General features: G+C 31.6%; 54 protein-coding genes, 1 tRNA gene, 1 pseudogene and 1 riboswitch (2 of these 57 cut by a window edge). Of the genes and pseudogenes, 37 read left to right on the top strand and 19 right to left on the bottom strand.

All coding sequences use genetic code 11. The features are described 5' to 3' along the window. The 11 genes from P8V03_RS09710 to P8V03_RS09660 all read left to right on the top strand — a co-directional run. Positions 1-347, top strand: the 3' end of a protein-coding gene (locus P8V03_RS09710; RefSeq protein WP_318798012.1) for a formate/nitrite transporter family protein. Its footprint begins 448 nt before the window's first position; only the last 347 of its 795 coding nucleotides appear in the window; the start codon falls outside the window, past its left edge; it ends in the stop codon at positions 345-347. Between the two features lie 11 nt (positions 348-358). Next, complete coding sequence (asrA, locus tag P8V03_RS09705; protein WP_318798011.1) at positions 359-1360, top strand: anaerobic sulfite reductase subunit AsrA; 1002 nt, start codon at positions 359-361, stop codon at positions 1358-1360. Next, positions 1361-2152: an anaerobic sulfite reductase subunit AsrB gene (gene asrB / locus P8V03_RS09700; protein ID WP_318798010.1), complete on the top strand. Its 792-nt coding sequence runs from the start codon at positions 1361-1363 to the stop codon at positions 2150-2152. A gap of 22 nt (positions 2153-2174) precedes the next feature. Then, positions 2175-3122 (top strand): sulfite reductase subunit C, encoded by a 948-nt coding sequence (asrC, locus tag P8V03_RS09695; RefSeq protein WP_261670379.1) that lies wholly within the window; start codon positions 2175-2177, stop codon positions 3120-3122. A 476-nt stretch (positions 3123-3598) separates the two neighbouring features. Further along, on the top strand, positions 3599-3856 hold the full coding sequence (locus P8V03_RS09690; protein ID WP_261670034.1) for a hypothetical protein: 258 nt from the start codon (positions 3599-3601) through the stop codon (positions 3854-3856). 255 nt (positions 3857-4111) lie between these two features. After that, entirely contained in the window at positions 4112-6412 is a 2301-nt protein-coding gene (locus P8V03_RS09685) for an MASE3 domain-containing protein (RefSeq protein ID WP_318798009.1), read from the top strand. 199 nt (positions 6413-6611) lie between these two features. Next, on the top strand, positions 6612-6776 hold the full coding sequence (locus P8V03_RS09680; RefSeq protein ID WP_261670037.1) for a zinc-ribbon domain-containing protein: 165 nt from the start codon (positions 6612-6614) through the stop codon (positions 6774-6776). Between the two features lie 267 nt (positions 6777-7043). Beyond that, complete coding sequence (pepF, locus tag P8V03_RS09675; RefSeq protein ID WP_318798008.1) at positions 7044-8837, top strand: oligoendopeptidase F; 1794 nt, start codon at positions 7044-7046, stop codon at positions 8835-8837. Positions 8838-9039: 202 nt separating this feature from the next. Beyond that, a complete protein-coding gene (locus P8V03_RS09670) occupies positions 9040-10089 on the top strand; it encodes a C40 family peptidase (RefSeq protein WP_318798007.1) in 1050 nt (349 codons plus the stop codon). A gap of 173 nt (positions 10090-10262) precedes the next feature. After that, complete coding sequence (cwlD, locus tag P8V03_RS09665; RefSeq protein WP_318798006.1) at positions 10263-10976, top strand: N-acetylmuramoyl-L-alanine amidase CwlD; 714 nt, start codon at positions 10263-10265, stop codon at positions 10974-10976. Positions 10977-11100: 124 nt separating this feature from the next. Further along, positions 11101-11451 carry a four-helix bundle copper-binding protein gene (locus P8V03_RS09660; protein WP_261670045.1) on the top strand — a complete coding sequence of 117 codons (351 nt, stop codon included), beginning with the start codon at positions 11101-11103 and terminating at the stop codon, positions 11449-11451. 148 nt (positions 11452-11599) lie between these two features. Here the strand turns inward: P8V03_RS09660 and P8V03_RS09655 are convergent, their stop codons facing one another. From P8V03_RS09655 to P8V03_RS09640, 4 genes are all read right to left on the bottom strand, one after another. Next, complete coding sequence (locus P8V03_RS09655) at positions 11600-12613, bottom strand: DUF4367 domain-containing protein (RefSeq protein ID WP_318798005.1); 1014 nt, start codon at positions 12611-12613, stop codon at positions 11600-11602. 120 nt (positions 12614-12733) lie between these two features. Further along, the gene (locus tag P8V03_RS09650; protein ID WP_318798004.1) at positions 12734-13294 is read right to left on the bottom strand and encodes a hypothetical protein; all 561 of its coding nucleotides are present in this window, start codon (positions 13292-13294) and stop codon (positions 12734-12736) included. Positions 13295-13533: 239 nt separating this feature from the next. After that, complete coding sequence (locus P8V03_RS09645) at positions 13534-14301, bottom strand: CpsB/CapC family capsule biosynthesis tyrosine phosphatase (protein WP_318798003.1); 768 nt, start codon at positions 14299-14301, stop codon at positions 13534-13536. Positions 14302-14664: 363 nt separating this feature from the next. Next, positions 14665-15444, bottom strand: a complete 780-nt coding sequence (locus P8V03_RS09640) for a LysM peptidoglycan-binding domain-containing protein (protein WP_318798002.1) — start codon at positions 15442-15444, stop codon at positions 14665-14667. Between the two features lie 3 nt (positions 15445-15447). Then, positions 15448-15578: riboswitch (cyclic di-AMP (ydaO/yuaA leader) on the bottom strand. Positions 15579-15951: 373 nt separating this feature from the next. On the opposite strand from P8V03_RS09640, the gene P8V03_RS09635 reads away from it, so the two are divergent. The 12 genes from P8V03_RS09635 (at position 15952) to P8V03_RS09580 (ending at position 28136) form a co-directional block, all read left to right on the top strand. Next, positions 15952-16737, top strand: coding sequence for a transporter substrate-binding domain-containing protein (locus P8V03_RS09635; protein ID WP_261670050.1), 786 nt, complete (start codon positions 15952-15954; stop codon positions 16735-16737). Between the two features lie 214 nt (positions 16738-16951). Further along, positions 16952-17602, top strand: a complete 651-nt coding sequence (locus tag P8V03_RS09630; RefSeq protein WP_261670051.1) for an amino acid ABC transporter permease — start codon at positions 16952-16954, stop codon at positions 17600-17602. Further along, on the top strand, positions 17599-18321 hold the full coding sequence (locus P8V03_RS09625; protein ID WP_318798001.1) for an amino acid ABC transporter ATP-binding protein: 723 nt from the start codon (positions 17599-17601) through the stop codon (positions 18319-18321). Before P8V03_RS09630 ends, P8V03_RS09625 begins: the two co-directional genes overlap by 4 nt. Positions 18322-18639: 318 nt before the next feature. After that, entirely contained in the window at positions 18640-19425 is a 786-nt protein-coding gene (locus P8V03_RS09620; RefSeq protein ID WP_261670053.1) for a transporter substrate-binding domain-containing protein, read from the top strand. Positions 19426-19564: 139 nt separating this feature from the next. Continuing rightward, on the top strand, positions 19565-20215 hold the full coding sequence (locus P8V03_RS09615) for an amino acid ABC transporter permease (protein ID WP_261670054.1): 651 nt from the start codon (positions 19565-19567) through the stop codon (positions 20213-20215). Continuing rightward, a complete protein-coding gene (locus tag P8V03_RS09610) occupies positions 20212-20934 on the top strand; it encodes an amino acid ABC transporter ATP-binding protein (protein ID WP_318798000.1) in 723 nt (240 codons plus the stop codon). The genes P8V03_RS09615 and P8V03_RS09610 overlap by 4 nt, the downstream gene beginning before the upstream one ends. 187 nt (positions 20935-21121) lie before the next feature. Then, complete coding sequence (locus P8V03_RS09605; protein WP_318797999.1) at positions 21122-21835, top strand: SIMPL domain-containing protein; 714 nt, start codon at positions 21122-21124, stop codon at positions 21833-21835. 118 nt (positions 21836-21953) lie between these two features. Continuing rightward, a complete protein-coding gene (locus P8V03_RS09600) occupies positions 21954-22187 on the top strand; it encodes a DUF3892 domain-containing protein (RefSeq protein ID WP_261670057.1) in 234 nt (77 codons plus the stop codon). A 183-nt stretch (positions 22188-22370) separates the two neighbouring features. Continuing rightward, positions 22371-23066 (top strand): protein kinase family protein, encoded by a 696-nt coding sequence (locus P8V03_RS09595; protein ID WP_318797998.1) that lies wholly within the window; start codon positions 22371-22373, stop codon positions 23064-23066. A gap of 45 nt (positions 23067-23111) precedes the next feature. Beyond that, positions 23112-23963 (top strand): GNAT family N-acetyltransferase, encoded by an 852-nt coding sequence (locus tag P8V03_RS09590; protein WP_318797997.1) that lies wholly within the window; start codon positions 23112-23114, stop codon positions 23961-23963. Between the two features lie 245 nt (positions 23964-24208). After that, positions 24209-25948 carry an ABC transporter ATP-binding protein gene (locus P8V03_RS09585; protein ID WP_318797996.1) on the top strand — a complete coding sequence of 580 codons (1740 nt, stop codon included), beginning with the start codon at positions 24209-24211 and terminating at the stop codon, positions 25946-25948. 193 nt (positions 25949-26141) lie between these two features. Next, positions 26142-28136, top strand: a complete 1995-nt coding sequence (locus tag P8V03_RS09580; RefSeq protein WP_318797995.1) for a methyl-accepting chemotaxis protein — start codon at positions 26142-26144, stop codon at positions 28134-28136. A gap of 29 nt (positions 28137-28165) precedes the next feature. On the opposite strand, the pseudogene P8V03_RS09575 reads toward P8V03_RS09580, so the two are convergent. Continuing rightward, positions 28166-28720 (bottom strand): annotated as a pseudogene (locus P8V03_RS09575) (peptide-methionine (S)-S-oxide reductase MsrA); the annotation flags it as partial. A gap of 280 nt (positions 28721-29000) precedes the next feature. Here P8V03_RS09575 and P8V03_RS09570 point away from each other — a divergent pair. Then, positions 29001-30314 carry a M48 family metallopeptidase gene (locus tag P8V03_RS09570; protein ID WP_318797994.1) on the top strand — a complete coding sequence of 438 codons (1314 nt, stop codon included), beginning with the start codon at positions 29001-29003 and terminating at the stop codon, positions 30312-30314. 62 nt (positions 30315-30376) lie between these two features. On the opposite strand, the gene P8V03_RS09565 is transcribed toward P8V03_RS09570, so the two are convergent. The 3 genes from P8V03_RS09565 to P8V03_RS09555 form a co-directional block, all read right to left on the bottom strand. Then, positions 30377-31498 carry a DegT/DnrJ/EryC1/StrS family aminotransferase gene (locus P8V03_RS09565; RefSeq protein WP_261670063.1) on the bottom strand — a complete coding sequence of 374 codons (1122 nt, stop codon included), beginning with the start codon at positions 31496-31498 and terminating at the stop codon, positions 30377-30379. 28 nt (positions 31499-31526) lie between these two features. Beyond that, on the bottom strand, positions 31527-32708 hold the full coding sequence (locus P8V03_RS09560; RefSeq protein WP_318797993.1) for a DegT/DnrJ/EryC1/StrS family aminotransferase: 1182 nt from the start codon (positions 32706-32708) through the stop codon (positions 31527-31529). 170 nt (positions 32709-32878) lie between these two features. After that, a complete protein-coding gene (locus P8V03_RS09555; protein WP_318797992.1) occupies positions 32879-34078 on the bottom strand; it encodes a MerR family transcriptional regulator in 1200 nt (399 codons plus the stop codon). A gap of 155 nt (positions 34079-34233) precedes the next feature. On the opposite strand from P8V03_RS09555, the gene P8V03_RS09550 reads away from it, so the two are divergent. Continuing rightward, the gene (locus P8V03_RS09550; RefSeq protein ID WP_261670066.1) at positions 34234-34398 is read left to right on the top strand and encodes a hypothetical protein; all 165 of its coding nucleotides are present in this window, start codon (positions 34234-34236) and stop codon (positions 34396-34398) included. 285 nt (positions 34399-34683) lie between these two features. Here the strand turns inward: P8V03_RS09550 and P8V03_RS09545 are convergent, their stop codons facing one another. After that, positions 34684-34950, bottom strand: coding sequence for a late competence development ComFB family protein (locus tag P8V03_RS09545; protein ID WP_261670067.1), 267 nt, complete (start codon positions 34948-34950; stop codon positions 34684-34686). 148 nt (positions 34951-35098) lie between these two features. Next, a complete protein-coding gene (locus P8V03_RS09540) occupies positions 35099-35965 on the bottom strand; it encodes a 50S ribosomal protein L11 methyltransferase (protein WP_318797991.1) in 867 nt (288 codons plus the stop codon). A 185-nt stretch (positions 35966-36150) separates the two neighbouring features. Here P8V03_RS09540 and P8V03_RS09535 point away from each other — a divergent pair, with 185 nt between their 5' ends. Further along, positions 36151-36951, top strand: coding sequence for a VIT1/CCC1 transporter family protein (locus tag P8V03_RS09535; RefSeq protein ID WP_261670069.1), 801 nt, complete (start codon positions 36151-36153; stop codon positions 36949-36951). Positions 36952-37177: 226 nt separating this feature from the next. Beyond that, complete coding sequence (locus P8V03_RS09530; protein WP_318797990.1) at positions 37178-39376, top strand: DNA topoisomerase III; 2199 nt, start codon at positions 37178-37180, stop codon at positions 39374-39376. Positions 39377-39501: 125 nt separating this feature from the next. Here the strand turns inward: P8V03_RS09530 and P8V03_RS09525 are convergent, their stop codons facing one another. Further along, positions 39502-39645: a hypothetical protein gene (locus P8V03_RS09525; RefSeq protein ID WP_318797989.1), complete on the bottom strand. Its 144-nt coding sequence runs from the start codon at positions 39643-39645 to the stop codon at positions 39502-39504. Between the two features lie 248 nt (positions 39646-39893). Here P8V03_RS09525 and P8V03_RS09520 point away from each other — a divergent pair. Further along, positions 39894-39984, top strand: a tRNA-Ser gene (locus tag P8V03_RS09520). A 221-nt stretch (positions 39985-40205) separates the two neighbouring features. Continuing rightward, entirely contained in the window at positions 40206-40778 is a 573-nt protein-coding gene (locus P8V03_RS09515) for a nitroreductase family protein (protein WP_261670072.1), read from the top strand. 96 nt (positions 40779-40874) lie between these two features. Here the strand turns inward: P8V03_RS09515 and P8V03_RS09510 are convergent, their stop codons facing one another. Beyond that, positions 40875-42428 carry a cell wall-binding repeat-containing protein gene (locus P8V03_RS09510; protein ID WP_428978971.1) on the bottom strand — a complete coding sequence of 518 codons (1554 nt, stop codon included), beginning with the start codon at positions 42426-42428 and terminating at the stop codon, positions 40875-40877. Between the two features lie 207 nt (positions 42429-42635). Between P8V03_RS09510 and P8V03_RS09505 the strand changes: the two genes are divergently transcribed. Continuing rightward, positions 42636-43313, top strand: coding sequence for a HesA/MoeB/ThiF family protein (locus P8V03_RS09505; protein WP_318797987.1), 678 nt, complete (start codon positions 42636-42638; stop codon positions 43311-43313). A 134-nt stretch (positions 43314-43447) separates the two neighbouring features. On the opposite strand, the gene P8V03_RS09500 is transcribed toward P8V03_RS09505, so the two are convergent. From P8V03_RS09500 to P8V03_RS09490, 3 genes are all read right to left on the bottom strand, one after another. Beyond that, positions 43448-44434: a DUF2156 domain-containing protein gene (locus P8V03_RS09500; RefSeq protein ID WP_318797986.1), complete on the bottom strand. Its 987-nt coding sequence runs from the start codon at positions 44432-44434 to the stop codon at positions 43448-43450. Positions 44435-44645: 211 nt separating this feature from the next. Then, positions 44646-45200, bottom strand: coding sequence for a GNAT family N-acetyltransferase (locus tag P8V03_RS09495; RefSeq protein WP_318797985.1), 555 nt, complete (start codon positions 45198-45200; stop codon positions 44646-44648). A gap of 138 nt (positions 45201-45338) precedes the next feature. Further along, a complete protein-coding gene (locus P8V03_RS09490) occupies positions 45339-45797 on the bottom strand; it encodes a YbaK/EbsC family protein (RefSeq protein WP_318797984.1) in 459 nt (152 codons plus the stop codon). 196 nt (positions 45798-45993) lie between these two features. On the opposite strand from P8V03_RS09490, the gene nirJ1 reads away from it, so the two are divergent. The 4 genes from nirJ1 (at position 45994) to ahbB (ending at position 49149) form a co-directional block, all read left to right on the top strand. Beyond that, the gene (nirJ1, locus tag P8V03_RS09485; RefSeq protein WP_318797983.1) at positions 45994-47157 is read left to right on the top strand and encodes a putative heme d1 biosynthesis radical SAM protein NirJ1; all 1164 of its coding nucleotides are present in this window, start codon (positions 45994-45996) and stop codon (positions 47155-47157) included. A gap of 12 nt (positions 47158-47169) precedes the next feature. Continuing rightward, positions 47170-48150, top strand: coding sequence for a putative heme d1 biosynthesis radical SAM protein NirJ2 (gene nirJ2, locus P8V03_RS09480; protein ID WP_318797982.1), 981 nt, complete (start codon positions 47170-47172; stop codon positions 48148-48150). A 76-nt stretch (positions 48151-48226) separates the two neighbouring features. After that, positions 48227-48682 (top strand): siroheme decarboxylase subunit alpha, encoded by a 456-nt coding sequence (gene ahbA / locus P8V03_RS09475; protein ID WP_261670080.1) that lies wholly within the window; start codon positions 48227-48229, stop codon positions 48680-48682. Positions 48683-48684: 2 nt separating this feature from the next. Beyond that, on the top strand, positions 48685-49149 hold the full coding sequence (gene ahbB, locus P8V03_RS09470) for a siroheme decarboxylase subunit beta (protein WP_261670081.1): 465 nt from the start codon (positions 48685-48687) through the stop codon (positions 49147-49149). A 50-nt stretch (positions 49150-49199) separates the two neighbouring features. Here ahbB and P8V03_RS09465 read toward each other — a convergent pair whose 3' ends face one another. Then, a complete protein-coding gene (locus tag P8V03_RS09465; protein WP_318797981.1) occupies positions 49200-49853 on the bottom strand; it encodes a hypothetical protein in 654 nt (217 codons plus the stop codon). 258 nt (positions 49854-50111) lie between these two features. Here P8V03_RS09465 and P8V03_RS09460 point away from each other — a divergent pair, with 258 nt between their 5' ends. Further along, positions 50112-51122, top strand: a complete 1011-nt coding sequence (locus tag P8V03_RS09460; protein ID WP_318797980.1) for an asparaginase — start codon at positions 50112-50114, stop codon at positions 51120-51122. 11 nt (positions 51123-51133) lie between these two features. Here P8V03_RS09460 and P8V03_RS09455 read toward each other — a convergent pair whose 3' ends face one another. Further along, positions 51134-52096, bottom strand: a complete 963-nt coding sequence (locus P8V03_RS09455; RefSeq protein ID WP_261670084.1) for a DMT family transporter — start codon at positions 52094-52096, stop codon at positions 51134-51136. Positions 52097-52353: 257 nt separating this feature from the next. On the opposite strand from P8V03_RS09455, the gene P8V03_RS09450 reads away from it, so the two are divergent. Continuing rightward, positions 52354-54063, top strand: coding sequence for a trypsin-like peptidase domain-containing protein (locus P8V03_RS09450; protein WP_318797979.1), 1710 nt, complete (start codon positions 52354-52356; stop codon positions 54061-54063). A 38-nt stretch (positions 54064-54101) separates the two neighbouring features. Here the strand turns inward: P8V03_RS09450 and P8V03_RS09445 are convergent, their stop codons facing one another. Then, a complete protein-coding gene (locus P8V03_RS09445) occupies positions 54102-54293 on the bottom strand; it encodes a FeoB-associated Cys-rich membrane protein (RefSeq protein ID WP_261670086.1) in 192 nt (63 codons plus the stop codon). Next, positions 54283-56052 (bottom strand): ferrous iron transport protein B, encoded by a 1770-nt coding sequence (gene feoB, locus P8V03_RS09440; RefSeq protein WP_318797978.1) that lies wholly within the window; start codon positions 56050-56052, stop codon positions 54283-54285. The genes P8V03_RS09445 and feoB overlap by 11 nt, the downstream gene beginning before the upstream one ends. A gap of 327 nt (positions 56053-56379) precedes the next feature. Here feoB and P8V03_RS09435 point away from each other — a divergent pair, with 327 nt between their 5' ends. Next, positions 56380-57671, top strand: the 5' portion of a protein-coding gene (locus P8V03_RS09435) for an MFS transporter (protein WP_318797977.1). The gene runs 139 nt beyond the window's last position; 1292 of the gene's 1431 nt are visible here — the first part of the coding sequence; its start codon is at positions 56380-56382; the stop codon falls past the right edge of the window.

The raw sequence follows: 57671 nt of genomic DNA, 5'->3' as shown, positions 1-57671 counted from the left end.
CACCTTTCATGCAATTATTCTTTAGAGGTATTCTATGTAATATATTAGTTTGCCTAGCAGTGTGGTGCTTTTTTAAACTGAAGGACGAAGCAGCAAAGCTTATAATGGTTTTCTGGTGTTTATTCGCCTTTATAACTTCAGGCTTTGAACACAGTATAGCTAATATGACACTACTTTCTATAGCTTTAATGATTCCACATAAAGCAGTGGTATCATTAGGAGGATTTGCTCATAATATTATAGCAGTAACTCTTGGAAATATTATTGGTGGAATGTTATTTGTAGGAATTGCTTATTGGTATGTTTCTAAGAAAGAAACAGAAGAAATAAATAATAAGATTGCATAGGGAGGTTTAAAATGGGATTTGTAATGAAAAATGAAAAGTTCAATAGTTTTTTAAACTCAATAGCACAAGAGTATAAGATATATGCTCCTGTACTTTTAAAGGGAAAGGGTGTTTTCTCAGATACAGATTCAGTTAGATATGGTCAAATAAAGACTGTAGAAGAAATAGTTTTTGATAAAAAGTCAAATTTTTCCCCTAAGGAAGTTATACTTCCAATAACTCAGACGTTATTTTATTTTACTGAAGACAGCGTAACAGAACCTAAAGTAGATGATAAAAAAATTCTAATATTTTTAAGAAGCTGTGATATTCATGCAGTTAAAAGATTAGATCAAATATATTTAAAGAATGGTTTTGAAGACCCTTATTACAAGAAATTAAGAGAAAAAGTTAAATTCGTTCTTATGGAATGTGAAAATAGCTTTGAAAATTGTTTCTGTGTAAGTATGGGAAGTAACAAGACAGAGGAATATGATTTGTTTTTAAGAGTAAAAGATGGACAGGTTTCTGTAGAATGTAAAAATGATGAATTTAAAGCATACTTTGAAGCAGAAGAAACAGCTGAAGTAATTCCAAGTTTTGTAGAAGAAAATGAAGTAGAAGTGAATATACCAGAAGGTTTAGATGGAAAGATATTTAAATGGGAAGGTTGGAAGGAATACTCAGAAAGATGTATCGCCTGTGGAAGATGTAATACTGTCTGTGGAACCTGCAGCTGCTTTACAATGCAGGATATTTTCTACAAAGATAACGGCAAAGTAGGTGAAAGAAGAAGAGTTTGGGCTTCTTGTCAAGTAGATGGCTATACAGATATGGCTGGTGGTCACAGCTTTAGAAAAGAAAAAGGCGATAGAATGAGATTTAAGGTTATGCACAAGGTTTATGATTTTAATAAAAGATTTGGTTATCATATGTGTGTAGGCTGCGGAAGATGTGATGATGCATGTCCTCAATATATATCATTCTCAAATTGTGTGAATAAATTAAATCAAGCAGTGAAAGAGGTGGAGTAAATGGAAAACATATATTTACCATTCCCAAGCAAAATACTTAGCATAACGACCCATACAGATACAGAGTACACTTTTAAAATGGAGTTTAAGGGTGATGTGAAACCGGGGCAGTTCTTTGAGGTTTCAGTACCAAAGTACGGAGAAGCTCCAATTTCTGTTAGTGGTATAGGAGAAGGTTGGGTAGATTTAACTATTAGAAGAGTTGGTGTGGTTACTGATGTAATTCATACTTTCTTTCCAGGAGATACACTTTTCATGAGAGGACCTTATGGAAACGGTTTTGATATAGATATATATAGAGGAAAGGAAATTATAGTAGCTGCCGGTGGAACAGGACTTTCACCAGTAAAGGGTATAGTAGATTACTTTGCAGCTCATAGAGATCAATGTAAAAACTTTAATGTTTTAATGGGATTTAAATCTCCAAATGATATCTTATTTAAAGAAGATATCAAAAAATGGGGTGAGACTATTAATGCAACTTTAACTGTAGATAAGGCAGAAGAAGGATACGCAGGAAATACTGGATTGATTACTAATTATGTTAAAGAATTAAATATTGAAGATGTCCAAAATGCACAGGTTGTGGTAGTTGGACCACCAATAATGATGAAGTTTACTGTAGCTGAGTTTATAAATAAAGGAATAAAAGAAGAAAATATTTGGGTTTCTTATGAAAGAAAGATGTGCTGTGGTGTTGGTAAATGTGGACACTGTAAGATGGATGACACTTATATATGTCTAGAAGGACCAGTATTTAATTATACTAAAGCTAAGAATTTAGTAGATTAAAAAGGGGGATTGGATTATGACTATGGATATAAATACAAAAAAACTTAAAAAGAATGCCTTCAGGGTGACAAAGGAAAGAGGAAAAACGGCCATAAGAGTAAGAGTTCCTGGTGGGCACATGGAAGCTAAGCACTTTGCTCTTCTGCAAAAGGTTGCAGAAGAGTATGGCAACGGAACAGTGCATATAACTATAAGACAGGGTTTTGAAATACCTGGAATAGATATGAATGATATGCAGGCGGTAAATGAAATGATTCAGCCTGTAATAGAGGGTTTGGAAATAAATCAAGTAGATCCAAATAAAGGATATGCTGCAGCGGGTACAAGAAACGTATCAGCATGTATTGGAAACAGAGTATGTCCTTTTGCAAACTATGATACTTCTGCTTTTGCAATGAAAATAGAAAAGGCTATATTTCCACATGACCGCCACGTTAAAATAGCCTTAACTGGATGTCCTAACGACTGTATTAAAGCGAGGATGCAGGACTTTGGAATACTTGGAATGACTGAACCTCAATACGATAAGGATAGATGTATAAGCTGTCAAGCCTGTGTTAAGAACTGTAAGAAAAGATCAACAGGTGCTTTAAGCTTTGAAAACTTTAAAGTAGTGAGAGATCATGAGAAATGCATAGGCTGTGGAGAGTGCGTTAACAAATGTCCTACTGGTGCATGGACAAGAAGCACTGAAAAGTATTATAAGTTAGTTATAATGGGCAGAACAGGAAAGAAAAATCCTAGACTTGCTCAAGACTTTATTAAATGGGTAGATGAAGAAAGTATTATTAAAATCATCTTAAATACTTATGATTATATAGAAGCATATATTGATAAGGAAGCTCCTGAAGGAAAAGAGCATATAGGATATATGGTAGATAGAAGTGGATACCAGGAGTTCAAAAAGTGGGCATTAAAAGATGTTAACTTAGGGCCTATGGCTGAAGTTAAGGAAACAATTAATTGGTAATTTATATAAAATGAAGCCGTAATAGCTTAATCATTTATTTTAAAAATCATAGTGTTATAAAGAAATAGTATATGAAATAAAAACGGGCATAGATATAGCCCGTTTTTATTTGTGTTAAATATTTGTTAACAAATTGATTGAATATTCAAAAGCATGGTTAATTTGAGTTATAATAGAAATATAAGAATTAATAATTCATAAATTAAATAAAAAAAATCATTTTTTATAAAAAAATGAAATTACCTATAAATTTTTAGAAAGTTTAGACGATAAATAACTAGAAATGCTTTCAAATTACGATAGTTTGCTTTCTATAAATCAACATGGGATAGTAATAGCTTGTAGTATCAGCTAACATAAACATAAGATATGTCCTAATCCTTGGCAATTTCGATTTATAATAAATGAATTTTTATAGTAATAAGATTATGCAGTTTATTTTGATTTAATATTTGGTGATGGAGGTAGTAGAAAAAATGAAAAACATGAGTATTTGTAGACTAGCAGAGGACCCAAGATTCAAGATTAAGGTAAGTATTGATAAAGAGATAAGTAAATTAAGCTACTTAAATGTGTTAACTGGAACAGAGTGTGAAAATCCAGATTCGGTAATACAAAGTACCCTTAAGAATAAAGAAATAAACGATAAATGGAGTTGTTTAATTGAATCAGTAAAGCAAGATAAAAGGTTATATTATAAAGTATTAGAAGGAATGCAAGTAATTGAATATTAAAATAAACTTCAGAGAAAGGCACTTTAGATAAAAATCTAAGGTGTTTTTTTATATGTGTGTTAATATTTATTCCAGAAAACTCATAAGTATTCTCATTATAAAGAATTGTTATCGAAGTTAGAAACAGAAATATATTGCAATAAATTCCTTGATAAATAAGGTACAAGATCATAAATAACTATTGAAATATATACCAATAATATGCAGTTTATGGTATTATCAATATTAATGGAAAAAACGATTGGGGGAAATGCTATGAGTATAACTAATGATAATGTCAGCGAAGCAAACCTAATAAAAAATCTTTTACTAAAGGCACTGATGTTAATGATTTTGGCCTTTGTAATAGCTTTTTTAATACACAACACATGGGTAAAGTACTTAAATATATATCATACAGTTCTAGAATTGACCTGTGTATTTATTGCTTTATCAATATTCTTTTCAATATGGTATAACTTTCAGCGAAATAAGTTAAGTAATTGCATGATAGGTTTTGGATTCTTAGTGGTTGCAGTTTTTGATGGATTTCATACCTTTTATCATTTTAAATTGAACCTTCTAAGTGATGGTTATTATGATTTATCAACTATACACTGGATACTAGGAAGGTTTACAGAGGCGTCCGTAATTTTTTTATCAGCTAAAAATTTTAAGAATAAATTAAATAAATGGGTATATCTATCTATTTCAATGGTAATAGCTTTTGGAACATCATATTTTATTGTAGAGTATCATGAGTATCTTCCTATATTATTAACAGAAAGTGGAGTAACAAAAACTAAAGTGTTTTTAGAGTATATAATAATTTGTCTCTATTCCTTTGGAATCTACAGATTTAAGGACAAGATAAAAAGTAACGGTAGATTAACCTATAGTTATGTTCTAATAGCTCTTTTTATGATGATATCTTCAGAAATATGTTTTACCCTATATAGCAGTATAACATCATTTATATGGACTGCAGGACATCTTCTAAAAATAATTTCTTACTATTGTTTATTTAAGGGGATATTTGTAAGTACAGTTGTTTATCCCTATGAAAGACTGGAAGTAAAGCATAAGGAGTTAGAGAAAGCATATTGCCAGTTAGAAGAAGCAAATAAAGAAATAAATGGCATTAGAGGCACTTTAGGTGACATACTAGATTCTTTACCAGAAGGGGTTTTTCTATATGATAGTAACAGAAAAATAAAGTATTTAAATAGAAAATTTGAGGAACTATTTCATTGTGATAGAAGTACTCTAAATAAGTTAACAACAGAAGAAGTTTCGAAACTTTTTCCAGGATTAGAACAGAATAAAAAACTTTTACCTGACAATGTATGTCTAGATTGTGGAAAAACTCTACATATAATTAGAACTTTTAAAGTTGGAAATGGTCAATATAAAAAACTTTCTATACATAGTAATAAGATTAGAGGTGGAGTACTAGGTTTAGTAAGGGATGCTAAGGAAGAACAGGAGCTTAAAAATCTTCATTTGCAAACGGAAACTATATTAAATGCAGTGAATAATGGAGTATTAATGATTGATACCAATAAAAAAATTATTCTTACCAATAAAGCTATAGAAGATATTTTGGAAATGGATAAAGAAGATATTATTGGAATGGACATTAATGAATTAAACGAACTTGTACAATTTGATGCAAAGCAGCGTTCCGGTTTGTCTTTAGAGGATAGCTCTTTCAAGGAAGTCTACGAAACATGTATAGTAACTAAAAATGGAAATAAAAAAGAATTGGAAATCCAAGTATCCTCTATTAGAAATGTTGAAGGAGAAATAATTGGGGGAATCAGTGTCTGCAAAGATATTACAAGCATAAAGAAAGAACAATTAAAAATACAGCAGCAGGAAAAGCTTGCACTACTGGGACAGTTAGGTGCAGGGATAGTTCACGAAACTAGAAATTATCTTACAACAATTAAAGGCAGATGTCAGCTCATAGAGCTAGTTGCAAAGGAAAAAGAAATTAAAGACTACGCAAAGAAAATTGACATTGATGTAAGTGAAGTTAACAGAATAATAAGTGAATTCTTGTTTTTATCTAAGCCAAGAGAAACAGAATTACAAGAAGTTTCTATGTATGATATATTTCAGTCTATTAAAAATATTGTACAGAGTTCCTCTCTGGTAAAAGGTGTAGATGTGCAAATGAATTTATCTAAAGAGGAAAGGTATTTGCTATGTGATGAAGTGCAGGTAAAACAAGTTATACTAAATATTTGTAAGAATGCAGTAGATGCAATGGGAGATAAACTGAATCCCCAGCTGATTATAGAAACAGGGTACGATGAATTAAATAATGAAATGTTTATTAAAATAACAGATAATGGGAAAGGTATATCAGAAGAAGACTTAAGTAAGATTGGTACATTATTCTTTACAACAAAGAAGACTGGCACAGGTTTAGGTCTCAATGTATGCTTCCAGATTATTAACCAGCATAAAGGTAGGATAGAGGTGGAAAGTAAGCTAGGTGAAGGTACCTCCTTTACAATAATTTTACCATGTATAGATGATGACGAAATAGAGGAACAGTGTATTGTATAAGTTTTTTCATATTATAAGCGCTAAAAAAAAATAGAAAATATTTTAAAAAATAGTAGACTTTTATAGGAAAAAGTGATATACTAAATTTTGTTAAGAAATAAGGGATTCAATATCATAAAAACATTCTCCGATTTTTGTTTTGGAAAATGGTTGTTTGTGAATTGTTAAATGCCCAGTATAAAAACGGAGGTATGTTTAAATGGCAGATAAGACATTAGTTTGTAAAGATTGTGGAAAGGAATTCGTATTTACTGAAGGCGAGCAAGCTTTCTACAAAGAAAAAGGTTTCGAAAATGAACCACAAAGATGTGCTGATTGCAGAAGAGCAAGAAAGCAAGAAAGAAACAACAACAGAAGATACTAATTAGAATTTTCATAGCTGCTAGCTTCGCTGGCAGCTATTTTTGATTTCTATTTTTATGAATGGAATTCTGTTATTTAATAGTGTTGCTGATAACTATATTCTTTATGTATTTTTTACCCACTGTAATAATAAAGTAAATTATGGGAAAACTTTTTTACATAAGTAGAGTTTATATACTATGAAAAACTAAAATTTAATAATCCTTTCTTGGAGAGATGTATTTAGTAACTTAAATAATACAAATAAGAGTTAAAAGGAGAGATTTTTATGGCAGAAACAAAAAAACTTAAAACTAGAGAGCAAATAGATCAAAAGTATAAGTGGAAAGTAGAAAAAATATACGAAAATATAGATGCTTGGGAAGAAGATTTTAAAAGATTAAAGGATATGGCACCGGAACTTACAAGCTACTCAGGAAAACTTATGGAGGGAAAAGAGCTTCTTAATTATATGAAATTGGATGAAGAGGTATCAAGATTAGCAGGTAAGCTGGCAGTTTATGCTCACTTGAAAAATGATGAAGACACAGCTAATCCAACATATCAAGCTTTAAGAGATAAAATATATTCTTATTTTGCAGAGCTTAAAAGCATGCAATCATTTTTTATACCAGAATTATTAAGTATACCGGAGGAAGCTATAAGAAAAGAAATTGAAAAGTTGCCGGAACTTAAGATATACAGCTTTTTCATAGAGGATATATTAAAAATGAAACCTCATGTTCTAACGAGGGAAAAGGAAGAATTGATTGCGGCAGTGTCAGATTGTTTGCAAGCACCAGATAAAATCTACAGTATGCTCTCTGATGCAGAGATGACCTTTCCTGTGATTAAGGATGAAAATAACAATGATGTTGAACTTACTGAAGCAAATTATGGAGGATTTATACAATCCAGAGACAGAAGGGTAAGAAAGGATGCTTTTCAAGGACTGTTCAAGACTTATAATAAGTTTAATAACACTTTAGGGGCTTCACTAACTTCCTCTATAAAAAATTTCGTGTTTATTTCAAAGACTAGAAATTACAGTAGTGCATTAGAGGCTTCTTTAAAACCAAATAATATTCCACTGGAAGTATACGATAACACAATAAACACTGTAAATAACAACTTAAGCTCTCTTCATAGATATGTGAAAGTTAAGAAAAAGCTCTTAGGACTTGAAGAAATTCATATGTATGATTTGTATGTCCCAATAATAGAAAGTCCAGTAGAGCATATAGAATTTGATGAAGCAGTTAAGGTTGTTAAAGAAGGGTTAAAACCTTTAGGAGATGAATATATTAATATTTTTGAAGAAGGTATAAGGGAAGGATGGATAGATATCTATCCTAATAAAGGAAAAAGGGGAGGAGCCTATTCTTCTGGTGATTATGATACCATGCCCTATGTACTTTTAAACTACGATTACAAGTTAAGAGATGCTTCTACGCTGGCACACGAAATGGGTCACTCTATACATTCTTACTACTCAAGAAAAACTCAGCCTTATATATATGCAGATTATTCTCTTTTTGTGGCAGAGGTTGCTTCTACTACTAATGAAAACTTATTAATAGATTATTTAATAGAGAAGGAGCAGGATAGAAATAAAAAGTTATATCTTATAAATCAGCAGTTAGAACAAATAAGAACTACTGTGTTCAGACAGGTTATGTTTGCTGAATTTGAAAAGATAACTCATGAAAACATAGAAAAGGGAGTGCCGCTAACTTCAAAGGATTTAAGTAATATATGGCACGACTTAAATGTAAAGTATTTTGGACCAGAGATGGTGGTAGATAATGAAATAGATATCGAATGGGCTAGAATACCTCATTTTTATAGAGACTTTTATGTTTATCAATATGCAACGGGATACGCAGCAGCTAATTCCTTTGCTAAAGAAATACTTAAAAACGGTGAAAAAGCTGTAGAGTTGTATAAAGGCTTTTTAAAAAGTGGTTCTAGCGATTATCCTATAAATGTACTTAAAAGAGCGGGAGTTGATATGACTACCCCTAAACCTCTAGAAGATACCATAAACAGATTTAATGAACTTCTTGATATGCTAGAAGGGTAGAATTAAGTGGTAATAGATTTAAATCTATTGCCACTTAAAAGTTTTAAGTGCTATGATATGGTACCGAAGACATTTTAATTATGACCTTCCAGTAAAAAAGATATATAATAATATTAAATAATATAAGCTTAAGTGATATAATAACTTTAGTTGCACTCTTTAACAAATAGATAAATTTTACTGAAGGGGAAAGGGGATAAAATTGAATAAGTATATAAAATATCTTACGTCAGCCTTAACTGTAGCAATTATCTATAATAGTTCAGTACTAGCCAATCCTAGTACTTTGAGTGAAAATTCAAATACACCAACTAATAATGCTCAAGGACAAAATGTAGATAGTACTTTGGAAAGTAAAATTCAGAAGCTAGAAGTAACTGTAGAGAAGCTTGATAGCGAAATAGAGGAAACATTAAGAGCGTTAGAAGAGAATAAAACTGAAATAGCTAAGGTTGAATCTGAAATTAGTAGACTAGAAAATAGAATAAAGGATTCGGAAAATAGTATAAATGACCACAGAGACCTATTGAAGAAGAGAGCCAGAGCCTTTTATGTTAATGGGCTAAATGGCTATTTAGATATAATTATGAACTCAGAAAACTTTAATGATTTTATCACAAGAATTGATTCTGTAAACAGAATTTTAAACTTTGATGAAAATATTATTGAAGATTTAAATAATAAGAAAGAAATCATAGTAAAAGAGAAGGAAAAGTTGCAGGAAAAAAACAAATTGCTCACTAGTTTAAAAGTTGATAATGAGAAAAAGTTAGACAAGCTCAATAAAGACAAAGAAGAGCAAAAAAAACTAATAGAGCAATTACAACTTCAATTAAGTGTTTATAACTTAAATGGACAGGGCTTTACTGGTATTACATCTAAAGAATTTGCACCGGCTAGTAATAATGAAATCGTAAATTATGCTTATAATTTTTTAGGTATACCATATCTTTGGGGAGGAACTACACCATCAGGTTTTGATTGCTCAGGACTTGTACAGTATATTTACAGCCATTTTGGTGTTTCCATTACAAGAACTACCTATGAACAGATAAAGGATGGGGTAGAGGTGCAGAGGGATAAGCTCCAGCCTGGAGATTTAGTTTTCTTTGGAACTAAAGAGGATCCTCACCATGTAGGTATGTATATAGGCGATGGAAGGTATATACATGCTCCTAGAACTGGTGATGTGGTAAAAATTTCGTCTCTAAGTAGTAGAGGCGATTATCTAACAGCTAGAAGGATTAAATAAAGATAAAAAAGTGGACTGAGGTCTGCTTTTTTGTTTTTTGTTTAAAATTTGTTGTTTAATAAATTTTAAAATAAAAATTGTAGTATTAACACAGAATATTATATAGAATTGGAGTAGAAATTTTATCATTTTTAAAAACTATTTTCTACTTAATATGGAGGATTGATCTAGCTTTGAGAGGCAAGAGTTTAAGGTTTTTTATTATGGTTATATTTAGTGTATGCATAATAGTAGGTATACATAGTTATGCTGCTGCAGCTTTTATGACTCCTATACAGGAGGATAATGAAAAGGTTATATTAATTGACCCTGGGCATGGAGGAATAGATGGAGGTGCCGAATCTAAAAAAGGTATTATTGAAAAAGATATTAATCTAAGTATCAGTTTAAAGTTAAGGGAAAAGTTAAAAGATAAGGGATACACTGTTGTTATGACGAGAGAAAGGGATATTGGACTTTATTCGGAAGGTGGAAGTATAAGTAAAAAGAAACGTGAAGATTTAGAGAACAGATGCCGAATGAAGAGAGAATCTAATTGTGATATATTTGTAAGTATTCATCAGAATTTCTTTACAGAGAGCAGTTATTACGGAGCACAGGTGTGGTATTCCAGAAGTGAAAGTAGTGAGAAGTTAGCACATATAATTCAAGAAAATCTTAGAAGAGATTTGGATAGAAATAATAACCGTATTGAAAAACCAGCTGGAAGTTCCTATAAGATACTAAGATGTTATTTTAGCATACCTTCAGTGATTGTAGAGTGTGGATTTTTAACTAATCCACAGGAAGAAAAGAAATTGATAAATGAAGAGTATCAGGGCAAGATAGCAGATTCCTTAGCAAAATCCATAGAAGAGTTTTTTAAGAACGATGATCAAATACTATAAATTTATGACCTTAGGAGATACATCTTGCAAAAACTTCCTAAGTGAGATGAGGTATTATTTTAAATATCTAGCACAAAATAATTTATGTAATACTATATATTAATAGGAAAGAGGGGTACAGTAAATGAATGCAACTTTAATGGCACCAAATGCTCAATACCAATCCTGTATGGACGCACTTAATAAGTGTGCGCAACTTTGCCAAGAATGCTTAAGGCTTTGTTTAGAAGAACCAGATATGAATATGAGAGAACATTGTATGCTTGACTTGATGGACTGTGCTGAAGTATGTTCAACAGCAGCTTGCGCTATGGCAAGAAGAAGTAAACATTTAAAAGAAATATTAAATTTATGTTCTACAATTTGTGAAGAATGTGCATCAGAATGCAATAGATTTAAAAGTGAACACAATAATTTATGTGCTGATGCTTGTCGTCACTGTGCAGAGGAATGTAGAAAAGTAATGACTATGTAACTGCAAATTTATTAGTATTAAAAGTAATGTGTAACAAAGTATTTGTTTTTGAATATTATGTTAGTAAACAAAGGATAAAAGTGAATAAGTACTAGTACGATTTTTACTGGAATAAAGGAGCAGAGGAAAACAGTCCTCTGCTCTAGTTTTAATTAACGGATTTGCAAATATTTATCAAGTTATCTTTTGGTATATTGCCAGCTAGTGAATACTGAACATTACCTTTATTCCAAAGAACTCGAGTAATTGTAGTATTAGAATTTGAGTTTTCCGTTGTTTCCGTAACCCATACCTTTAAGCCGTCAATACTAGTTGCCTTGCCACTTATAGTATATTTAGTGTTCTGATTTTGGGTTATTTTAAAATAGGCATTATTTGAGCTGAACGTCAATCTTACATATTTTTCTTTGTTGTCTCTAGATATAGATATATCTGTAAGCTCAAAGCCTTCTGGTATGTATGAAGGGAGCAAAACTTTACTTCCCCAGTATTCTTCTGCTTCTGCTAAGGTCAATATGTCAGGCCTTTCCTTTGCTAATTTGTTTTCAGAAGAGGAAATAGAGTTAACTTCTTTTTTTTGGTCATTAGAAGGACTTGCTTTTGTAACATCCTCAATTTTAGTGTCACTTCTATCTTTAGAAATTGAAACTTCTAAGGTATCTTGCTTAGAAAGAACTATATCATCAGATATCAAATTGGCATTTTCAGTTGTTGATGATGGAGATTTATCTGAGGTTTTAGTATCCTTACTAACTGTGTAATCTAGTTTTTTGTATTCCTCAGAAGAACTTTTAGGGATGTTTGTATTAAATTTAGTAGCATTAATATTGTTGTCCTTTTTTAAACTGTCGCTAAAATTTTGATTGACTGTTAGGTTTGATGAAGTATCATTTATTTTGTATGCATCTTTTGATATTAGTTGGCTGTTTACATCACTAATGGTGGTTGTTTTATTTTTCAAGTTACTGTTACTAATCTGGGAAAAATGCTGATACCCAAGAAGAGATATTATTATTGTAACAGTAGATAATGAAGCCGCAAGTAAAGGCTTAACTATTTTATTTTTTTCTTCAGTCTTTAACTCTAAAGGTTTAATCTTTAACTCATCATAGATAAAGGAATCATTAGAAATTGTTTCTGGGTTTTTTAGGGTATTCTTCATATTCATCTTCCTATTCAGAATATTTTTTGTTTTTATTGATTTAAATATCACACTCATTCTAAAGCTAATGTGCACTTTAAAAAACAAGCTCAGTATAAATATATGCTATTTAATACAGCTTCATAACATGCCATAGTCTAATACATAGAGATTGTTATTTTCGTCATGTCCAAAAGTACTGATTTTGCTATATTCATGTTGTAATTCTGGTGATTTAGTAACCCAGGTACTTTTGAAATTCTCTAGAATATGAAAGAACTTTGATTCATTAGAGAATTTCCGGCCACTATTAATAAAGCTGTATATGGTTTCATCAGAGTCATCTTTTGTTGACAAAGGAGTTAGAAGTTTATGAATTGTTAAATATAAAAACCTGCTTTCATAGATTGCGTACACTGGACAGAATATTTCCCTAAAATGTTCAAGTCTTTTATCTGTTGAATTATATATATTAAATTCATTTAGACATTGATCAGCGCCAACAGGCAACCTGGAACCAGTAGCATCTGAAGAAGTTTTAACTATGAAGTTATCAACACGATATACGCACCGCATAGATCTAGAAATTAAACTCTTTCGATTTAGCTTGCTAAGTAATTTATTGCTTGTGGTTTTATTTTTTCCTAATTTCATATCATGGTCAAGTAAAAACCTTTCTATTTCTTTTAAATGGTCATTCATAAGCTTCGCCTCCCATCCTAATAACTTATATTTATTTTACTGGTAGGATAGGCATTTTGACAATAGATTTATGAGGAAAAAGTGTAAAGAAATTGTAAAGATTTATTCATATAATAGACAATTGGGAAAAATCTGAAAAATTAACAATTGCTTATAGATTATTATTTAAGATAAAAAATGCAAAAAAGTATAAAAGTCTGATAAAAATATCAGGCTTAATCTTTGCAAAATAAATTTTATTATATATGATAATTGGTTAAACCTTTATTAAGGTGAATCGCTCTAGATATTGAAAAATCATATTTTAGCATTTTTATAGATTTATGCTTGGCTAATAAATTACCTATTTGAAGCTGCTCAAAATCATAGTATTGAAGGTTATGAGTATCTGAGCCTACGGATATTTGTATATTATTTTGTTTTAGTTTTTTAAAAAATCTATTTGTTCTCCAGCTGTCTCTAGAACGGACTAATTTACTAAAGTATTCGTATCCGTCGTTGACGTTTAATTCCCAGAATAAATTGTTTTCCTTTAACATATTGATTAATGGCTTTAAACCATAAATCCTACTGTAATAAAGCAAGTCAGTGTGAGCAAGACCTATTTTGCAGCAAAATTTAGAACTATACTCTTTTAATTCTGAAAACTTTATGCTGTTTTTAAAACAATCTATATATTCAAATAATACATAATCAAGTTTATTCAGTTCATCATAAGGTAAATTCTTTATATCACAGAGTTCTGTATCCATAGATAACTCTATTCCTGCATAAACCTGAATATCATGCCTGTAGCTGTCTTTCAATTGATTTATGTTTTCTATATATTCCTTCAATTGGTGATTTTGCAGTGAGTTGCATTTTGAAGTGTTAAAATGATCAGAAATGCCTACTGCTGTCATACCATTTTTGACAGCGTTTTTTATAATTATATCTGCAGTATGGCTTCCGTCAGACCAGATAGTATGATTATGCAAATCCATAAGATCTATTGAATTTAAATTCATAAACAATGCCTCTTTTCAAAATTGAGTATATTCAGAAAATAAAGTGATCATATTTATATAATATACCTAAAAATAAGAAATGTAAATGTCCTATGGGACATTCATGACACAGAATATTGACTAGAAAAAATCATGCAAATACATATAAAGAATTAAAAATATTAATAACAGTATACGAATTCTTGCAAATAGGATGTTATAATTTTAGAGGATTAGGTTACTGGACATTAGACCAATCTTTCTCTCAAAGCTAAAGGATTTTAGATAATATATTCAAGATAAGGAAAGTTATTGGATAGTTTTGGTAAAAACAAAGAGGTTGTTGAAAATCCAACAACCTCCCTTTTTATATTATTTTATTGTTTAATAATAAGAGAAAACCATTCTATCAACTCTTAAAGCGACAGTCTTGGACCAAAGCCATTTGTTTGTTGTACTATCATCAAAGTAATATAAGGCACCCTTTGTTGGATCAGCTCCAGAAAGTGCTTCTAAAGCAGCCTTTCTATCTTCTGCAGTTGCAGGCTTGTTAATCATTCCGTTAACAACTGGTGTAAACTGATAGTAACCTGCATCCTTTTGATATACTACAGATGTCACGGTGCTAGGGAAACGTGAATCTTGAACTCTATTCACAACTACAGCTCCTACTGCAACTTTAGCAGTATAAGGTTGTCCTTCAGCTTCAGCCTTTATTAACCTTGCAAGTAGGTCTATTTCAGCCTCTGTATGGGAAATAACTGAGGCTGAAACTTGTCCGCTATTTGGAGATACAGAAGTATAGTTATTACTAGGTATATTTAGAGTCTGACCTAAATATACTAGATTGTCCCATTTGTTGTTAGCCTTTCTTAGAGAATCAACAGAAACACCAAAGTTCTGTGCTATTAGATAAAGACTATCTCCGCTTTTAACCGTATAAGTTTGACTTGAAACCTTTAATACCTGTCCTGGATATATTAAGGTGCTTGAAAGATTATTGTTCTGCATGATAGTATTTGCAGCAGTGCTAAAAAGTCTTCCTATTTTGTATAGTGAGTCTCCTGATTGAACTGTGTAACTAGCTGCATGTACAGATTGAATTGACAATAGTGATAATGACATAGTCATCAGTAAAGCTTTGATCTTTTTTGATTTAATCATATGTTTATCCTCCTCTTTTGCCTCCGAGGTTAGTTGACGGGTTCGGGTTGAGGTCCCCTACTTTATATATATAAAGATTCACCCCTATTAATAAATCCCCCGTACTCCATAAGGAGATTCGGCTTGCTTTTGCAAGTGTTATTGTAACAAGATTCCCAGATTAATTCCATATGAGATTAATGGAGTACCAGGAATATTTATCATGTAGTTACATTTAGAGGAATAAAATTAAAACTATACTTAAGCTTCATTATAAATTTTAAAACTAAATTTATAAGTTTTTAATAAAGGTTATAAATATGTAAAAATAAATTTTTAAGTTAACAAAAAATACACAATTGTTAATCATATGAATAATATTTCGTAAATATATATCAAAAACGGGGTCAAAAATGAGAGAATAATGTCGAATATGAATAAAAAGTAGTTGACACTTGCAAGGGTCTTTGATAGTATTAGCTATAGAGATTAATAATTATTCATTTTATAATTAAGGGGGAACTATAGATGAAGAAAATTTTAACAAAACTATTAATAGTATCAGCAGTGGCAGTTGGACTAGTGGGATGCGGAAATAGTAGTACTGCCACTAATGCTGATTCAAACAAAAAGTTCAGTAAAAAATATAGTATAGCAACAGATGTAACTTTTGCACCTTTTGAGTTTCAAAAGGATGGAAAGTATACAGGTATAGACATTGAACTATTAGAGGCTATTTCAAAAACTGAAGGTTTTGAGTATGAGTTAAAACCAATGGACTTCAAAGGTATAATACCTGCGCTTCAGTCAAATCAAATTGATGGTGCTATTGCCGGCATGAGCATTACAGATGAAAGAAAAAAGGTTTTAGATATGTCTGAAGGATATTTTGAATCTGGTGTTTCTGCCGTAGTTAAAAAGGATAACGATAAGATAAAGACAGAATCAGATTTTAAAGGAAAAGTTGTTGCAGTTAAAAAAGGAACAAGTGGTTCCAAGTATGCAGAAGAAAATAAAGACAAGCTTGGTTTTACAGTTAAGTACTTTAATGATTCACCTTCTATGATGCAGGAGGTTAAAAATGGAAATGCAGATTTAGCTTTTGAAGATTACCCTGTAGTTGGATATGCGATAACTGTAGACGAAAATTCAGGACTAAAAATAGTTGGAGATAAGTTAACAAAGCAAGACTATGGATTTGCTGTTAAAAAGGGAAGCAATAAAGAGCTGATGGATGCTTTCAATGATGGATTAAAGAAACTTAAAGAAAGCGGAGAGTACGATAAGATTATACAGAAATACATAAAGAAATAGCATTACTATAATAAAACTTTATCTAATATGAATAAAATAGTGGTGGTATATGAATCTTTATTGAAGAATTTATATACCACCATTAAAAGTTTGTTTCTTTATATCATCAAATACATAGTAGCATATAAAAATCCAGTTTTAAGCTACAAAAAAACTTGAAACGGAGTTTTTTAGCAGATAATTTAATTCTTGGAGATTTAGGAGGGTGAATAGCTTGGATTTAATGGCTTTATTTAAAGAGAGTTTACCAGATCTTTTGTCTGGATTAGGAGTTACTTTAGAAGTAACGGTAATATCCCTTATACTTGCCAGCGTACTAGGATTGTTATTTGGAATGATGTCTATTAGTACAAATAAAGTTTTAAAGGGCATAGCTAGAGTATATGTGGATATAATAAGAGGTACACCTTTAATAGTACAAGCATTCTTTATATACTTTGGTATTCCAGGGGCTTTGAATGTGAAGATACCAGCTTTTACAGCAGGGGTAATAGCTATTAGTTTGAATGCCGGTGCTTATATGGTAGAAATTTTTAGAGCAGGAATAATGGCTGTGGACAAAGGTCAGATGGAAGCGGCAAGAAGTCTAGGTCTTCCCTATGGGAAAACTATGAAGTTTGTTATATTACCACAAGCAGTAAGGAAGATGGTTCCAGCTTTTATAAATCAGTTTATTATATCGTTAAAAGACACATCTCTTCTATCTGTAATAGGAATTAGAGAGCTTACTCAAAGCGGTGAGATTATAATTGCCTCTAATTACCGTGCCTTTGAAACATGGGCTTTCGTTGCAGTATTTTACTTTGTGATAATTATGCTGTTGACTTATGCATCAAGAGGGGTGGAAAGGAGATTAAAGATATGATAGAAGTGAAAGGACTTGAAAAGAAATTTGATGAACTTACTGTTTTGAAGGGAATAGATTTTGCTGTAAATGAAGGAGAAGTAGTGTGTCTCATAGGCCCTTCTGGGTCAGGTAAAAGTACAGTACTAAGATGCCTAAACAAGCTTGAGGAAATAAATGGAGGAACTGTTCTAATTGATGGACAAGACATAAATGAAAAGGGAGTTAATATAAACAGGTTAAGGGAAAAGCTAGGTATGGTTTTTCAATCCTTTAATCTATTTCCTCATTTAACAGCATTTCAAAATATAACTTTAGCGCCTATAGAATTAAATAAAGTGTCAAAGAAGGAGGCAGAAGAGAAGGCCTATAAGTTATTAGAGAAAGTAGGGCTAAGTGATAAGGCTCATGTTTATCCTGATAATCTATCTGGAGGACAAAAGCAGAGGGTAGCTATAGCAAGAGCATTAGCTATGGAGCCTGAAATAATGTTATTTGATGAACCTACATCAGCTTTAGACCCTGAAATGGTAGGAGAGGTACTTCAGGTAATGAAAGATTTAGCAAAGGAAGGAATGACTATGATGGTAGTTACCCACGAAATGGGTTTTGCTAAAGAAGTTGCCAACAGGGTACTATTTATGGCTGATGGATACATTGTTGAAGAAGGTACTCCAGAAGAGATTTTTGGAAATCCAAAGAATGATAGAACAAAGGATTTTTTAGGCAAAGTGCTATAGAAAGTTAAACTGTTTCTTTAATATATGCTATTTTACATAGTAAAATCAGCAGATCTACAATAGGGATAAGGTAATTGTTTTTAATCCACCGGCTTAATACTAGCAGTGGATTTTTTATTTGCAAGAAATTATATAGAAACTTTTATTAATCTGTCAAATTATATAGAAAAAGAAAAGGGTATCTTAATAAAATGCAAAAAAATAAGGTTTACATATGTCATAATGTTAAAAAACTACGTCGAATATTGACGATTATTTAAGAAACTGGTACTATAAATATATAATTTATATTTACATATTTAAAAGGGGGAATTACAAATGAAAAAAATGATAGCAAAAATATCAATAGTTGCAGCAATCGCTGTAGGATTAATAGGATGTGGAAACAAAAGTGTAAGTACAAATACTGATTCGAATAAAAAATTTGATAAAAAATATATAATAGCTACCGATGCTACTTATGCTCCATTTTCTTTTGAAAAAGACGGCAAGTATACTGGTATAGATGTTGATATTTTAGATGCAGTAGCAAAGGTTGAGGGTTTTCAATATGAGTTGAAACCTATGGATTTTAAGGGAATAATTCCTGCTATACAATCAAATCAAATAGATGGTGCAATAGCAGGTATGGGAATTACAGATGAAAGAAAAAAGGTTCTAGATATGTCAGTAGGTTACTATGAAGCGGGAATTGCTGCAGTTGTTAAAGAAGATAATGACAAGATAAAGTCGGAAGAAGATTTTAAAGGTAAAGTTTTTGCAGTTAAGAAAGGAACTTCTGGAGCAAAATATGCTGAAACAAATAAAGACAGACTAGGAGTAACTGTTAAATATTTTAATGATACGCCATCAATGATGCAGGAAGTAAAAAATAGAAATGCTGATGTAACCTTTGAAGACTACCCTGTTGTTGCATATATGATTTCTGTAAATCCTGATTCTGGTTTAAAGATAGCAGGAGATAAGTTAACAAAACAAGATTTTGGCTTTGCAGTAAAAAAAGGCGATAACAAAGAATTGATGAGTGCATTTAATGATGGACTTAACAAAATAAAAGCAAATGGGGAATATGACAAGATTATATCAAAGTATATTAAGAAGTAGTATTTATTTTAAGAAACTAGTTGGATAGTGTGTGAAGTTTAATTATATATAAGAGTTAAAATTTTGTTTAAAGATAGGATTATATACAGAGAAATTAAGCAATAAACACATTATTAATAAGAGAAGGAGTTGAAGGGATTTGGATATAATTGCCCTATTTAAAGAGAGTTTACCAGACCTTTTATCAGGTCTTGGAGTAACTATAGAAATAACGATAGTTTCCTTGATACTTGCAAGTTTATTGGGGCTATTATTTGGAATGATGTCCATTAGTAGTAATAAAGCTTTAAAAGGTATGGCTAGAGCTTATGTGGATATAATAAGAGGAACACCACTAATAGTACAAGCATTTTTTATATACTTTGGCATACCTGGTGCTTTAGGCATTAAAATACCAGCTTTTACTGCAGGAGTAGTAGCCATTAGTTTAAATGCCGGTGCTTACATGGTAGAAATCTTTAGAGCAGGTATAATGGCAGTGGACAAAGGCCAGATGGAAGCTGCTAGAAGTTTAGGTCTCCCTCATAGAAAGACTATGAGATTAATTATACTACCACAGGCAGTAAGAAAAATGGTGCCAGCCTTTATAAATCAATTTATTATATCTCTAAAGGATACATCCCTTCTGTCTGTAATAGGAATTAGAGAGCTTACTCAAAGCGGAGAGATAATAATTGCTTCAAATTATCGTGCTTTTGAAACATGGGCCTTTGTTGCAATATTTTATTTTGTTATAATTATGTTGTTAACTTATGCCTCTAGAGGTTTAGAAAGGAGACTAAAGATATGATAGAAGTAAAGGGACTTAAGAAGAAATTTAATGAGCTTACAGTTTTGAAGGGAATAGATTTTACTGTAAGTCAAGGTGAAGTAGTTTGCTTAATAGGTCCATCTGGTTCAGGGAAGAGCACAGTACTTAGATGTCTAAACAAACTGGAGGATATAAATGAAGGCACTGTACTTATAGATGGGCAGGATATAAATGAAAAAGGTATAGATATAAACAAACTAAGAGAAAAGTTAGGAATGGTATTTCAGTCTTTTAATCTCTTTCCTCATTTAACTGTACTTCAAAACATAACCTTGGCACCAGTAGAACTTAGGAAAATGTCTAAAAAAGAAGCTGGGGAAAAGGCATATATGTTACTTGAAAAGGTAGGATTAAGAGAAAAAGCAGAGGTTTATCCAGACAATCTATCTGGAGGACAAAAGCAGAGAGTAGCTATAGCAAGGGCTTTAGCTATGGAACCTGAAATAATGTTATTTGATGAACCTACTTCAGCTCTAGATCCTGAAATGGTAGGAGAAGTGCTTCAAGTAATGAAGGATTTAGCAAAGGAAGGAATGACCATGATAGTAGTTACTCATGAAATGGGCTTTGCTAAGGAAGTTGCTAATAGAGTATTATTCATGGCTGATGGATATATTGTTGAAGAGGGTACTCCAACAGAAATTTTCGGGAATCCGAAGAATGATAGGACAAAGGATTTCCTAAGTAAGATATTATAAAGTAAGAAAGCTCCCAAAATTCCGTGGGAGTTTTTTTATTGTATTATTTTATGAAGAACTTCAACTTTGTAACAAATAAACAGCTTAGCTCATACTATGATATTATGGTTAAAATATTTTAATTTATTTGCTATCACGTAAAAATTTTTAGCAATAAAGAATCTATCAAAGGGAAGGGTGAAAGTAAGTGTATTGTTATGGATGGCCACAGGCAATTCAGGAAAATGATGTACCTTATGGTAATCTAGGGGACAATGTTAAGCAAAGGTCTAAATACCACAAAATGAACATAAATGGAAAGGGAATGGTTGCAGTACAACCAGATATTGCTGTAATAACTTTAGGGGTAGAAACACAAAATAAAGAATTAAGAGTTGCTCAGAATGAAAATGCCATAGTTTCAAGTAGAGTAATTAGTACTCTTGTAGGAATGGGAATTGAGGAAGAGGATATAAAAACGGATATGTATAACATTAGTCCTCAATATGATTATGTTGAAGGAAAGCAAATTTTTAGAGGCTATAGAGTGATACACACTTTTAGGATAACAGTAAAAAATATAAAACAAACTGGCGAAATAGTAGATGCTGCAGTGGCTGCTGGAGCTAATACGGTAAGCAACATCAATTTCACTATATCAAATCCTAGGGTATATTATAATGAAGCACTAAAGTTAGCGTTAAAGGATGCTGTAGTCAAGGCTCAAAGCATTGAGAGTTCATTAGGGGTAATAGTTAATAAGACGCCTGTCAGCATAACTGAGGAAAGCCAAGGGTATGCACCGGTGTCGGAAAGAGTTTTATATGCCACATCAGCAGATACTACCACACCGATAAGAGAGGGACAAATCCAGGTAAATGCTAGTATAAAAGCAGTTTTTGTTTACTATGATAGAGTATAAACTTCTTATATCTTTGAGCTAAATAGATATTATAGATAATAATATCTTGAATTTAAACTTTTATGTGAGCATATACTAACTCTAGTACTTTAATTACTAAAGAATAGGGGAGATAGCCATGGATAATAATAAATCAAAAATCTTGAAAGTAAAAAAGAATCCTCAGGGAGATATTACAGATGTCATGCTAGAAAATGGAAATGTTTATTCTATAGATGAAGCCATTATGATGGCAAAGGATCATCTTATAGAGGGAGTAAATGTAGGAACAGCAAGGAATGGAAGACAGTACTTAAGAAGTAATCCAAATGATAACGAAAGTGATAATTTAGATAATATTGAAACTTTCTAAATATCTCAATTAAATTAGACCTTTAATATAGTAATGCTAAAATTACTATATTAAAGGTCTTTAGCTTATATAGTATTATGTAAGCAGAATAATTAAGTTCACTTTAGAAATTATTTAGTATAAAATATAAGTATTAGGAATAGAATATTTACTATTTTATCAATTTAAAAGAAGGTTGAAGCTATGCTAGATAAGAGTAATAATAAGTTAAAAAAGTTAATAGGTGAAGTTGAGAAAGAATTACTAAAGAAAATAGAGGTTAAAAGTATTAATCCTTTTGATTCTGTTAAGGTACAGTTTGTTCCTAAGGGTTGGATGTTATTAGGTACAGGGAATTATGCTGCTGTATTGTGTCATAAAGATTTTCAAGACTTTGCTGTAAAAATATATGCAGAAGGACGACCAGGCATTGAGGATGAAATAGAAGTATATGAGAAGCTAGGCAGTCATCCAGCATACTCTGAGTGTTATCACTATGGAAAGAGTTACCTAATACTGAAACGTTTAAAGGGAATAAATCTTTATGAATGTTTAAGAAAGGGAATAAGAATTGACGAACAAGTTATTATTGATATTGATAACGCATTAAATTATGCCCAAAAACAGGGGTTATACCCTCATGACGTACATGCCAAAAATGTAATGATGCTAGATGGTAGAGGAGTTGTAGCTGATGTGTCTGACTTCAACAAAAGGGAATATTGCTCAATGTGGAAGCATCTAAAAAAAGCATACTATAAGATGTATTATAAATCAGTATATAAAGTAACTATGCCTATTCCAACTATCTTTTTAGAATTGGTGAGAAAGTTCTATAGACTTTACACTACTTTATGCAAGTTTAAATCAAGTAAAATTTCCACTCCAGGTGGGTTTTAGTTAGATAGCAAAATTAATAATTTAAAATTTTAAGGAGAGATATAGATGATAACTTACAAAAGGTGTTCAGAGGTTAGTATGGATTTAATTTATGAAGGTTTTAACATAGGGTTTTCTGACTATATGATAAAGATTAATATGCCCAAAGATGCTTTTATCAGTAGATTCTTTGGAACAGAAGGGAATAGTCTGGATCACTCCTTTATAGCATTGGATGATGATAAATCTATAGGAATTGTTTTTGGGGGAGTTAAAAATTACGAAGGGGTAAAGACTATGAGGTGCGGAACCTTAGCAGTAGATCCTTCTTATAGGGGTAAGGGGATAAGTCAAAGACTGATGCAGTTACACAAAGAAAAGGCAGTAGAGGAAGGATGTAAGCAATTATTTTTAGAAGTAATTGCAGGAAATGAAAGAGCTATAAGTTTCTATAAGAAGTTAGGGTATGATAAAATCTATGACCTTAGCTATTTTTCATTAGAGGAAGCAAATTCTTTAAAAGAAAAGGAAAAACTCAAATTAGATATAAGACCAAGCAATATAGAGGAGTTAAAGTTATTAAGAGAGAGATTAAGGGATATCCATATAAACTGGCAAAATGATGTTGAATACATAGAAAAATCTGAAGGGCAGCTAACCTTAGGAGCGTATATAAATGATAAAATAGCTGGAATAATTAGTATGAACAAAAATACTAAAATAAGTTTTATATGGGTAGAAAGTCTCTTAAGGCAGAATGGAATAGGAACAAGCTTATTAATGAGTGCTTCAAAAGAATTACAGCTTTCTAAAATATCAATAGGGTTCCCTAATAACGCATCTGTACAGCAGTTTATTACTAAAACAGGCTTTAAGAGAGATAATATCGCACAATACGAGATGTATTTGCCTTTATAATTATTAATAAATTGAGGGTGTCAGCTAAGTAGGTGATCTATATTTATTTTTTTATGAAAGCCTAAAAGTGCAAAAGCAACTGATTTTACATTCAGTATATAAAGAAGCTTAAAATTTAGTAATAATAGTATAGGTCTCAGGCAAAGCCTTGGAGTCTTATACTATTTTCTTTTTATCTATTACTATTGAAGAATTTTAGATAAAATGTTATCTTTATTCTGTTACAGTTTTTAAAGGAGGTAATTATGGACACAATAAAAAAATTTATAAGTTATTACAAACCCTATAAAGGAATGTTTTTTATGGACATGTTTTGTGCCTTAACTCTTTCAGGAATAGATTTGATTTTTCCTTTAATAGTTAGGTATCTTTTAGACAATGTGTATACAATGGGAGATGGCAATAAAATACTGCATTATGTTATATATATAGGTATAGCAATGCTCCTAATGTATATAGTAAGATATTTTTGTCAGTTTTATATCACTTCCTGGGGTCATGTTATGGGGGCTAAAATGGAAGCGGATATGAGAAGTGATATATTTAACCATCTTCAGAAGCAATCTTTCTCATATTACGACAATACTAACACAGGTAAGCTTATGTCTAGAATAGTAACAGACCTTTTTGATATATCAGAGCTTGCCCACCATGGTCCAGAGGATTTATTTATATCTACAATAAAGATACTTGGATCCTTTATCATATTGATGAACATAAATGTTAAAATTACTAGTATATTATTCTTTTTAACCTTGGTAATGATTTATTTTTCCTATTTCTATAATAAAAAGATGAAATTTATATATAAGAAAAATAGAGAAAAAATAGCTAACGTAAATGCACAAATCCAAGATAGTCTTTCAGGAATAAGAGTGGTTAAATCTTTTTCAAATGAAGAAATAGAGAATAGGAAGTTTGAAAGAGGAAATATGGAATTTTTAGAGACTAAAGAAACAAGCTATTTTATTATGGGTAAGTTCTTTAGTGGAAATGGTTTCTTCCAAGGAATATTATATTTATCGGTAATACTTACTGGAGGCATTTTTATAAGTGTAGGAGAAACTACTGTTTCTGATTTAGTAGTTTACATACTTTATATAAATACCTTTTTAAACCCTATAGACAAGCTAGTGAACTTTACGGAACAGTTTCAAAAGGGGATTACAGGTTTTGAGAGATTCCTTGAAGTAGTAAACACTAAGCCAGATATTCAGGATAATCCTAATGCTATAGAAATTAAAAATCCTAGGGGAGAAATCCAATTTGAAGATGTTTCTTTTAGTTATGATAATAAGGATACTATCCTAGATAGTATAAATATGAAGATAAAGGCTGGAAAGAATATAGCCTTAGTAGGGCCGTCAGGTAGTGGAAAGACGACTTTCTGCAGTCTTATTCCGAGATTTTATGAGATTGATAAAGGTTCTATAAAAATTGATGGAATTGATATTAGGGATATAAAATTAAAGTCTTTAAGAAATATTATAGGAATTGTGCAGCAAGATGTATACATGTTTTCTGGCAGCATAAAAGAAAATATCTCCTACGGCAGACCAGGAGCTACTGATGAGGAAATAATAGATGCAGCTAAAAAAGCTAATGCTCACGAATTTATAATGAATCTAGAGGATGGATACGAAACCTATGTAGGTGAAAGAGGAGTTAAGCTCTCTGGTGGTCAAAAACAAAGAATATCTATTGCTAGAGCATTTCTTAAAAATCCACCTATTTTAATACTTGATGAGGCTACATCTGCATTAGATAATGAAAGTGAAAAGTATATTCAAAAGTCCTTAGAGGATCTTGCTAAAAATAGGACAACTATTGTTATTGCACATAGATTAAGTACTATAAAGAACGCAGATGAGATTCTTGTATTGACAGCAGATGGAATAAAAGAAGCAGGAAGCCATGAAGAATTGATCAATAAAAAGGGTCTTTATGCAGCCTTATATAACATGCAGTTTGGACAGGTTTCTTAAGGAATGGGCAAAGGCCCATTTCTTTCTTTTATTCTAAGATTCACAGATAAAATAAACCTACAAAAAGATAGTATTTTTTAAATTTTATGACAAAAACTACTATTATTTTAAAAATCAAGTATCTATGGTAAAATAATTTTATAGTAAATTAATAGATAGTGCAAATTATTTTTACTAAGGATGGAGGGGAAAAATGGACATTAAAAAAAGCTCAATAAAAGTGAAACTTTCTATAATTTTTTCAGTTTTGCTTTGTATCACAATAATCCTATCAGAAACATTTATTATAGTTAACTTTAAAAACACTATGAAGAAGCAATTAGAAACTAATAGTTTAGATGTAGCTAAAAGTATAGCTTTATCTGTAGAAAGCGGAAATAAGTTTTCTAAGGCTATCGAAAAACAGTTGGAGGAACAAATATTTACCGCCTGTCAAGCAGTGCTTAATATGAAGGAGGTAAATAATGAAAGCTTAACGGAACTTGCTAAAAGGGTAGGGATAACGGAAGTAGCTCTTTCAAATAGTGAGGGAGTAGTTCAGTATTCCAACTTAAAAGAGGACTTAGGTTTTAGATATAAGGATACTTCTGATTCTAGAAAACTCTTAACTACAGACACTTTGAGAGTCAATGAACCTATAAAGCAGAGTCAGACTGATGGTAAATACTATAAGTATGGTTCTGCAACCTTAGACCACAATGGCTTTGTACAGATAGGTATTGAAGCTAGCAAGGTAATGGAGCTTATAAATCAAAATTCAGCGCAGTCGATTTTGGATAAAATTGACAAGTCAAGACTTAAACACGCTATCTTTTTTGACAAGGATTTAAACGTAGTTGCACATACAGATAAAAGTAAGGTTGGTAAAAAATTAGAAGATGTACTTGCAAAGGCGGCTTTAAATGATGGACAGGTAAAAGTCAGTGAAAATGATGATTCGCATTTAGTTGCCATGCCTTACAGAGAAGGTAATACTGTTGCTGGTGTAATTGAAGTTGCTATATCTACTAAAGATATAGTTCAAAGACAGCAAAATGCAGTGATTTACTCAATATTAATTGCATTTATTTTAATTATAATAACAGCAATCATTACATATAAGGTAGTAAATAAGACTGTGGCTCCATTAGAAATGCTTGCGGAAACTTCAGAAGGTATCTCAAATGGAGATTTAACAAAAGAATTTGAGGTATCAAAAGGAAATGACGAAATAAGTAAACTTTCCAAAAGCTTTGAGCAGATGTTTAATAGTTTAAAGTCTGTAATTACGGAAATACAGCAATTCTCAGATAACATTATAAATTCATCCCATGAATTAGCAGCTTTTTCGGAAGAAGTTAGTTCTACTTCAGATGAAATAAGTAATACAATACATAACGTTAGAGAGGCTTCTGTAGTTCAAATGGGAGAAGTAGAAGACGTAAGCAAAAATATAGACTTATTATCTGATAAACTTCAGACTATGAGTGATATGATAACTAACTTACAAAAAACTTCTAATGTAACAAATAACTTAAGCTCTTCAGGAAAAGAATACCTATTTTCTTTAAATAATAGTATTAACAACATTGGAAACTCATCTAAAAATATAAGTAGCAAAATACAAACGCTGAATGGAAAGTCTTCTGAAATATCTACAATACTTCAAGTTATTAATTCTATAGCAGAACAGACAAACCTTTTAGCATTAAATGCAGCAATCGAAGCAGCTAGAGTTGGTGATGCTGGTAAAGGCTTTGCAGTAGTAGCAGATGAAATAAGAAAGCTTGCAGAACAGTCACAGGCTGCAGCAATGCAAATAGGTGAATTAATTAAGGATATTTTAAATGAATCAGATGAAACCGTTAAAGTGGCTGAACAGTCAGAGAAAATAATAGCTGATGGTATTTCTACTGCAAAAAATACCGAGGATTGTTTTAATGATATAATACAAAATGTTCAGGCGATGATTCCTCAAATAGAGAAGACCGCAGAATTTATACAATTTATAAATGGAAATAAGAATAAAATTTTAAACTCAGTAGATAAAACTCTAGATATTACTAAGGATATAAGTTCTTCTTTTAATGAAATTGCAACAGCGGCAGAAGGGCAAAGTAGATCTACAGAGGATTTAGCTGGTATTGCAACCAGTTTGAATAACTTAGCACTAAAATTAAAAGAAAACACAGATAAATTTAAAATTTAAAGGAGTGGGGATAGGCCCCACTCCTTTTCCTATCTGTATAAAAGTCGTTTTGCAGCATATTCAGATAAGTTATAGTCTTTAATAGTCATCTTTATTTCATCTATATTGCCGTATCCAGCCATGTAGCTATTAGCACGGGCAGCAAGGGTAGAGGTTACAAATTCCTTTGCAGAATCATACTTATCTCTAATTTCCATCATCACTTTAGGATCATGTTGGAGATAGTATTTTTGATGATACATTTCCGCATAATAGAAGGTAGATACTGGAACAATTTCAGTGTAGACTTTACTCTTTAAGTTATTTTCTATGGCAATCTTGCTTTCTATAGCCATTTGTTTTTGTTCTTCTCCATTGTAAAAAATTATAGACATGTATTGTCTTGAATGAGGGTGGTAAGTAGGTTCATGACTCCCCCAGAATATATCCAACAGTTGTTTATATGAAATTTTATCACTATTATAGTGAACTTGAATTGTTTCCGAATGATCTCCTATATCATTATAAGTAGGATTAAGTTTTTTACCACCGCAGTATCCAACGATAGTAGAAGTTACAGCATCTAGATTACCAAACTTGGCATCAGGTCCCCAGAATCATCCTAATGCTAGTGTAGCTATTTCTATATTACTCATAGGCTTCAACTCCTCTTTATATTTCAAATTAATTATTTCATAAATAGGATAGTAACAAGATAAGTATTTTCTATATGTTGCTTATGCTAAAAAATTATCTTTAATGATTAAATCTATTATATTCTTTTTGAGGTTAAGTATACAATCATAATTTTCCTAGGTGGATAAATGAATAAAATATAACATATATTATAAGGTATATAATTCATCAAGTATATGGGGGATAAAAATGAAAAAAGAATTTGTAATTTCCATTATGGTATTTATATGTTTTATGGTTGCTTTTATATTTAGTGTAAAAATTACCGAAACTCAGAACAATATATACATAAGACAAAACTATATTCAAGCAGCGGAGATGAGAGAAAACAATAAATTAGCTATTGATGCTCCGTCAGAAAAGGCCTTAGAATATCAGCAAAAGAAAGTGAATATATGGCTTTCAGGAATAGTTTTGAGTATGTTGGTACCAGCATTGTTTTTATTTACCAGGCTGTCAGTAGTATTAAGAAACTGGGCACAGAGTAAAAGCAGATTTGCTATCATAGTTTTAATACTATACTTTTCTGTTTATTACTTAATTAATGCCATAATAAGCCTGCCTCTTGATTACTACAGTGGTTTTGTCCTTAAACATGCCTATGGCCTATCTAATCAAAGTATTGTAAAGTGGGTTCAGGACCTGTTGAAAGGACTTATTTTAACTATTGCAGCAGGATCAGTTTTTATATGTATACCTTATATATTAATAAAAAGGTCTCCAAAGTACTGGTGGCTTCATATGGGAATCCTATTAATTCCAGTAATATTCTTTGTAACTCTTATAACTCCAGTATATATTGACCCTATTTTTAATAAATATCAAAATTTACAGGATAAGAAACTTGAAGAAAAAATTTATCAATTAGTAGATAAAACCTATATGAAAGATGTTAAGCTCTTTCAGGTTAACAAAAGTGAAGACACTAAGGAAATGAATGCCTATATGACCGGTGTTTTAAACACAAAAAGAATTGTGTTATGGGATACTACTGTAAAAAATCTTACAGAAGGAGAGACCCTTTCTGTTGTAGCCCATGAGATGGGACATTATTTAATGGGACATGTGTGGAAAGCTATTATTTTTGGTGGAATAGTAAGTATATTTATTTTTTATTTAGTAAATAAAAGTGCTCTTTGGATATTAGATAAATCAGGAGGAATTTTCGGCTTTAATAAGCTTCAGGATATCGCAGCAGTTCCCCTTATTATCCTTCTCTTAACGGTATATACATTTGCAGCATCACCTTTTATAAATTATTATGCAAGATATACTGAAAGGGAGGCAGATAGATTTGAGCTTGAGCTTACTAGAGACAATGAAGCATCCATGTCATCTATGATAAAACTCCATGAAAAGAGTTTAATTCTTCCAAGGCCCGGATTAGTATACGAGTTGTGGAATTATGATCACCCAACCTTTGAAGAAAGGGTAAACTTTGCCGATAAGTATAGACCTTGGGAAAAGAATGAATCTATCAAGTACGGTAAATATATAAAGTAATTTATAACCTATAGCAAAAGGATAATAAAAGACTCAGTCTTCTATTATCCTTTATTGTTAAATTACTTACTGTAGAATTTCTTTATAGTTTCACATACAAAATCTACTTCTTCCTCTGTTATTTCAGGGTATATAGGAAGGGCAAGGATTTCGCCTGAAACTCTTTCTGATACAGGGAAGTCTCCCTTCTTATGGCCTAAATAGCTGAAGCAATTTTGCAAGTGAAGAGGAATTGGATAGTAAATGCTATAACCAATTTCATTTTCTTTTAAGAAGGCAGCAAGCTCATCTCTTTTTTGAGCTAATATATTAAATACATAGTATACAGGATTTTGATCTCCTTTTATTCCTGGAATTTTTATATATTCGCAGTGGGATAGTCTTTCCTTATACCAATTGGCTACTATTTCTCTCTTTTTTATTGACTCATTCATATACTTTAATTTAACTAATAAAACAGCAGCTTGCATTGTATCTAATCTAGAGTTGTATCCTATATATTCATAGTGGTATTTTTTTGCAGCTCCGTGAACTCTTAGCATCTTTGTTTTTTTAGCCAACTCATCGTCGTTGGTTATTATCATTCCTGCATCACCGTAAGCACCTAAAGTTTTAGTTGGAAAGAATGAGAATATACCCATATCGCCAATAGAACCGGAGTGTTTGTAGGAAGAACCATTTCCCTTCCACTTCATTCCGAAGGCTTCTGCTGCATCCTCTAAAACTCTTAAATCATGTTTAGCAGCTAGATCCATAATTTTATCCATGTCTGCCATTTGTGAGAATAGGTGGATAGGTATGATACCAGCAGTATTAGAAGTTATTTTTTCTTCTATTTTATTTACATCTATATTAAATGTTTCTTCATCAATGTCTACAAACACTGGCTTTGCATTATGCTTTGCTATACAGGAAGTTGATGCTAAGAAGGTAAAAGGAGAAGTTATTACTTCTTTACCATTTTTAAATCCTAAGATATCTGAAGTCATAACTAAAGCGTCGGTACCTGAAGCTACAGCGATTGCGTGCTTAGCGCCGGTGTATTCCTTTATAGCTTCTTCAAGCTCACCTACCTGAGGTCCTAAAATAAAGCTGCCCTTTGCCATAACATCTAAAACAGCTTTATCAAATTCAGCCTTTTTCTCATTATATTCTCTAGTAGAAGTATAAAAATTAACTTTCATCTGTCTTTCCTCGCTTATATTTATAATTTTATTTTTTCATAACCTTATCCACAGCTGCAATAAGTTCTTTAGCTACATATTCTGCGTCTTCTAATGAAAGAAGAGAATATAATGGTACTGAAATCTCATTTGCATATTGTGCATAAGCATTTGGATAATTTTCTATTTTGTATCCTAAGCTTTTATATAAAGTAAACATAGGAAGAGGAGTAAAGTGAACGTTTGTCGCTATATCCTTATCCGCTAATATTTGTATAACTTCAGCTCTTTGATCTTCAGTAAAGCCTTTAACACGTAATGGATATAAATGATATGAAGTTACAGTGTCACCTTCTTTTTCAAAAGGAAGTATAGCCCAATCCTGTTCTCCAAAGAATTTAGAATAAATATCAAATATAGCTTTACGTTTTTTTAGCATATCTTCATATCTTGTAAGTTGTACCAAGCCGATAGCTGAGGCCATATCAGTAAGATTACATTTATAACCATCTGTTATTATATCGTATTGCCAAGCTCCAGCCTTCATTTTTGAAAGGGCATCCTTTGATTGACCATGTAAAGATGCTAATTTAAAATCTTTATATAAATCTTCTCTACCCTTAAAGTTATTGTTTCCGAAGCTTATACAGCCGCCTTCAGCAGTTGTGAAGTTTTTTACTGCATGGAAAGAGAATATGTGGAAATCTGCCTGACCTCCAACCCTTTTGCCTTTGTATTTAGCTCCAAAGGAATGAGAGGAATCAGATACAAAAATTATATCCTCACGATTTTTAGATTTTAACATCTGACGAACTCCGTCATAGTCTACAGGTATTCCTGCAAAATCTACAGTATAAATAGCCTTTGTTTTAGGAGTTATAGCCTCTGCTATTTTATTTGTATCTATAATAAAACTATCCTTTTCCACATCTACAAAAGTTGGCTTGATACCTCTATGCAAGCATACGCTGGAGGTAGCGGTGTAAGTGTAGGGAGTAGTTATAACTTCATCCCCTTCCTTTATATCAAAAACCTTCAAGATAAGTTCTAATCCAGCAGTGGCACTATTTAACGCTACCGCTTTATTAGTCTCCAAGTATTCTGCAAGCTTAATCTCGAACTCAGCAGTTTTAGGGCCAGAAGTAATCCAGCCGGATTTTAAAACTTCAACTACGGCATCAATTTCCTTTTGAGTAATATCTGGTGGTGAAAATGGAATCTTTTTATTCACTAAAATCAATCCTTTCTAGTTTATAAATTACTTCAAATTGTAAATATATATTTATAGATAAATAATCAATTTTTATTAAAACAACATCTTAGAAAGCATATTTTTAATTATCTATCTACAGTATGTTAAATTACCTGTGAGTTTTAATCTTTTCTTGGAAGATACCAAGATTATTTTTTTCCTTGGAAAAAACCTGTGTCTTTAGTTATATAAATTTCTCCAGATCTATTTATTTCCTTTTCTAAAAAAATAACAAGTTGTTGTAGTTTTTTTTCGTCATAAACCTCTCCCGTATTACCAGGCATAGAAAATATATAATCTATAAGAGGCATTGGGGTTTTAACCTTTAAACTATCATTATATCTCTTTAGTTTGACCTCTTTAAACCATTTTGAAACCTGTGTAAAACCATTTTCTAGTTGGAAACTTTCTGTTTCACTCCAACTCTCTGAGGTTATATTTTCACAGTTAAGTTTTGTAATTATATCTCGCATTTCTTTCATATGGTTCTTACCAATAGTAGAGGCATAAAAACATCCATTAGGTTTTAGGACCCTTCTAATTTCTGAAAAGGCCTTTTCCTTATCTAAAACATGATACAACATATGATTAGCAATTACTATATCAAAGCTGCAACTTTCAAAGGGAATACTTTGAACGTCTACCTGTTCAAAGTTGAATCTTTTTGATTTAGTGCCTAAGTTTTTTTGAGCATCTCTAATCATCCCTTGGGAAAAATCAGTTAGAGTAATCTTAGAATCCGCAGGAATTCTTCTAAAATTCTTCTTCCATAAGGTTCCGTCGCCACAACCTAGTTCAAGTATAGAGGCATTATCAGGAATATCTATTTGTTCAAAAAACCAATTCATCCATCCCTGTGTATTTGTACTAAAAAGTTCATGAATCCTTATTCTAGCTTTTAAGTTTGAAGCATTTTCATATTGTTCAGACCATTTTTTACCTATATTTATTACATTTATTATATTTATAAACTTATCCCAGTTTAACAGATGGTCATTATCTAACATATGTACAGCTTCATCAATGGCCTTTATTACCATTTGAATATGATGGATTTTTTCCTCCATTATTGATTTTTGAATTTCAAGAGACTTTTTAAAGTCATTATCACTTAAGTCATATTTCATAATATTAGCTATATCATCTAATGAAAGACCTATAAACTTTAGCGTCAAAATCTTTTGAAGTCTACCAAAATCTTTTTTGCTATATAACCTGTGTCCTAACTCATTATAGGAACTGGGGTTTAGTAAACCTATTTTGTTATAGTACCTTAGTGTTCGAAGGGTAACTCCAGCCTTATCAGCAAAATCTCCTATAGTATACAGTACTTCTTTATTTTCAGACATTAGATCACCTCTACATAAAACATTTTAACACATGACGCTAGGTAAGGTGCAAGGTTTTTTTTCCAAGGGTTCTAAATTTAATCACATTTCCTACCTAAGCAAAGTATTATAATATTAAAGAAACTTTTCAGCTTAAGATGATAAGGAGGGATTCTATGGGACACAGAAAGGGATGTAAGTATTGCAGATATAAGTATTTTGGCTGCTGTGAGTATTGTCATATGTTCAATTTAGCTCCAGGATCACACCTGATTTTACTAATAATAGTTGCCAAGCTTTGGTTTAAGTATAGGGGACTAGGTAGTATTTTGAAAAGGTAATAGAGAACAATTCTACAAGTATTATATTCTAAAAAATAAAAAATTGTTATCAGAGCTTAAGAAGATTTTTTCTAAAGAAATTTTCTTGGGCTTCTTATTTTTTATATTTAAGATATTATAAACCGTGATACATGAAAATATTATGACTAGCCTATAGTGATTAGAGACTATTAATCATACTGTTAAAGGGCTGATAGAATTTATTAGAACTTAAAGTATTCTGTAACTATAATAGTAACAAAGCACTTAGCTACAGTTTATAGTAGCTAAGTGCTTTGTAAATACTTAATCAGTATGTCTAGGATTTTTTGAAACAATTTGTATTGATTTAACAAGTTCCTGTATAACGTCTGTATTAAATTGCATTTTTAATTCATTAACTTTTGTATAAAGAATTCCCTTGTCTGAGACAACATACAGAGGCTTTAAGTTATTCAAAGCAATTGCCCTTATATCATCTAAGCATCTCTCACACCTGCAAACATCTTCAAAACCCTCTAGAATTGATGGCAATAGATTGTCAACAACAATCTCCATATAATTTGTAATCATTTATATCTCCCTTTCTGAGAAGCATTTATATATTAATTTTCCTCATATATTTATATTATTGATTTAGAGAAAGTTTGTCTATAATTATTTAATTTTTCAAAAATTTAAAGAACATACTGCTAAATAAATGATTTATACATATCCTTAACTATTCTTTATCTAAAAGTGCAGTGCACCATTCATTACTTTGTTTCTTATCCTTAACCTTGTATCCATAGGAGATAACTTCATCAATGACCTTATAAAAGCTCCATTCTACAAGACCAGATATTAGTAACTTGCCTTTTTCCTTAAGGTGAGAGTTTATAAAATCCATAAAACCTTGAAGTTCTTCTCCTCCGATATTAATGAAAATACAATCAAAGTCTTTATCTAAAGTTATTTCGCCATTAAGTGCATCACCTACAACCACTTGGATATTATTTAAACCATTAAGAGAAGCATTATACTCCACTTCATCTTTAACATCTCTGATATCTAGGGCTGTAACATTTTTGGCACCTTTAATAGAAGCAGCTAAGGAAAGAATTCCAGAGCCAGCACCTATATCAAGGACAGTTTTATCATTAAAGTCTTCTTCAAGTATAAATCTCAGACAATCCTGAGTAGTTTCGTGAAGGCCGGTGCCAAAGGCTCCCTGAGGTATGAAATTAATTTTGCTTTTGTCTTTTGCATCATAATCTGGAGCAGCAATGATCCAATCATTATTCAAATCTATAGGCTCAAAGGAAGTTTCAAAGCTAGGTATATCAATTTTTGTAACTGTTACTTCAGATACTTCTAAGCTTTCCTTTATGATATTCAACTGTCTATTCACTTCTTCTTCATTATCCGTTTCTACTACTATTTTAAGATCTATAATTTCATTATTTTTCTCATAGTAACCATATCCATATTCCGTAGTAGTTACCTCAATAGGGGCTTCATAAAAAACATTATATATGTCAAAGAGATAAAGCTTTTCAATAGCAATGTCTACCTTGCTAACTGGGTATTTAACTGTAATTTGATACATAAAAATCCTCCTAACAATGTTGCTTCTTGTAATCCAATGTCATTAAAGTTATATATTCATTTAACTTCCAATTTATTTTAAAGCAATAATGCTTATATTTCAATATTTAGAGCATATATTTATTCTGTTAGATTATATAAAATCTAAGTTGTTTTTAATAATCACTCTAAAAGGAGGACTAAGTTATGGTATCAAGAAATTTAGAGGAGGCAAGGGAAGCTTATAAAGAAAAAAATATTGAAGCCACAATAGAGGCACACAAGAAAACATCTTTAAAGGCACAGGAGAATCATAATCAGGAACAAGGTCAGTATATAAAAAGCTTAATATATGGAGGTTTAGATGGAATTATCACTACCTTTGCTGTAGTGGCAGGGGTAGCTGGGGCAGCTCTTTCACCTAGTGTAGTATTAATCTTAGGGTTTGCAAATCTTGTAGGAGATGGCTTATCTATGGCTATAGGAGACTATCTAAGTACTAAGGCGGAAACTGAATACAAAGAGGCAGAAAGAAAGAGAGAGGCCTGGGAAGTTGAGCACTATCCTGAGGGAGAAAAGCAAGAATTAATGGAGTTGTATATAGAGAAGGGAATAGCTGAGGAAGATGCCAAAATTGTAACAGAGATATTTTCGAAAAATAAAGAAGCTTGGATAGATATTATGATGGTTGAGGAACTTGGAATAATTGAAGAAAATGAGTCTCCAGTTAAAAATGCTTTAGTTACCTTTTTTTCCTTCGGAATATTTGGATTAATACCACTAATTGCTTATGTTTTTTCTAAATTTATTCCTTCTATTAACAGCGAAGGAAATATGTTTTTTCTTTCTTGCATTTTAACAGCCCTTACTTTATTTATTTTAGGAGCATTAAAAGTAAAGATTACAGGCAAGAATTGGATTAGGTCAGGCCTAGAAATGCTTATTGTAGGAGGTCTTGCTGCCGGCGCTGCGTATCTAATCGGTGCATTGTTCTCTGGTTTAGCATAGATAGGTTTCGTGATAGAGGTGCAAAAAGCTGTAGATAATGCTGTAGGAAAGCTGCTTTCTGCCTTAGTATTATAGGAAAAAAGTGAAACTAAATTTAGTATGTCCTGGGTAATAATGGCATATTGGATTGCAACAAACCATACTATTAAAATTTAGTATGGTCTTTTTTTCTATTAACTGTTAGAATTATTAAAGGCTAATTAAAAAGTGAAAGGATATATTAAATATGGGAAAAACATTAGTTTTAGCAGAAAAACCTTCTGTAGGTAGAGACTTAGCAAAGGTTTTAAAATGTAATACAAAAGGAAATGGATATATAGAGGGAAGTAAATATGTCGTAACGTGGGCTTTAGGCCATTTAATTACACTGGCAGACCCAGAAGCATACGATGAAAAGTATAAAAAATGGAGCATGGACACACTTCCTATGCTTCCAAATAGAATGAAACTTACTGTGATAGGTAAAACCGCAAAGCATTTTAATGATGTTAAGAAGGTTATGAACAGAAACGATATAGATGAATTAGTTATAGCAACAGATGCTGGAAGAGAAGGGGAGCTTGTAGCTCGTTGGATTATAGAGAAGGTAGGTTTCAAAAAACCTATAAAACGTTTATGGATTTCTTCTCAAACAGACAAGGCAATTCTAGATGGTTTTAGAAACTTAAAACCTGGAAGGGAATACGAGAATCTATATCAATCTGCTGTGTGTAGATCAGAGGCTGATTGGATTGTAGGATTAAATGTTACAAGAGCGTTAACCTGTAAATATAATGCTCAACTTTCTGCTGGAAGAGTACAGACTCCAACTGTTGCTATGATAGTTGAGAGAGAAGAGGAAATAAAGAAGTTTAAGCCAAAGGATTACTTTAATGTTATAGGAACTGCTAAAGGATTCTCTCTTCAATGGCAGGATAAAAGTGGGAATATAAGAACCTTTGATGAGAGTAAGGCAAAGGAGATTTCTGTAAAGGTTACTGGTAAGAGTGGTGAGATTGTAGAGATAACTGAAAGTGATAAGAAAAAACATGCTCCTAATCTATATGATTTAACAGAACTTCAAAGGGATGCCAATAGAATATTTGGCTATTCTGCAAAACAAACTCTTTCTATAATGCAGAGATTGTATGAGAATTATAAGATTTTAACCTACCCAAGAACAGATTCAAGATATATTTCCAGTGATATTGTAGCTACATTACCGGATAGATTAAAGGCTGTATCCGTAGGAAACTATGCTAAATTTACTAATGAAATATTAAAAAGTAAGATTAAAGCTCATAAGGGATTTGTAGATGATAGTAAGATTTCAGATCACCATGCAATTATTCCAACAGAACAGAAGGTTATACTAGCTTATTTAAGCAGTGAGGAAAAAAATATTTATGATTTGGTAGTTAAGAGATTTTTAAGCGTTATGCTTCCTCCTTTTGAATATTTACAAACTACTGTTAAAGCAGAAGTAAACGGAGAGACTTTTATAGCTAAAGGAAAGATAGTTAAATCAAAGGGATGGAAAGCTGTCTATGATAGGGAAAATGACCTTGATAGCAGTGATGATGTAAATGACAATGAGGTAAAAGAGCAACTTCTGCCTATGGTTAAAAAGGGAGATAGTATATCCTTTACAAAGGTAAGCATAAATAAATCTCAAACAAAGCCACCGGCAAGATTTAATGAAGCAACGCTGCTATCTGCAATGGAAAATCCTCAAAAATACGTTCAACTAGACAAAGAAGCTTCCAAAACCCTAGGAGAAACAGGGGGACTTGGTACTGTTGCAACAAGAGCAGATATAATAGAAAAGCTATTTAATTCTTTTTATATAGAAAAAAGGGGCAAAGAAATAGTTCCTACTTCAAAGGGAAAACAGCTTATAGAGCTAGTTCCATCAGATTTAAAATCGCCTCTATTAACTGCTAAGTGGGAAAGAGAGTTAGACTTAATTAGTAAAGGGAGATTAAAGGGAAATACCTTCGTAAACAATATGAGAGGTTATGCTACAAAGCTTGTAGAGGATGTAAAAGAAAGTACTGATAAATTTAAACACGATAATCTAAGTGGACAAAAATGTCCTAATTGTGGAAAATACATGCTTGAGGTTAATGGTAAAAATGGAAGAATGCTTGTATGCCAGGACAGAGAATGTGGACACAGAGAAAACCTTGCTAGACTTACTAATGTAAGATGTCCAGAGTGTCATAAGAAACTTGAATTAAGAGGGCAGGGAGAAGGACAGATTTATGTTTGTACTAACTGTAGCTTTAGAGAAAAACTCTCATCCTTTAAGAAGAGATTTGAAAAAAATAGTGGTAAAGTAGATAAAAAAGACGTAGCAAAGTATATGAAGAAGATGAAGCAGGAAAGTGAAGCTCCAATGAATTCTGCACTAGCAGAAGCTTTAGCTAAATTAAAGTTAAAGTAGCAAAAATAAGGCAAGGTTAAGCATAGTTCTGGACCTTGTCTTATTTTATTATTTTAATAAGTCTTCTTTATTTTTAATTGATTGTATTAATTATATTAATTAAGAGGGGATTAGTAATATAATCTTTAGGAAGCTTTTTTTGGTTTATCTAATTTGAGTTTTGTATATATTTTTTCAATTTGCTCATCTATATCATTAAGTTTATATACCAGTTGTTTTGAATATTCTTTTTTAAACTTTTTACTAAAAAGGCATTTAAATATCTTCATCATAATTCTCCTCTCAACAATATCCTTATTGTTTTTATGATTTAATTATAGTTTTCAGATATAAAGAAATTATGAAGAACCAATTCTAAAATCGTTATTTATTAATTGTAGCTATAGTAGTATTACTGGTAAGATATGTTTTTAAGAAGGGTTAAATGAAAAAATACTTAAAAATTTACTATTTTATTCTTAAAAAGTATTGACCTATTTTAAAAATGCTGATATAATAACTAATGTCGAAGGGACATGGAAAGATGGTCGAGTTGGTTTAAGGCACCGGTCTTGAAAACCGGCGTACGGGTGACCGTACCGTGGGTTCGAATCCCACTCTTTCCGCCAAAACATCTAGCGATTTGCTAGATGTTTTTTTATTTAGTTATATGTGAATAGGTAAGGTAGGTATTCTATTAAAGGTACCTACCTTTTTTTATTATATAAACATAATAAAAAATAAAAGGTAACCAAAAGTATACTAGAATACTTAAAAGTGTATATTGATAACTTATAATAAGCAGTCTATGATATAATTAAGAAAATATTAGAAGTATGGGGTGTGAAAAATGATTAGAGATCTAGTTTTAAAGAACAGAACCTACAGAACCTTTTACCAGAATGAAAAAATAACTATGAATACTTTAAAAGAGCTTATAGACTTAGCTAGAGTAACTTCTTCTGGGATGAATATGCAATCCTTAAAATATGTATTATCTAACAGTGAAGATAAAAATGAGAAGATATTTAATACTCTTAAATGGGCAGGCTATTTAAAAGATTGGGATGGTCCAACAGAAGGAGAGAAACCATCAGCATACATAGTGATGCTTCAAGATTTAACCTTAAGCAAAAATAGTCTTTGGGATTCTGGATTAGCTGCACAAAGTATTCTTCTTGGTGCTGTAGAAAAAGGCTTTGGTGGTTGTATGTTTGGAAATGTAGATAGAAAAACCTTAGCTGAAGAGCTGCAATTAGGAGAGGAATACTCAATAATTATGGTTATAGCTTTAGGAAAGCCAAAGGAAGTTGTTAAATTAGAGCCTCTTAGTCAATCGGGAGACATAAAATACTATAGGGATGAAGATGGAGTTCATCATGTTCCGAAGAGAGCTTTAGAAGATCTAATACTAGATAAATAAAAGGTGAAATTTTTTTAATTAGGAAAATCCCCTTAATAGATATTTACAATAACTTATATATCTATTAGGGGGATAAAATTTTCCCAGCTAGAGAAATTACTTTATCAGTTCTTTGATTTTCAATAGGCTTTGATTTAAGCCTTTAATAGCAAGTTCACCCTTTTGTGAGTTCTTAAGATCACCTGAGATAGTCTTGTTTATCATATCTAACTCATTAATTTTCTGGTTTATTTTAGCTGAATCTGAGTTGCTGAAACCATCCTTAAGTGAAGAGAATAAGTCTATGTATGAATTAAAATAACTTATTAGCTTCTCTACAGCTTTTAGTTCTTCTTCTATGCCATTTATATAGCTAGTTTTAAGGATTTCTAAAGTACTAGGAGGCTTTAGGTTAGAAACCTCAGTTTTAAGAACAATTAGATCTTCCTTATACTTTTCAAGTATAGTCTTGCCATCTCCATATATTTGTGTAAGGCTGCTAAGGGAGTCAGATATTTCTGAAGCAGTAGTTAGTTCTGAAATACTTTTTACAGAGTTGACCTTTGCAAAAGTTTCATCTATATAATTAGAGGTAGTTGTACATTTCTTTATAAAACTTTCACAATACTGGGACAAACTATTTAAGTATTTTTTCTCAGCTTCTTTAATGTTATCCGCTCCTTTTAAGACATATTCAACGGATAAGTCAATAGAAGCTAACCCTCCTAATAGGATTAAGTTTTTATAATTTTTACTTTCTATAAAGCTTTTTTGATTGGATATATTCTGACCATCTGTGAGAATAATCGGTGCATTTAATTTTGCAGCTAAAGCACTACCAGATAATGCATCAGGAAAATTTGAGCCATTTGCAATTATTGCAGTATCAGTTTCTAAATTAAAGTAATTAGATATACTTAGTGAAGTGTCATATCTATCATTACCAGAGATTCTTACTAATTCACTATCATTTAAGGTCGGCACAAGTTTTTTTAGTTCATCTACTACTGAGTCTTTAATAGAACCTTGTCCACCTATCAAGTAAATCTGCTCAGGTTGTAAATTGGAGATAATATCCTTTGCTCCATCTGGCAGGTGGTCGGAATCTGTCATCAATATTGGGTACTGCTTTGAGGCTGCAACACTGGATATACTAATAGCATCGGCAAAGCCATATCCATTTGCAATGACAACAGGGGTTCCCTTTTTAACATCTATAAAATTAACTATAATTTTATTTGTTTCAAATCTATTTACTCCACCTAACCGCACTACATTACTATATCCAAGATTTTTAAAATGACCGATAAATTCATCACTTATGGATGCTTGTTCGCCTAATAAATAAATAGTTCCATTTTTATTTAAATGACTTTTTATGTATTCTGTGGAATCATAGCTTTCTGCTACTGTGTTTCCTAAAAGTAATATAGGGCCATTGAATTTTTTTGAAAGTAAACTACCAGAAAGTGCGTCAGGAAAGTCTTTTCCACTGGCTAGAATAACGGCATTATGTAAGCTATTACCAAAATTAGTTGATATATTAACTGAGGTTTTGTATCTATCCTGTCCAAAAATTCTTTTAATATTGTAGAGGTTTTTTGCACTTACTGTATTTGAAATGCTAATTACTAGAATAGATGCTGCAATTAAACTTAATATCTTTTTCAAAGTATACACAACTCCTTTACTGTATAATATTAAGATTTTACCACAAAAATACAAAAAATAGTATAGCCTATTTAATATTTTGGATATATAGGTAGTTAATATAAACATATGAATATATTTATAAAGAACATTGCAAAATAAATATATGTTTAAAAGTACTTTATGGTATAATTTACCTAACAATGTTTGTTTAAGGGGGTTGACAATATGAGTAGATATGAAAGAAATATGAAAATGCTTTCTAAGGAGGAAAACTCTAAACTAAAAAGTTTTAAGGTCTGCGTTATAGGTTGTGGAGGACTAGGAGGATACATAATTGAAATGTTAGGCAGATTAGGAATTGGCCGCATAACTGCAGTAGATGGAGATGTATTTGATGAAAGTAATCTAAACAGACAACTTTTATCAAATTGTAACAATTTGGGGAAAAGGAAAGCAATGGAAGCAAAAGAAAGAATGAAACTAGTAAATCCTGAGATAGAGGTACAGACCATAACCGATAGAATAACAGAAGAAAATATATTAAGTGTATTTTCAGATCAGGATGTAATAATAGATGCAGTGGATAATATTAAGACTAGATTTTTGATAAAAGATGCTGCAGGAAAGCTAAATAAGCCAATGGTACATGGTGCAATTGCTGGTTGGTATGGACAAGTCTCAACTATATTTCCTGGAGAAAAAACCTTAGAGAAAATTTATCCTAGAAAGGTGGAGAAGGGCATCGAGAAAGAACTTGGAAATCCATCTTTTACTCCAGCATTAGTTGCATCCATAGAAGTAAGCGAAGTATTAAAAATATTGCTTGGAAGAGGAGAACTGCTTAGAAACAAAGTACTGCGTATTGATTTATATGATCAAGTCTATATGACATTAGATATGTAAAGATATAAAATCAGTATACTTTATTTAATATTTTTCATGTTAAAAAATGGAGCTTATAAAAATAAAGTTTAAGCAAGTTATTTTTATAAGCTCTAACGTTATCTATAAAGTTAAACTAAGAATAAGTTGGAAGTTTAGAGCAGGTAGTCATCGGATAAATTCACACAATATTTTTCTTCTAATCTAATAGGATAATAGGATTTTTTTGCCTTTCTTAATCCCTCTATACCTAAGTCCTGCTCTCTATTAATAAATTTCACATCAGTAAAATACTTTTCTACAAAGGTCTTATTTATAAAAGAATAAATTCCCCTTATATCAGATCGTCCTTTCTCTATATGAATTATAGCCATGTCTTTGTTTACAGATTCTCCTATTGTAAAGGCAGATATGACATCATCTACATAAATAGCAATTCCCTTTAGATTAAGGACATCCATATTTTTTATCAGTTCTTTTATACCTTTTAGTTCATAGGATAAATACTCATCACCATTATATTTTTCCTCATGCCAGATTTCTGCAGCCTTTATGCAATCTTCTCTTACAGATTCTTCAGAAAGGTCTTTAACAGAATAATCATAGGTTTTAGTAAAATAATTATAGTGATTTTTCTTACTGTGTAGTTTTTTACCGGATAAAGTTGCTAATTTTGAACTATCATATATATAGTCAAAATTATCTATATCATCTTCCACTTCTATTTCATCACCATAAATATCTTTTAATTCCTTTAAAAATGATTTCTCGACATCTTTAAAGAGATATTTCATCTTGTTTTTTAATCTGTACTCTTTCAACAGTTCAATTACTTTTTTAAGATTTTCATTATTGTATCCCATAGGCTGCATAAAATGATAGTTTCCTTTGAAATCTTTCTTTTTAATAATTAATACTCCGTTATAAATTGTATATGTTATATCACAGCCTTTTCTCCAAATAAGAAGATTAGCAAAGGAATATTCGCAGGTATTAAAATTATATTCGTTTAAATATCTATCAAAAATCCATTTATCATCAATAGTAAGGGGACTAAAGCAGAGTTCTTCATGATTCTCTTCTTCTTGTAGTTCATTATATTCTATTCTGTCACAGACACCAATAGTATTCAATGTTAGCATAAATACACTCCCTGTCTTTTTATTTACAAAATTTGCTTATATTACTCTTTAATTATATAACTATGTGTATATATTAGTGAAGTATGCACTTTTATGTTTTATGGTATAAAAAAGATACTACTATATATATTAATACTTAGAGTATATTTTGCAAACATCAATATACATAAGTATAGTAAGTAAAACTAAGAAATAAGGACATGAAAAGGTTTTATATATTAATTTCTTCCCATTCTGGTCTTAAAATGCTGTATAAATACATATCATGTCTTTTTCCGTCTCTATGTATAAATTCTCTGTAAGTCCCTTCTTTCTTAAATCCTAGATTTTCATATAATTTCAATGCTGGTTTATTATAGGATAATACATTAAGGCCAATTCTGTGTAAATTTAATTCTTGAAAACCAAATTCCATTGTAAGTGCCAGGGCTTCCTTTCCTATTCCCTTACCTCTATAGGTATTATCGCCTATACCTATATATATTACTGCAGTACTGTTGTTCCATAGTATATTTTCAAAACCAGTTACGCCTACAAATTTATCCTCCTCAATAGTCCTTATTGCAAAGATATATCTATCATTTGAATTTTTTATTTCCTTTAACATTTCATTAAGTTCACTTTCACACTTAGGAATTGCTGGAATCATATCATAAAGTCTTAAAAAGTTAATATCGTTATACCATGACTCAAAAATAGTTAAGTCACTTTCCTTTAAAGAAGTTAGTCGTACATTACTGCCTTTTAGTAAATTATTTATTAGCATTTTATCACCTTTCCGTTATTTAAGTAGACTTTATTTAAGTCAAGGTTTATTATAACTTATCATAATATGTGTATACAACATTATAGTTTTTTAACTGATAGTTGAGAAAAATTGTCTTATATAGATTTTATGCATTTATTACTGACATACATCTACCCATTGAGCACCAGTAATATTTTGCATATCTAAGGGAGTAATTTTAAGTGCTGCATTTATGGCACCAGCAGCAGGGTAAACATATTCGAAGTTCTGGAGGGATATATCTAAATAAATGTCCAAGGGATTTTTCAAACCAAAGGGACATACTCCGCCTACGGGGTGACCGGTGATTTCCTCTACCTCACTAAGGTCTAACATTTTGGCCTTAGTATTAAATGTTTCTTTATATTTCTTATTATTAATTTTAGCATCTCCACGAACTACAATAAGTATATCCTTTTCCTTTAATCGGAAAGCCAACGTTTTAGCAATTAATTTAGGCTCTACTCCTATTGCACTTGCTGCCTGATCCACAGTTGCACTGACATCATCTAGTTCAAAAACAGGGTCCTGATGAGTTCTTTCAATAAAGTAGTTTCTTACACTTTCTATGCTCATTATATTACCTCTTTTCACAAACAATTATTATTTATTAGTTTATTTTATAAAACAGCCCTTTGTCAAGTGTTAGGCAATATGGATTAAAATGTATTTTCACATAATCATTTAATGAAAGTTATCTTTCTTAGGAATTTAAAAAGCTTATCTATAATAAGATAATACTAATGTAAATATAAGTTCAAGGAGATAAAAAATGATTAGTGTTAGCAAATTATTGTGTGGAACTGAAAATTATGGAGATAGTTTACGGTATATTAAGGGAGCTGCAGAGCAAAAGTATGGTGTAAGTGAAGGTAAAGGTCCGGTAGTAGTTTGGAATTGCACAAGAACTTGCAACTTAAATTGTATACACTGCTATGCAGATTCAAAAAATATGAAATATGAAGGAGAATTGACCTTACAGGAAGGAAAAGATTTTATAGAGGATCTAGCAAAATTTAAAGTGCCAGTTATACTTTTCTCTGGAGGAGAACCTCTTATGAGAAATGATATCTTTAATTTATTAGAGCATAGCAGTAAATATAATATCCGAAGTACTATTTCCACTAATGGAACTCTTTTAAGCAAAGAAGTCTGTCTTTCTTTAAAAAGATTTAATGTTGGTTATATTGGAGTAAGTTTAGATGGAGTAGGAAGTAGTCATGATAAATTTAGAAGAACTAAGGGAGCCTTTGATAAAGCTTTGCTAGGAATAAGGAATTGCCTAGAAAGTGGACAAAAGGCTGGACTGAGATTTACTATAAACCGGCATAACTTTAATCAACTAGAGGACATTTTTAGACTAATAAAAGAGGAAAATATACCAAGAGTATGTTTTTATCACTTAGTTTATTCTGGAAGAGGAAACGAAATGATAAAAGAAGATATTAGCCACGAGGAATCTAGAGAAGTTATGGATTTAATAATAAGAAAGACTTTAGAGTTTGGAGAAAAGACTGAAATACTAACAGTAGATAATCATGCAGATGCAGTTTACATCTATTTGCAGGCACAAAAAAGATATCCAAGCCTAGCTAATAGGGTGTTAAATCTTATAAAGATAAATGGAGGAAATCGCTCTGGCATGGCTTTTGGAAATGTAGATTTTAGAGGAAATGTTCACCCAGATCAATTTACCTCTCATTATAACTTTGGCAACATAAGAGGAAAAAGCTTTAGTGAAATATGGAAAAAAAGCTCTCATCCAATTCTTCAGGGACTTAGGGATAGAAAACCATTGTTGAAAGGACGTTGTAGCCACTGCAGATGGCTTAGCTTATGCAATGGTAACTTTAGATCAAGAGCAGAAGCTGTTACTGGAGACTTCTGGGAATCTGATCCCGCTTGTTATTTAACAGATAAAGAAATAGAGAGTTGAAAGGAGTAATATATGATTATATCATGGAATACCACTAATAAGTGCAATATGTATTGTGAGCACTGTTATAGGGATGCTGGTAAGGAAGACAGCTTAGAGCTTACTACTGAAGAGGGAAAAGCACTAATAGAGGAAATTGTTAAGGCGGGCTTTAAAATAATGATTTTTTCAGGAGGGGAGCCTTTGATGAGGGAGGATATCTTCCAGCTAATAAGTTATGCCTCCAACTTAGAACTTCGTCCAGTATTAGGAAGCAATGGCACACTTATTTCCCCTAGTACAGCATTAAAATTAAAAGAATCAGGAATTAAGGCTGTAGGGATAAGTTTGGATAGCTTGAATGCAAATAAACATGATAGATTCAGAAACTACAGCGGTGCTTGGAGAGATACATTATACGGAATGAAAAATTGTAGGGATATAGGACTACCCTTTCAAATTCATACTACAGTGATGGATTGGAATAAAGATGAGGTACTGCACATTACTGATTTTGCTAGTGCAATGGGGGCAATAGCCCACCATACCTTTTTTTTAGTACCAACAGGTAGAGGAGAAAATATTGAAAAGGAAGCTGTAAATCTAGATGATTACGAAAGACTGCTTTCAGATATCATGAAAAAACAAAAAGAGATAGATATTGAGTTGAAGCCAACCTGTGCGCCTCAATTTATTAGGATTGCAGAAAACATGGGGATAAAACTTAGATTTAGTAGAGGCTGTCTTGCAGGCTTAAGCTATTGCATCGTAGGTCCAAGGGGAGATGTTCAGCCTTGCGCTTATTTAAAGGAAGTAGCAGGCAATGTAAAAGAAACTGACTTTAGTACAATATGGAAGGAAAGCAAAATTTTTAAGGATTTGAGGACTTTAGATTATAAAGGAAGCTGCGGTAGATGTAAATATAAGAATATCTGTGGGGGATGCAGGGCAAGAGCTGCATATAACAACGATGGAGACTATATGTCAGAAGATACTCTGTGTATATATTCATGAAAACTATAGCTATTTCAAAAATCTTTAATATGTAAAATAGTTCATCCAGTATTAGGTGTTCTAAGGAGGTGCAAAAATGGATGAAATTGATAAAAAATTATTAGATATTACACAAAATGGATTACCAATGGTAAGTAGACCCTTTTTGGCCCTAGCGGAGAAATTAAAAATTGAGGAAAGAGAAGTTATATATAGGCTGGAAAGTCTAAAAAATAAAGGATATATAAGAAGAATGGGTGGGGTCTTTGACTCTAAGAAATTAGGGTATTGTAGCACACTTTGTGCCATTAGTGTACCGAAGAATAAGGTAGAGTATGTATCAAAGGTTGTAAATAGTTACGATGAAATCACACACAATTATATAAGAGACCATACTTATAATATGTGGTTTACCATTATAGCGCCATCAAGAGAAAGGATAGAGGAAATCATGACTGCTATTAAAAAAGAAGGTGAGGTTTTAGATATGATTGATCTTCCAGCAGTGAGGCGTTTTAAGGTAAAAGCTTCTTTTAAGCTTTCGGAGGTATAGCTATGGTAAATGAAGTGCAAAAAAAAATTATTAATAGTTTATCTAAGGATATGCCACTTTCGCCAGAGCCATATAAAGCTATTGCTATGGAACTGAAAATTACTGAAGAAGAGCTGCTGGATAACTTACAACAACTACATCAAAAGGGAATTCTACGCAGGGTTGGAGCAGTTTTATACCATAGAGAGGCTGGATATAAAGGCAACGCCATGGTTGTATGGAAAGTACCAGAAGAGAGAGTGGATGAAGTTGGAAAGATAGCAAGCACCTTTAATGAAATCACCCACTGTTATGAAAGAACTACAGGGGAAAGATGGAGATATAATTTTTTTACAATGGTTCATAGTTGCAATTTACAGCAGTGTGAAGTAGAGATAAATAAGATTTCCAAGGCTATTGGTATATATGACTATAAGGTTTTGCATAGTATTAAAGAACTTAAGAAAAGCAGCATGAATTATTTTTAATTACTAAAAAACTTAAATCACTGCAATTATTATGCAGTGATTTTTTATTCTTAGGCTTTCTTATAATTTGTTATTATCATCAGATTGTCAAAGTATACATAGTTAAAGATATGAGGAGAGTTTTGCGATTTTGCAGTAAGACCAAAGTTTGGATCTACAGAAAAGTAGTTAATACTAGATACAGTTAAACTCTGAAGAAAGTCATTAAAAATAAGTCTTTTTGAATAGCTATGTTCTGCATCTAGTTCATTAACTGTACAGTAGTATAGAAAAGTTTCATAATCATAAATTACTTTGTAATTTAAACTATAACCATTGTAAAGGGTTATTTTAATGTTTCCTGCCAGAGATTCTGCTTTAATACTATGAATTTTTTCTATTTGATATTGAGTTAAATTAGGAAAACTATTATACAAAAATAAATTCTTTGATGGTAAGTAATTAAAAAGAACTTTACAGCTATTGCTGGATATAAAGGCAAAAATGTGATTATCATAAAGTACTAGTTCTTCAGTAAACCCATAATCCGTTTCAAATATTATAGTTTTACTGGGCATATTATAGATTTTCACAATAAGTTTATTTAGGTCTGCTATTTTCTCTGCTGAAAAATGCCTCTCTTCACAGTAGTTAAGAAATACGTTGTAGGTGCTTAAAAATTTAATTTCCTTTCCCTTCACAGATATAGAATGTATGATAAACACCCCCCAATTCCCTTTAATAATTTGTTAACAAAACCTATTAAGTTTTATATTCTATTATATGAAAAAGGAATAAAAACTGTTAATATGAAAAATATTTTGGAGATTGAAGGAATAGCAGAAACTTGAAAGAATAATAATCAAAAATAGATAGTATTTAATAGTATGATAGTAAGAAGAGAATTTCAAGCTAGAGTAATTTCAGTAAGCTACTTCCAAATAAAATTTTGCTTCTAAAACTATAATTAGAGGAGTGATAATATGTCAGAAATTCTTGTGAATGTAACTAGAGGACCTTTAGTAGAAAGTATTCATAGAGGAGACATAGCTGTAGTTGATAGCAAAGGAAAGCTATTGTATTCAACTGGTGACCCGTATAAGGTTACTTATATGCGATCAGCAGCAAAACCAATTCAAACTCTAAATGTAATCATAAGTGGTGCAGCAGATAAGTTCAATTTAAATGATAAAGAATTAGCCATAATGTGTGCATCCCATTATGGGGAAGATTTTCACAGAAAAGTTATAGAAGGAATAATGAAGAAAATTGGATTACCTATATGTAATTTACTCTGTGGAGCTACTTTATCATTAAGTACCGAATATACAAAGGAATTATTGTGGAATCATGCTAAACTTAATCCAACTAATACAGATTGTTCAGGAAAGCACGCAGGAATGCTTGCAGTGTCACTACTTAAAGGTTATAGTGTAAATGATTACAACCTAGAAACACATCCAGTGCAGAAAGAACTTAAGAAGATAACCTCAGAAATTTGCGAAATTGAAGAAGAAAAGATTTCAATTGGCACAGATGGTTGTACAGTTCCTGTCTATGGAATTCCATTGTATAATATGGCATTAGGCTTTGCTAAGATAGCCAACCCTGATGGTTTATCAGATAAATACAAGATTGCTTGTAGGAGAATATTTAAGGCTATGAATGACTGGCCTGAGATGATAGCAGGTACTGATGGATTTTGCACAGAGCTTATAAAAAATTCCCATGGTAAGCTTATAGGAAAGCTTGGAGCTGAAGGGGTTTACTGCATCGGAGTAAAAGGAATGGATTTAGGTATAGCTTTAAAAATTGAAGATGGAAGCTATAGGGCAGTTTGGCCTGCAGTAATGAAGTGCTTAGAGGAGCTGAAAATATTAGAAGACAGTGAACTTAATGCCTTAGATAGGTTTAGAAAGGGAAAGAATTTAAACAATATAAAGGTTCAGGTAGGAGAAGTTAAATCTGTATTTAATTTAAAGAAGCTTGACTAGTCAAGCTTCTTTTAGGTTATTTTAATTTCTTCAATTTCCTTAACTTTTATAAGGTCATTTATGGCTTTAGCTTTTATTCCAAAGTAAGTAGTTCCCCAAACTCCAACTAATATCATAATGGACCCTAGAAGATGATAATATTTAAATTGCTCATGTAATATTACAACTCCCGCTACTATAGATACTATTGTAGAAAGATTTGAGAAAACAGCAGATTTTGATGCCTCTATCTTTGACAGTGTAAAGTTAACTAGTAAGAAAGCTATAACAGAGGACAGAATCCCTAAATAAGTAATAGAAATAATGAAATCCTTATTATGCAGAGGCTTAAAGTAATCTAGAAGAGTACCATAAATAGCATGATTAATAATCAATACTCCATTAAAGACTATAGCACCTAAACCCATCATAAAATAGGTTATTTCCATAGGTGTAAAGCTTGAAGAAAGTTTTCTTGACATTATATTAAAGGCAGCAGCTGATATTACAGTAATTATAAGTAGAACTATTCCCAAAATACTTGTACTGCCAGAATCAGTACTGTTCATAAAGGCAATGAAACCAACACCTGCAACGGATATAGATATAAATGCAAACTGAGCTTTGGAAGCTCTCTCTTTAAGAAAGTAAGATGCCATTATTGTAACAATTACAGGTATAAGGGCTATCATAACTCCAGCTAAAGAGGAGGATGAGAATTTAATACCATAGGTCTCAAATATAAAATAAATTACTGGCTGCATTAGTGCGAGAAAAAACAAGTTTTTCACAGGTTTATTTCTGTAATCAACTTTCACAACCTTAAGCAGCACAAGAATAGTCATTACTGAAAAAGCCGCTAGAAACCTAAAAGATAGCAGGCTAAAAGGAGATGCCACATTTAATGCCTTTTTAGAAAAAAGAAAGCTTAAACCGAATATTAAAGATGTAGTTGTAGCTGATATATAGGGCAGCCAATTATGATTTTTAAACATATACGTCCTCCGAAAATAAGAAATTATTTTACATACAGATATATAATACAATCAAAATATATGGCATTGCAATAAAGAATTATAAATTTAAGAATCTGTTATAAGAAAAGTATTAATTTTATGTTAAATAATTGTAACAAAACTAATAAAAGTAAGTATAATAAATTGAGTAGCAATTTTTATTTGATAAAAGTTAACCTTGATTTGTAGAGGAACTTCTAAATAGCTTACATATTATTAATTAGAGGAGTGAATCTATGAAAAGGAAAAAAATTTTATCTATTTCCATTATTATTGTTTTTGTTGTGTATATAGGAGCTTCCCTAATGCTTGTTAGTAAAAAACCGGATATTTCAAGAATATCTAAGGCTCAGCAGATAGCAGAGTATAGCAAACCGGCAGTTGTTCGTATTGTTAGTGGTGCACTTATTCAATGGAAGTATACTCCTGATTATGATTACTACTTTTACTATTTAGATTCTGCAATTATGGAATACTTAAAGGCCTATGATTACAAAACCTTAGACCTTGGCGCAGGTTCTGGTACAATTATAAATCCAAATGGGTATATAATTACAAATGCACATGTAGTAGAAGTAGCTAAACTGGATAATACTCAGATAATAAAAAGAGAAATAGCTCAGATGAGTGTAGAGATTTCACAACTTTTTAGCTCTAAGTATGGAGTCAACTTTAAACCAGAGGCCTTAGCTACTTATCTAGAAAGTCACTTAAAAGCAGAAGCTTTGGAGAAGGTAATAAAGGTTATTCTTCCAGGTGGAGGAGACTTTTTAGATGGAGAAATAAAAAGTTATGGAGCACCAGTTGGCGAGGGAAAAGATGTTGCTGTTATAAAAATCGAAAAAACAAATCTTCCATCCATATTGCTTGGAGATTCGGAAAAGGTTCAGCTTCAAAGCAATGTATGGGTATTTGGTTATCCTGCAGCAGCAGATTCTCAGCTCTTATCAAAAGAATCTATACTTGTAGTTTCTATAACAGATGGAAAAGTTTCAGCTACGGATAAGAAGTCTGCTCAGGGAGCACCAGTACTTCAAATAAATGCAGCAGCTACCCATGGAAACAGTGGTGGTCCAGTGATAAATGATGATGGAAATGTGGTAGGACTTCTAACCTTTAGGAGTGAAAATAACTCAAAGGAGACTCAAGGATTCAATTTTGTAGTGCCAGTAAATACTGTAAAGGAATTCGTAAATCAGGCCGGAGCTAAGAATGAGGAAGGAGACATAAATAAACTTTATAAGGAAGGCCTTCAGCTGTACTGGGCAGGGTATTATAAGGACGCTTTAACAAAATTTGAGGCAGTACAGAGACTTAATTCAAATCACTCAGAAATTAAAAAGTTTATATCGGAATGTCAACAAAAGAGTTCACAGAGCAAGATATTATGGTCAAAGTATAAAAGTATCGCTTTTGCTACAGATGGATTGGCAGTATTATGTATAGCAGCATTAGTTTACTTTGGTTTTTTCAGAAAGAAAGAAGCTGTGAAGGAAGAGAATATAGCTAACAAGGAATTTGAAACAAATCAAGAATCAGAAAATATTGCTAGCAGTTCTACTGGGGCAAATGAAGATTTAATAAATAAGCCTCAATTGCAGAAACAGAGCACAGATGAAAACATTAAAGCAAAATTATATGTTATATCTGGTCCAATTGAAGGTGCTGTTAAAGAATTTGGAGAGGGTTCTATTGTTATAGGAAGAGATCCTAGGCTTTGTAACTTAGTATTTCCACCGGACTGTATCGAAATCGGTAGAAAGCACTGCATTATAGCTTACAATTCTGAAAAGCAGGTTTTCGTTCTAGGAGACTGCTCTTCAACTAGCGGCACATTCTTAGGTTCAGGAGAGAGAATAGATTCCCAATCAGAAAAAGAATTAAAGTCTGGAGATAGTTTTTATTTAGGAAAGAAAGAGTATTTATTTGAAGTATGGCTAGAGTAAGTAGAAGAAGTTACTAAGGCGGTAGAAAAACTACCGCCTTAGTCAGTTTTTTTTGTATCAGTTTTATCGTTAGTTTCTTTTCTGCGATGATATTGAGGACACATCCTGGAGCAGCTGCCACATCCACTGCAGTTGTCATTACGATTTTTTATAATTTTATATATTGTGTAGAAGGCATAAAAAACTACAGCACCGGCAACAGCAACTTCCCCAAGTTCTTTAAGACCCATAAAAATACCTCATTCCTATATTATAAAATAAAAATGAAACTACCCAAGCGGCGGCAAACTGATAAAGTATTGAGATTAAAGTCATTTTAGTGCCAAATTCCTTCTTCATAGTAATTATTGTTGAGGCACAGGGAGTATATAAAAGGATAAAGATTACAAAGCTTAAAGCGGACATCGGACTAAAATATTCAGTAATAGTTATGGAAAGATTACCACCGTATAAAACACCTAAGGTACCTGCAATAACTTCCTTTCCCATTAGACCAGTTAACAATGATACAGAGTTTTGCCAATTTCCAAAACCTAGGGGAATAAAAACAGGAGATATTAGTTTCCCAATAAAAGCCAGGAAACTTTCGTTGATATTTACCATACCATGTAAATTAAAATTAGACAATACCCAGGTTATAATGGACATAGAAAAGATAATAGTACCAATCTTTTTTAGGAATCCCTTTCCTTTTTCCCAGGTATGTATAAAAAGTAATTTTGAATCAGGCATTGTATATTCCGGCAATTCATCAATATAGGGTTCATAATCTTTTTCCTTAACTAGAAGTTTCAATATTAAACTCAAAAGAAAAGCTAAAATTACGCCAGTAGAATACATAAATGCAAGAAGTATAATTTCTTTGCCCTGAAAAAATATAGTAGCAAAAAGCATGTACACAGGAAGTTTCGCATTACAGGACATTAAAGGTATAAGTAGGGCGGTAATATTGCGCTCTCTTTTATCTTCTATATTTTTAGCTGCCATTAAAGCAGGTACGGAACAACCAAAGCCTAATATCATTGGTATGAACGACTTTCCAGATACTCCTCCCATGTACATTATCCTATCCATTAAAAAAGCAGCTCTGCTCATATATCCACTGTCCTCTAGAAAGGAAAGCAGAGAAAAAAGAGTCAGTATAACAGGAAGAAACACTAACACAGAACTAATACCAGATAGTATTCCATCTATTAAAAGAGACTTAAACCATGGACTTTGATAATACAAAAGCTTATTGAGCAAAGGTATAGTATAATCGAAAAGTAAACTCCTTAGAATATCTGAAAGTGGAGTACCAACCCATGAAAATACTATCTTAAAAATTAAATAAATAATACCTATAAAAAGGGGATAAGCAAGGTACTTATTTAAAACAATTCTATCTATAATTTCCGTGGGCTTTTCAATTTTATGTTTATCAAGTTTTACACAGGAACTTAGCAGTTGCTCAATATATTTATAGGTATCTTTTTCAGTGTGTAAGTCTTTAGTTAAGGTTTTAGGGAAAATAAATTCATTGCTCTTAATATATTTATGTATATGAGCTATCGTATCTTTGTCTGATTTATCTGCAATAATAACTGGTATACCAAGTGCATTAGACAACATGCCGCTGTCTATATGAATGCCATTTTTAGATGCTTTATCTAACATAGTTAAAATTAGCACCATTGGTATGTTAAGTTCTGTAAGCTGTAGTGTTAGGTAAAGGTTTCTCTCTATACTAGCAGCATTAACAACATTTATTATTAAATCAACCTTATTTTTCGCTATATAATTGTTAAATATCTCTTCTGTTTTTGAATTTGTGTTTAAAGAATAAATTCCAGGGAAAGCTACTATTTTAGTATTTTTGTCTATATACCCTTCTTGTTTTTGGATCTTGGAATTTCCATCTTCTTCAGACTTTTGCTGCAACTCTGCTATTTTGTTGAAAAAAGTCTCCTGACCTACATTAGGATTACCAATTAAAGCACAAACAGTCATACTTTTCTCCTTATTTATAAGTTTTAAATAATATAATGACTTCAAATTTATCTAAGATAGATATAAAGAATAATCAAGTATTTTCCTTTATATCTATTATTATACGTTAACCTTACGCTTATTGCTACAATACAAGACCAATTTCTAGTACCATTAGATGAAAGGTTTTATATTTTATTTAATGAAAAGGATACCTTCAATAATTAATGTTAAAACTAATTGAACAAAAGGCAAAATTACAACTAGCTTTGAAGTAATTTGTTATCCTCTTTTTATATTTGTTATAATAAGTTATAAAGTTTTTTATAGACGGGAGGAAGAATACATATGAGTCATGAGATTTATCAAAATAGATGGAGAATATTATCAGTGGTTTTACTAGGACCCTTTATGGCAACTTTAGATAGCAGTATTGTAAATGTAGCTCTTCCAGATATGGCTGAAAAGTTAAGTGTTGGGATTAACACAATACAATGGGTAGTAACCAGCTACCTAATAGTAATTTCTGCGTTGGTTTTAATTTTTGGAAGGATAGCGGATATAATTGGAAAAACAAGAGTTTTTCAGTATGGATTTGTTGTATTTTCTATAGGCTCACTTTTATGCGGAATTTCAACAACTATTGAATTTTTAATATTTTCCAGAATTATTCAAGCAATTGGAGCTGCTATGACTATGTCTTCTAACCAAGGGATTATTGCAGCAACCTTTCCGGCAAAGGAAAGAGGCAGGGCTCTAGGGTTATCTGGTACTACTGTAGCAATAGGAACGATGATGGGACCACCTTTAGGAGGAATTATGGTTCAGGCTATAAATTGGGAATCTATTTTTCTGATAAATGTGCCAATCGGCATAATAGCCTTTGTACTAGGGAAAAAAATACTTCCTAAGGAAAACTTAAAAGAAAATACAAATCAATTTGATTTTAAAGGTGCTGTACTGTTTATAGTAGCTATAGTAGCTTTATTTTGGGCAATGCTTAGTGGTGAAAAGATAGGTTGGACAAATAGATATATCATAACCAGTTTTACACTGGCAGCAATTTGTTTTATAGCTTTTTACACTGTAGAGAAAAAACAAGATAATCCTATGCTGGATTTTTCTATATTTAACAATAAACTTTTTAATGTAAGTATAATTTGTGCCTTTATATCTTTTATGGTTATATTTTGCAATAACATAATACATCCTTTCTATTTACAATACGTTATGAAGATATCTCCGGGAAGAGCTGGTGTACTTATGATGGTTTTTCCTATATGCGCAGGTATAGCAGCTCCAATAAGTGGGTATTTGTCTGACCGTATAGGAAGCGAAGTTTTAACTTTCATAGGTCTTACCATTACCACTATAGGTCTTATTTTAATAGGATTTTTAAACACCGAAGCAACTTATCTGCAGATAGCAAGCAGAATAGCAATTTTAGGCCTGGGAAATGGTATATTTCAGTCACCAAATAATTCTATAGTAATGTCTTTGGTCCACCGCAGTAAACTTGGCATTGTAGGAAGTATTAATGCACTGGTAAGAAATATGGGCATGGTGTTTGGAATAGCTTTTTCTGTAGCATTACTTTATAACAGAATGAGTTGGGAAGTGGGGTATAAGATTATAAACTT

This window comes from Clostridium tanneri, assembly GCF_033659955.1.
Taxonomy (GTDB): Bacteria; Bacillota; Clostridia; order Clostridiales; family Clostridiaceae; genus Clostridium_AM; species Clostridium_AM tanneri.
Note: the sequence above shows the minus strand (reverse complement) of the source record. Positions and strands in the feature narration are given on the sequence as shown.

What these genes read in the sequence shown, in the direction of transcription:
- P8V03_RS09625 (WP_318798001.1), top strand. Translation starts at nt 17,599, where the DNA reads ATGATAGAAGTGAAAGGACTTGAAAAGAAATTTGATGAACTTACTGTT.
- P8V03_RS09580 (WP_318797995.1), top strand. Translation starts at nt 26,142, where the DNA reads ATGGACATTAAAAAAAGCTCAATAAAAGTGAAACTTTCTATAATTTTT.
- pepF (WP_318798008.1), top strand. Translation starts at nt 7,044, where the DNA reads ATGGCAGAAACAAAAAAACTTAAAACTAGAGAGCAAATAGATCAAAAG.
- P8V03_RS09620 (WP_261670053.1), top strand. Translation starts at nt 18,640, where the DNA reads ATGAAAAAAATGATAGCAAAAATATCAATAGTTGCAGCAATCGCTGTA.
- P8V03_RS09490 (WP_318797984.1), bottom strand. Translation starts at nt 45,797, where the DNA reads ATGAGCATAGAAAGTGTAAGAAACTACTTTATTGAAAGAACTCATCAG.
- P8V03_RS09570 (WP_318797994.1), top strand. Translation starts at nt 29,001, where the DNA reads ATGAAAAAAGAATTTGTAATTTCCATTATGGTATTTATATGTTTTATG.
- feoB (WP_318797978.1), bottom strand. Translation starts at nt 56,052, where the DNA reads ATGACTGTTTGTGCTTTAATTGGTAATCCTAATGTAGGTCAGGAGACT.
- P8V03_RS09555 (WP_318797992.1), bottom strand. Translation starts at nt 34,078, where the DNA reads ATGTCTGAAAATAAAGAAGTACTGTATACTATAGGAGATTTTGCTGAT.
- P8V03_RS09545 (WP_261670067.1), bottom strand. Translation starts at nt 34,950, where the DNA reads ATGATTACAAATTATATGGAGATTGTTGTTGACAATCTATTGCCATCA.
- P8V03_RS09450 (WP_318797979.1), top strand. Translation starts at nt 52,354, where the DNA reads ATGAAAAGGAAAAAAATTTTATCTATTTCCATTATTATTGTTTTTGTT.
- P8V03_RS09610 (WP_318798000.1), top strand. Translation starts at nt 20,212, where the DNA reads ATGATAGAAGTAAAGGGACTTAAGAAGAAATTTAATGAGCTTACAGTT.
- P8V03_RS09565 (WP_261670063.1), bottom strand. Translation starts at nt 31,498, where the DNA reads ATGAAAGTTAATTTTTATACTTCTACTAGAGAATATAATGAGAAAAAG.
- P8V03_RS09595 (WP_318797998.1), top strand. Translation starts at nt 22,371, where the DNA reads ATGCTAGATAAGAGTAATAATAAGTTAAAAAAGTTAATAGGTGAAGTT.
- P8V03_RS09590 (WP_318797997.1), top strand. Translation starts at nt 23,112, where the DNA reads ATGATAACTTACAAAAGGTGTTCAGAGGTTAGTATGGATTTAATTTAT.
- P8V03_RS09680 (WP_261670037.1), top strand. Translation starts at nt 6,612, where the DNA reads ATGGCAGATAAGACATTAGTTTGTAAAGATTGTGGAAAGGAATTCGTA.
- P8V03_RS09650 (WP_318798004.1), bottom strand. Translation starts at nt 13,294, where the DNA reads ATGAATGACCATTTAAAAGAAATAGAAAGGTTTTTACTTGACCATGAT.
- P8V03_RS09690 (WP_261670034.1), top strand. Translation starts at nt 3,599, where the DNA reads ATGAAAAACATGAGTATTTGTAGACTAGCAGAGGACCCAAGATTCAAG.
- P8V03_RS09640 (WP_318798002.1), bottom strand. Translation starts at nt 15,444, where the DNA reads ATGATTAAATCAAAAAAGATCAAAGCTTTACTGATGACTATGTCATTA.
- P8V03_RS09660 (WP_261670045.1), top strand. Translation starts at nt 11,101, where the DNA reads ATGAATGCAACTTTAATGGCACCAAATGCTCAATACCAATCCTGTATG.
- P8V03_RS09600 (WP_261670057.1), top strand. Translation starts at nt 21,954, where the DNA reads ATGGATAATAATAAATCAAAAATCTTGAAAGTAAAAAAGAATCCTCAG.
- ahbB (WP_261670081.1), top strand. Translation starts at nt 48,685, where the DNA reads ATGGTAAATGAAGTGCAAAAAAAAATTATTAATAGTTTATCTAAGGAT.
- asrA (WP_318798011.1), top strand. Translation starts at nt 359, where the DNA reads ATGGGATTTGTAATGAAAAATGAAAAGTTCAATAGTTTTTTAAACTCA.
- P8V03_RS09525 (WP_318797989.1), bottom strand. Translation starts at nt 39,645, where the DNA reads ATGAAGATATTTAAATGCCTTTTTAGTAAAAAGTTTAAAAAAGAATAT.
- asrC (WP_261670379.1), top strand. Translation starts at nt 2,175, where the DNA reads ATGGATATAAATACAAAAAAACTTAAAAAGAATGCCTTCAGGGTGACA.
- P8V03_RS09685 (WP_318798009.1), top strand. Translation starts at nt 4,112, where the DNA reads ATGAGTATAACTAATGATAATGTCAGCGAAGCAAACCTAATAAAAAAT.
- P8V03_RS09505 (WP_318797987.1), top strand. Translation starts at nt 42,636, where the DNA reads ATGAGTAGATATGAAAGAAATATGAAAATGCTTTCTAAGGAGGAAAAC.
- P8V03_RS09585 (WP_318797996.1), top strand. Translation starts at nt 24,209, where the DNA reads ATGGACACAATAAAAAAATTTATAAGTTATTACAAACCCTATAAAGGA.
- P8V03_RS09515 (WP_261670072.1), top strand. Translation starts at nt 40,206, where the DNA reads ATGATTAGAGATCTAGTTTTAAAGAACAGAACCTACAGAACCTTTTAC.
- P8V03_RS09635 (WP_261670050.1), top strand. Translation starts at nt 15,952, where the DNA reads ATGAAGAAAATTTTAACAAAACTATTAATAGTATCAGCAGTGGCAGTT.
- P8V03_RS09495 (WP_318797985.1), bottom strand. Translation starts at nt 45,200, where the DNA reads ATGCTAATAAATAATTTACTAAAAGGCAGTAATGTACGACTAACTTCT.
- P8V03_RS09655 (WP_318798005.1), bottom strand. Translation starts at nt 12,613, where the DNA reads ATGAAGAATACCCTAAAAAACCCAGAAACAATTTCTAATGATTCCTTT.
- P8V03_RS09530 (WP_318797990.1), top strand. Translation starts at nt 37,178, where the DNA reads ATGGGAAAAACATTAGTTTTAGCAGAAAAACCTTCTGTAGGTAGAGAC.
- ahbA (WP_261670080.1), top strand. Translation starts at nt 48,227, where the DNA reads ATGGATGAAATTGATAAAAAATTATTAGATATTACACAAAATGGATTA.
- nirJ2 (WP_318797982.1), top strand. Translation starts at nt 47,170, where the DNA reads ATGATTATATCATGGAATACCACTAATAAGTGCAATATGTATTGTGAG.
- nirJ1 (WP_318797983.1), top strand. Translation starts at nt 45,994, where the DNA reads ATGATTAGTGTTAGCAAATTATTGTGTGGAACTGAAAATTATGGAGAT.
- P8V03_RS09645 (WP_318798003.1), bottom strand. Translation starts at nt 14,301, where the DNA reads ATGAATTTAAATTCAATAGATCTTATGGATTTGCATAATCATACTATC.
- P8V03_RS09460 (WP_318797980.1), top strand. Translation starts at nt 50,112, where the DNA reads ATGTCAGAAATTCTTGTGAATGTAACTAGAGGACCTTTAGTAGAAAGT.
- asrB (WP_318798010.1), top strand. Translation starts at nt 1,361, where the DNA reads ATGGAAAACATATATTTACCATTCCCAAGCAAAATACTTAGCATAACG.
- P8V03_RS09500 (WP_318797986.1), bottom strand. Translation starts at nt 44,434, where the DNA reads ATGCTAACATTGAATACTATTGGTGTCTGTGACAGAATAGAATATAAT.
- P8V03_RS09540 (WP_318797991.1), bottom strand. Translation starts at nt 35,965, where the DNA reads ATGTATCAAATTACAGTTAAATACCCAGTTAGCAAGGTAGACATTGCT.
- P8V03_RS09550 (WP_261670066.1), top strand. Translation starts at nt 34,234, where the DNA reads ATGGGACACAGAAAGGGATGTAAGTATTGCAGATATAAGTATTTTGGC.
- P8V03_RS09535 (WP_261670069.1), top strand. Translation starts at nt 36,151, where the DNA reads ATGGTATCAAGAAATTTAGAGGAGGCAAGGGAAGCTTATAAAGAAAAA.
- P8V03_RS09445 (WP_261670086.1), bottom strand. Translation starts at nt 54,293, where the DNA reads ATGGGTCTTAAAGAACTTGGGGAAGTTGCTGTTGCCGGTGCTGTAGTT.
- P8V03_RS09455 (WP_261670084.1), bottom strand. Translation starts at nt 52,096, where the DNA reads ATGTTTAAAAATCATAATTGGCTGCCCTATATATCAGCTACAACTACA.